This window comes from Streptomyces ureilyticus (assembly GCF_011045025.1).
GTDB lineage: Bacteria > Actinomycetota > Actinomycetes > Streptomycetales > Streptomycetaceae > Streptomyces > Streptomyces ureilyticus.
Genome location: NZ_JAAKZX010000001.1, coordinates 1 through 56082 on the forward strand (window position 1 = coordinate 1; position 56082 = coordinate 56082).

A 56082-nucleotide genomic window follows, 5' to 3' on the forward strand; every position below is an offset into this window, starting at 1 on the left:
GGGGGTTCCCTCCGCGACTGGGCCCCCGGAGGGGACCACGGCCCGCGCCGGAGCGTCAAAGCCAAGCCGCCTTCGGCGGTCGCGCAAGCGCGAGCTTTGACCCCCCGACACGGCCCGCGGTCGGCTGCGCCTGCCCAGCCGCGGAGGGAACCCCCCGACCGGGTCGTCGTATGGCGGACGCCGGAACGGGGTGCGGAAAGGCCGGTCGACACCGCTCGGAATTCCCCCTGAAGAAGCCTCTGACCTGCACTTTTATGGGTGTCGAGAGTTGACCTGCACTCTAAAATTTGAGAGTATTAGTTACGTCGAAAGGGGGCGGGGATCCCCGACCGGCACCGGGCCCCCAAGCCCGACACCGAAGACCTCAACGAAAGGCCGAGCGTCATGACTGACGACCTGACCACTCCGGACCGCGCCGACCGGGCGCGCATGGTCTGGGACCTGTACTACGGCGCCTACGGCGGCGGGATCGGCGACCTGGTCGCCGACCTGATGCACCTCGCCGACGTCGACGAGGATGAGCACCCCGGAGGGGGCGCCCACGCCGCGCGTCAGGCCGTGGCCAACTACCTCGACGAGCAGCCGACCTGGCCCGCCGGGCCCCCCGTCTACCTGGCGCAGTACCGCCCGGCGGGCAAGGACTGGATCACCGTCGCCGAGGGCGACAACTCGGTCGAGCTGCGGGACGTGGCGAACTGCCTCTGGCCCCTCATGCAGAAGGCCGACTTCCGCACCCACGAGATCGCCTCGCACGTCGACGACATCGTGCGCGGGCACGTCCTGACGGCCGACAACGGCACTGAGTTCCGCGCCATCGAAAACCCGAGCCACTCGGGCTGACCCACTCGCCCGGCGGGCGGACGGGGCGGGAATCCCGTCCGCCCGCCGGGACCCACCACCGAAGACCTCAACGAAAGGCCCCCATCGTGGAATTCGACTTCGACTGCACCTCCCTCCCGCTCGACGGCACGAACGCCGAACTCCGGCCCGTGTGCGACCCGCGGCTTTGCCTCTTCACCATCCAGCTGCACGAGGACGGCGAGCTTGCCGGGGTCCACGGCTACACCGACAACTTCCGGAAGGCCGACGAGCCCTTGGAGGCGATCGACGCCTTCCTCGCCGAGCACGGCGTCCGCGCGGTGACCGACGACGAAGCGGTCCTGCTGTACGGCGCACTCCTCAAGCAGGAGGGCGGCGTCGACTACCAGCTGTTGGTCCTGGCCATCGCTCGCAGTCAGCAGCCCTAGCCGGTCATCACCCCGCGGACGGGCGGGGGCGGGAATCCCCGCCCGTCCGCGGCCCCGGCCACCGAACCACCCCTCAACAAGGAGCACATCCATGAGCACCGCAACCCTGCCGTACCGCATCGGAGAGCCGGACATCGAGTGCCGCTACCCCGTGATCATCGGCGCCGACCAGGTCATCGGGCAGGCCTTCCGCTGGCACCGTGACTGGCTGGTCGACACCAGCGAGGGCGAGCACAACCTCCGCCGCCCGCCCACCGGCACCAAGGGCATCGACATGGCCGCCGCCTACCTCGCTGAGGAGTACGCCGCCGGTCGCATCACGGCGGCCCCGCTGGACCAGGTGCTCGCCGAGGCACCCCAGCCGCTCCACGGACCGGTGCCCCTGCTGCACCCGCGGATGCCCGCGAGCAAGCGCAACCGCGACGGTGCCCGCGTGGCGTTCGCCGGTCTGACCGAGCACCACTGGAGGGCCGTCCTCCACGGCTTCCCCGGCTCCGATAACCCCTGGTACCTGCTGTGCGAGCTGTGCGAATGGTCCGGCCCCCGCTACTGGAGCCACCACCGCGGCCGCAACGGCAACCCGCCCAGCGCCTACCGCCACGACGGCGGATGCATCGGCGAAGAGAAGGTCCGCGCGCTGATCCCCGCCTACCAGAAGTAATACGACCGCCGGGCCCGTCCCATACGGGCCCGGCCGCCACTTCCGGCCGGTTGGCCGGAGACCCGGGCGGACGGGACGGGAATCCCGCCCGGGCCCCACCGAGAACCTCAAGCAGGAGAAAACATGACCAGCACCCCGCGACTCGACAGCATCACGGCCGGCGAGACGGTCGAGGACGAGACCGGCGAGACCATCGCGACCCAGGCCCTTGCCGCATGGGGCATCACCGCCCACCCCGACGACGACGCCGGGAACACGTGGCTGGTCATCGGCCACGACCAAACCCGCCGGGGCTTCCCGCGTATGCTCGCCGGGCCCTACATCGTGCTCTACCTCTACCGCGAGGCGCCGGAGGAGATCACCATCACCCGGGCCCCCGCCCGCGGCGACGAGTGGCACGTGATCGCGGGCGACGGCACCGGCGCCGAGCGCACGCTGATCGAGCGCCCGGCCGGTCAGCTCACCGAATGCGTCGAGGCCGTCGCCGAGTGGGTGACCAACCCCCTGCCCACGGCGGGTTCCGTACTGCTCGCCGCACTGGCCAAGTACGGCGTCACGGCGCACACCGACGTGGGCCTGAGCTACGCAATCCCGCTGGACCCGGCCACCCCCGCGTCGGAGGCCTACAGTCGCGCGCACCTGTCGGTGGCCGACCGCAGCCCGTCCATCGAGTACGACCCGGCCGTTCACACCGGCTGGACGGTGTTCCTGCACGACGAGAACGGCGAGCCCGTCGGCGACCCGCTCTACATCGCCGGGGACGGCGACGAACCGGTCGACTGCACCGCTGACTCCGCCGCGGCCGCCGCGTTCATCGCCGACTGGCTCACCTCGCACCATCACTGACCAACACCAACACCAGCACCACCGGCCGGACGCTCGGCGGGGGAGCGGGGCGGGAATCCCGCTCCCCCGCCGGGACCGACACGACCACACCGAACACCTCAACCAGAAGGACTCACCGATGAAGCCCTCCCCGACCGAGACCGCCGAACGGCGCAGCGCCGTCCTCCAGGCCGCGCGGCACCAGCGGACCCCCCGGGCAGCGCTGAGCATCCTGAACGCCCGCGGCATCGCCATGCGCGTCAGCCGACTCCGCGGCGTGACCAGCTCGGCCACCCAGGTCCACTTCGCGCACGGCGCCACGACCGGCATGTGGATGGACCGCCACGGCTTCCACCAGAGCCGCTCTCACTGCGTGACCATCGAGTCCCTGCCGCTACACCTGGCCCCTGCGCTGTTCAACGCGCTCCCCTCCCGGGAGGACATCGACCGGTGGCGTGCCGGGTGCGGCGAGCCGGAGGACTTCAAGGGCGACGCCGTCCAGCACCTGTACGCGGAGTGCACCGGCCCGATGGCGGCCACCCGCTGGTCGCCGATGCCGGGACACGAGGACGAGGAGGAGTCGCCGGAGTTCACCGAGGCCTGTTGGATCAGCGACGGATACGTGACGCTGTCCGGGCCCGGCATGGACGCCGTGGTGAAGGCCGAGTTCGGCAACCTCACCGAGTTCCGCGCCCGCTGCCTGATGGAGGCGTACGCCCAGCTGGTCACGGACCCCGTCAGCTGACGACCCCGACACGCAAGGGTCGGTGCGCGCAGTCCGCGCACCGGGCCCGGCCCGTTCCGGCCGTCGAGGGCTGGGAGAAGGCGGGAATCCCGGGTCTTTCAAAAGCGCTCGTGACCTGCGGGGCAGGCTTGACTCCCACCGCAAAACTTGAGAGTATTGGTTACGTCGGAAGGGGGCGGGAATCCCCGACCGGCACCACCGAGAAACCTCAACCGCAAGGAGAGTCATGAAGACTCGCGACGACGTCGCCAGGGCTGCCGACCAGATGTCCGACCTGGTGGCGCTGATGCTCAAGGCCGGAGCCACCGGGTGGCTCGCCGTCGGGATCGACGACGGCTGGCACGACGGCATCATCTACTCCACGCGCGAGGCTGCCGAGGCCAACGAGGCCGTGCCGAGCGCCTACGTGCGCATCCCCGAAATCCGCGACTTCGGACAGCGTCTCGACTGCCCCCTCCTGGTCAGCGAGTGCGCGGACTACCTGCGCTTCGCGGACGCCCTGCGCGACGTCGCGCCGAGCCGCACCCCCATCGTGCTCGCCAAGGCCGGAGGCGTGATCGGAGCGCCTGACGTGAAGTGGGGAGCGGAGTTCCGCAAGGTCACCCGGCGCCCGGGCAAGCGGCCCCGGCGGTCCACGGTGGACAGCACGGACCTGTGGCGGGACGTCGTCCTCCACCTCCCCGGGGACGAGCGGATGGCGTCCACCGACGGCAGCGCCATCTACCTGAGCGTCCGGGAGCCCAACCAGTTCCCGTGCGAGATCAGCTACACGCCGACCGGCGCGATCGCCCCCGGCTACTCCACCGGGAGCTGATCGGCGACACCCCGGCGGGCGGACGGGGTGGGAATCCCGTCCGCCCGCCGGGCCCCACCACACCGAGAACCCTCAGCGAATCGAAGGACTCACTCATGACCAGCACGCCGCGACTCGACAGCCTCACGGCCGGCGGGACCGACGACGTTTTCGCCCGCGTCCGCTTCGCCGACGGCAACGCGCTCACCCTCAAGATCGCACCCGGCGCCGACACGGCCGACGAAGTCGCCCTGTTCCCCGGCCTCACCGCCCCCGACGCCGAGGCATGGGAGCGCGAGGACTCGTGGGAGGAGTGGCTGACCGGCGGCAGCCTCGAAGGCGGCGGGTTGTTCCTGGAGGTGCCCGTACAGGCCATCCGGGAGCTGATCGAGGAGCACGGCGGTGAGCACGAGGACCAGGAGGGCGGCTGGCCCGAGCCGGACACCGACGAGAGCGCGGCGCAGTACGTGCTGACCCAGCTCGCGGACCTTCACGGCCGGTTCGAAGACGGCTACACCCCCGAGGACATCCGGGCCGTCTTCATGCGCATCGTCGACGCGGACGGCCCGTACCTCGTCTGTGTGTGGGACTACGCCGACGAGTACGGGTTCGGCGGCAACTCCCAGTTCTACGCCGAGAACGACGAAGGCGACCTCTTCGAGGTCCAGCCCGACATCCACCTGTGGCTCAGCGGCCAGCAGGAGACGCCTGGCCCGGTCGACACCTGGGTGTGCGCGCCCGTCACCGAGCCGACCGACTTTCCCGTGAGCGACGACTTCCACAACTACGCCCGGACCGACCGGACGGACGACTGACCGGCACCAGACCGGCGGGGGAGCGGGGCGGGAATCCCGCTCCCCCGCCGGGGACCAGCACCACCCCACCGAAGACCTCAACCCAGGAGAACCCCGTGACGAACACGCCCTTCACTCGCCGCAGCACCGCCGTGCACGAGCTCCGGCTGACCGCTCAGGTGATCGCGGGCCTGCCGACCCAGCCCCACGCGCCCGACCAGTGGACGGTCGTCTTCGTCGACTTCGGGCACGACCTGCTTGTCCTCGGCACGCACCCCACCCCCGACCCGGGCTCGGAGCTCGCCGCCGACCAGTTCGCCGTCCTGCACGCGCAGGACCTCTCGTCGTACGAGGTGACCGCCTCCAGCGCGGCAGACGCCGAGCGCCGTGCCCGCGCGTACTTCGCCGCCGAGCGCATGGGGGTCGCGCCCTGGTCCGAGCTCGGGTACGTCGTCATGCCCGGCACCCCCATCCCCGCGGAAGGCGGCCCGGACGCGCTGCGCATCGCCATCAACGCCTTCGCCGCGCGGGGGCTCACCCCGTACCACGACGACGACGCCGGGAACACCTGGATGGTCATCGGCCCGGACAGGGTCTTCCCGGGCAAGGGCGTCTCCTACGCCGTGCTCTACGTCTACAACCCCACCAGCGACGAGGGGGAGGAGGAGATCACCGTGGACCGGCCCCTCCTGCCCTCCGACGAGTGGCGCATCGACGTCGGCGACGGTTACGGCAACGAGAAGCATCTGATGAAGCGGCCGGTCTCCGAGCTGGCCGACTGTGTCGACGCGATCGTCGCCCTGCTAGCCGAGCGCCGGAACTGACCGGCCCGCACAGCCCCATCCGCCGCGGGCGGGAGGGACGGGAATCCCCGCCCGCCCGCGGCCACCGAAGAACCTCAACCAGGAAGGCCCCACCGATGACGTCCCCCTCGAAGCAGCAGATCGCCGAGCGGCGCAGCGCCGTCCTCCAGGCCGCGCGGCACCAGCGGACCGCCCGGGTAGCGCTGGACATCCTGAAGGCCCGCGGCATCGCGATGCGCGTCAGCCGCCTGACCGGCGTGACCAGTTCGGTCACCCAGGTCCACTTCGCGCACGGCGCCACGACCGGCTTGTGGGTGGACCGCCACGGCTTCCACCAGAGCCGCTCTCACTGCGTGACCATCGAGTCCCTGCCGCTGCACCAGGCCCCGGCGCTGTTCAACGCGATCCCCCTCCCGGCGGACAGCGACCGGCGGCGTGCCGGATGCGGCGAGCCGGAGGACTTCACGGGCGACGCCGCCCGGCACCTGTACGCGCAGTGCACCGGCCCGATGGCGGCCACCCGCTGGACGCCGATGCCGGGCCACGAGGACGAGGAGGACGCGCCGGAGTTCACGGAGGCCTGCTACATCGGCGACGGGTACGTGACCGTGTCCGGGCCGAGCATGGACGCCGTGGTGAAGGCTGAGTTCTGCAACCTCGCCGAGTTCCGCACCCGGCGCCTGATGGAGGCCTACGCCAAGCTGGCCACCGACCCCGCCACCTGATGCCCCACACCCTGTTCTGACCGCAGTCCGGGGAGCCGTGGCCGCCCGGCGCCAGACGTCGAGCGGCCCGGCGGGGCGCAAAAGCGTGGGAATCCCGCCGGGCCGTGCGGTCCGGCCACCGAGGGCCCTCAACAGACCCAAAACCGAACCAGTCACCATCGTATCCACGACCGACATCACCAGGAGCACCCCGTGAAGACCGCCAACGGCCGCCAGTGGGCAAACCGCGAGGACCTGATCGAGCACAGCGGCCACAGCCGGGACACCCTGCGCAAGCTGTGGCGCGACCGCAAGAGCAACGGCCACCCTCTGACCCGCGAGATCGACGGGGTCATGCACTGGGACCTGGAGCAGTGGACCGCGTGGTTCACGGAGCACTGCCAGCGGCCCCGCGATCTGTCCGGGGTGGACCGCAGCGGCGACCCGGACGAGCAGCTCGCGCCGGCGCAGCAGGCCCGCGTGCTCGGCGTCGACCCCAGCCGGATCACCCAGTACGCGAAGAACCCGCCGCCCGGCTGGCCGGACCCGGTTCGCACCGAGCCGTTGAAGACCCGCACCCGCGAGTACCGCACCCGGCGCCAGCTCTGGGAGTTCGCCGACAACCCCGTCAGCGGGTTCGGCACCAAGGGCGGCCGCCCGCCCGGACCCGACCCCAAGGCCCGGGCGAAGAAGCCCGATCCTCGAGTCCGGCTGGCCGCCGAGGCACTGGCGACCCAGCCCGGCCGGAAGGCCGGCGAGGTGGCCGCCGAACTCGCCCGCGAGCACGGCCAGTCCGTGGACACCTGGAAGCGGATCGTCACCCAGGCCCGCCAGTTGTAGGCGGCCGCCGGGCCGGACGATGGCCAGCGCGACCCCGGATGCAGGGATGCGCTGGCCATCGTCATGTCGGACGCAGGAAGCCGCGGCCGCACCCAAAGTCACCTCTTAAGAGGTGAGGCGGCATCCCGCCGGGGTTTACATGGCCAGTCGTCACCCGTCTGCGGCCGTCGCTGTTGTGCGCGCGACAAGGGCAGGCGGGAAGGGGAGGGGAGTCCGGCCGGGGTCCGGAGTGCCGTCCGCCGGGCGGGAGTTGGGTCGGGCGCCGCACTGCCGCCGTCACGGACGCGCCAGCGTGAGCAGACCTTGCCGTCCGGCCGTGGCCGAGGGGGAGCGGCTGCTGCCGCGATAGGGCCGGGGCCGTCGAGCTGGTCAGCCCTGCCCGCATCGCTGTGGCCGAGCGTCCCTCTGCGGGCCGGAAACGGGCGCCCGGAATCTCTCGAAAATGTGCTCTGACCTGCGGTTTTGTGGAGCATTCAGGGTTGACTCACACCCTAAAACTTGAGAGTATTAGTTACGTCGGAAGGGGGCGGGAATCCCCAACCGGCCGCCGGGCCCCGGGCCCAACACCGAGAAGCCTCAACGACCCAAGGACGTGGATCATGGGTGACACCCATGCCTTCGCCGCCGACGCTGCCGCACAGGAAGCCGAGGACACGGCCGCCATCGCTGCGGCCGGCGGGCACCCCGCACTCACCGAGTGCCAGAAGGCCGCCGCACTCCTCACCGAGCTGGCCGACGAGCACCCCGGCGACCCGGAGGCCGAGGAGTGGGCGTTCGACGCGGTCGAGCGAGTCACCGAGTGCGCGTACGCCATAGTCGAGGGCTACGACGAGCGCGTGGAGGAACTGTTCCGCGAGGCCCGCGGGGAGCGCGCCGCCCTCGCGCTGGGCCGCTTCGAGGACCAGGGCAAGGTCACCGCCGAGCGCATCGCCCACCTGGACGACGAGACCCGCCGACTCCTGGAGTGGTACGCGCGCCCCTTCCCGATCGAGTGGCTGTGGGCCCCGGAGCGCGACACCTTCGGCCGCATCCTCCGCAAGCGCGTGATCGTCCTGTTCCACGGTCCCGGAGGCCTCTCGCTCGGGCTGCGCGACATCCTCGGCGCGGACGTCGACATCGTCGGCATCGACCTGGACGGCGGTGCCGTCGCCACCGCCACCGCCGCCGGACTGCGCGTCATCCACGCCGACGTCACCGCGCTGGACCCGGAGAACCCGGCACTCCAGCACGTCAGCATCATCGCCCTCACCCCGCCGTGCCAGGCGTTCACCCCGAGCGGGCTCGGCAAGGGCCGGTACGCCGCCGCCATCGACATCATCTGTCGCGCGATCTGGGAGGCGGGCGCGGCCGCCGGGTTCCTGCCGTGGGAGCACTCGCCCACCGGCTACGCGCCCCGTTCCGGCGACACCTGGGACGAAGTCCGCGCGCCGCTCGCGCAGCTGGAGGACCCGCGCGCCGGACTCATGGCGGAGGTCATCATCTGGCCGCTCGGGATGCTCGCCCGGCCGGGCAGCATGCTGGAGTGCGTCATGGTCGAGCAGTCGAGCGCACTGCCCCGGCAGATCGAGGACGCACTGTTCGAGCAGCTGACGCAGGCCGGTTGGCACACCACGGAGGCCTGGACGCTGGACGCGGTCGACTACGGCGCCTCCCACCGCAAGCGCCGGTTCATGACCGCCTACCGCGGCGACGCGACGCCGTTCGTGGACGTCGCGCCCGCGGAGCCGATCCCTGCCCCGACCTTCGCCGAGGTCGTCGGATGGCCCACCGGCCGGACCTATCTGACGCGCGGTCGTCGCCCCGTCGACCCCGAGACCGGCAGGGCCAAGGGTGGCGGCTCGCGCAGCGCCGACCTCCCGTCCACCTGCGTCACCGCGACCGCGTACGGATGGGCGGATTCCGAGACCGGCGAGACCATCAGCCAGTCGGACATTGGCCGCCTGGTCGGCTTCCCCGCCGACTACCCGTGGACCCACGTCGGGCGCGGCCGCGGAGTGCGCAACGTCGCCCAGCAGGCGGCGGACGCAGTCTGCCCGATGGTCTCCGCCGCCATCTTCGGGCGCATCCTCGGAGACGAGAACTGGGAGACCAAGGTGCGTGCGTACGTGCACGAGCTGTACGGCACCGACACCGGGACGACGGTCGCCGAGCCCGAGCAGTTGGACCTCTTCGGCGAGGAGCTGACGCCGACCGCGACGGCGGCGTAGGAGGGTCCGCCCCCGGCAACACCAAAGCCCCGGCGGGCCGCTGGAGATCAGCGGTCCGCCGGGGCTTTCCGGTCCCCTTCGGGTACCCGAAGGGGAGAGCGGTGTCCCCGGATGCTCGCGCACCGGTACCGTCCTGAGTGCGACGTCAGAACGGAGTCCATCATGGCGCACGACGCTGAAAATGGCTCGCCCCAAACGTTCGGCCAACGGGTCCGACGCGAACGCGAGCGGAAAGGCCAGACGCGACCGGTGCTCGCCGGTCTGGTCGGCCGCAGCACGGAATGGGTCAAGGCGATCGAGAACGACCGACTCGGCATGCCACGCCTGCCGCTTCTCCTCCGCCTTGCGGAGGCGCTCGGCGTGGACGACCTCGCCGCCCTCACCGGCGATGAACGCATTGCGGCCGCCATCTACACCAAGGCCGCCCACCCCGCACTGCTGCGGGTGAAAGAGTCCCTGACTACCTACGACCCGCTCACCCGGGACGAGGAGCCCGCGCCGGCCGCAGCGCTCGCCACCCGGGTACAGAACGCGTGGCAGGCCTGGCACGGATTCGGCGACCACCGCAGCCGCGTTGCCAACGTGCTACCCGGCCTACTTGCCGACCTCCAGCACGCGGCCCGTACCCATGAAGGCACCGACCGGCGCCGGGTCCAGGTGCTGCTTGCGCAGGCCTACCACCTGGCCCAGCTCTACCTGAGTTTCCAGCCCGCGCCCGAGCTGGTGATGCTCACCGGCGACCGGTCCATGACGATGGCTCAGGACGCCGACAGCCCGCACGCCATCGCGGCCTCCGCGTGGTACCTCAACCACGTTTTCCGTGACGCCGGAGAGGGGCACGAGGCGCGCGTCGACCTGGCGATGAAGTCGCTCCGGCTGCTCGACCCCGAGCGGGGAGCGGAGGACATCGCCCTCGGCGGCTTGCTGCACCTGGCCGCCGCCCTGTCGTTCGCGAAGGTCGGCCAGAAGGGCAACGCCGAACGGCACTGGGACCGCGCCGACGCCGCCGCCAAGCGGCTCGGCGACGCGTACGTGCACCCGTGGCTGATGTTCGGCCGGGGCATGGTCGACGCGTACGCGATCACGATGAACAACGACCTCGTACGGTCCGGCGCGGCGGTCGACGCGGCCACGCACATCGACCTCGGCGTCATGCAGAGCGCCACCCGCCGCAGCTTCCACATCATCGAGACGGCCCGCGCGTACAGCCTCGCAGGGGAGTCGGTGGCGGTCGTGCACCTGCTGAAGAAGGCCTACGAGGCGAGCGCCGAGACGGCACGCTTCAACCTGTTCGCGCGCGGCACGGCGGCGGAACTGGCGGAGAGTGGCAGCACGATCATCCGTGACGACGCCCGAGGCCTCGCGCGTCAACTCGGTGTGGCCGCCTAGGGGTACAACCTGTACCCCTAGGCGAGGGGGTAGCGACTGTACCTGTCGCTACCCCCTCCGGCTTTTACGGTCGTGTCTCGACCATCCGCTACCCGAGGTCTGGCGATGACGACCGGCATGACCATGAAGCCCCGCGCGTCGGGATACCCCGGCTACAGCGAGACGATGACGCGTACGCCCGAGACAGTGGAGAAGGCGCGACGCTTAGCGCGTGTGGCCATGTGCGCCTGGAACCTGAAAGACGCGGAAGACAGCGCTGCGCTGCTGGCGACGGAACTGTTCACGAACGCCGTCCGGCACGCTCGCGGTCGGTCCGTCCGAGTCATCATCGACCGCATCGAGGCCGACCGGATTTACGTGGCCGTGGTCGACCGCGCACCCCGCCAGCTGCCGGAGCTGCGCGAGGCGAGGCCGGACGACATCGGCGGCCGCGGACTGGCGTTGGTCGACGAAATGGCGGACCGGTGGGGATACGACCTGATGGGCTCTGGACGTACTCCGTGGGGCAAGCGTGTCTGGGCAGAGATGAAGGTGACTCGATGAACGAGGAGAGCAACCCGTTGCCGTCGGTCGGCGACGAGGTGATGGACGGCAAGACCTATGCCATCGTGACCGACGTCCGTGGCGGAGTCGTCTGGCTCCGGCCCCGAAGCGGCGGCGGAAGTGAGTGGCCGGCGGAGGACCCGCGCAAGCTCACCGTCAAGCGGACGCGCAAGGAAATGATCGCAGCGGGCGACCTATGAAGGCCCGCCGCCCCAGCGTGCCGTAGCCCGCACTCGAACCCCGCTGCCCGCGCCATCCCCGTCGCGGGCAGCGGACGCAAGCGGTGCCCCGGAACCCCACCCGTGAGGGGAGCCGGGGCACCGCCGCGTGTTCCAGAATTCTGGAATGGCCCGACCCTGCGAGCCGCACCCGCACGACGGCCCTGACACCCCTCCGGCCCCGAGGCGCCGACCCTTTTCCTCCCTCCCCGTCAAGGCCTTCCCCAGGCCGGGGGAGGGAGCGTCAAGGTGGAGCGCCCGCACCGCAGGCGCGTCGGGAGGAACGAGCGACGCGGCGAGGAGCGGACGTACGACCTTGACGCGGAGGAGCCCGGCCGGACACTGGATCGGCCGGGGAGGGATGTGCCCACAACGCGAAGGGCCCCGCAAAAGCGGGGCCCTTGTCTCTGCGCTGTGCGCCGTCAGCCGGACAGGCTTCCGGCCGTAGCGGCCGCAGCCTCTCCGGCACCTTCCTGTGCGGGCGCCGCGGCCGCCGGTGAAGCAGTCGAGGTGTCTGTCGACACCGTCTCCGGCACCGCCTTCTTCGCCGTCCCGCGCTTGCCGCGCGGCCGTCCCTTCGGACGCTTCACGGGTTCCTCGGCGCCGATGTTCTTCAGCTCCTCGGCGGTCCAGCCCGCGGCCTCCGCCTCCGCGAAGGCCTTGCCGTACGGCTCGTCCAGGTCCGCCAACTGGCGCTGGAGTTCCTGACGCTCCTCCAGGATCTCCGCCAGCGGCTCGAACGCCGCCTCGCGGGCTTCCTGGATCTCCTTCATCCGCTGCCTGATCTCTTGTGCACTCGCCATGTCGTGATCGTACTTTCCCTATGCTCGATGCGGCAGTCCGGGACTCCTCATCACCGCAGGCCGTAGGGGTTTTTGACGGTAATCCATGCACACCTTCAGGCTCTTCCGACGGCCATAGCCACCGGAAGCGAGTTAGTGCAAACTGGGCCCAGTTTGCGTGATCATCGGCTGGGGGTCCACTAGGGTGGCAGCCGGTGATCTTGGGTCCGAGCACGGACCGGGGGGTGGAAAGGAGGCTGCCGTGGCAGAGCCATCAGCAGCGGACGGCCGACGCCGAACCTCCGCGCGCTACCGCGAGCGCGAGGCCGATGGTCCTCGCGACAACCGCCTCAAGGTCTCCTACAACGACACCGAGCTGACGATCGTCCGTGAGGCCGCCGCCCGAAACAATCAGGCCCTTGCCGCATGGGTCGGCAACGTCGCCCTGGACGTGGCGAAGGAGAAGGTCGTCCCCGTCTCGAACAACACTCGCGACGTCCTCGCCGAGTTCATCCGGGCGCGCAACCAGCTCTCGCGCATCGGCAACAACGTCAACCAGATCGCGAAGGCCTTGAACGCTGACGGCACGGTGGCCGGCGCCCAACTCGCGGCCGCCCTGGATGCGGTACTCCAGAGCGTCCGGCGCATGGACGAGGCAACCCGACAGGTGATGCGCGAGCGGCGGCCGCGGTCGTGATGCCGAAGAAGGCCCGGGACGGCAACGACACCTGGGGGCTGCTGGACTACCTGTACGGGCCGGGCAAGCGTGACGAGCACACCGACCCGCACATGGTGGCTTCGTGGGACGACCCGTACGTCGAGGACCCGGCGCGTTCGCCAGACATGACGATCGCGGATCTCGCGCTGATGCTGGACGCTCCGGTGTACGCGCTGTTGGGCAAGAAGCCGTCCAAGCACGTGTACCACGTGGCAGTGCGGAACGCGCCCGAGGACAGGAGCCTGACGGACGAGGAATGGGCTCGGGTCGCCCGCGAGATGATGCACGCCTCCGGGATCGCCAAGCACGGTGACAATCAGGCCTGCCGATGGGTGGCGATCCGGCATGCCGACGACCACATTCACATCGTGGCGACGCAGGCGCGGCAGGACGGTGGGCAGCCGAGGTTGCGGCAGGACATCGTGAATATGCACGCCGCCGCGCGCCGGTTTGAGGTCGAGTTCAGACTGCGTCGATTGACGAGTGGCGACAAGACCGCGCGGAAGTGGCCCAGGACAGGGGAGAAGGAGAAGGCGGAGCGCCGTGGACTGCCGGAGCCAGTCCGCGAGACGCTCCAGCGAACGGTGCGCGAGGCGGCGGCCGCTGCCGTAAGCGACGCCGATTTCTTCGCCCGGTTGAACGCGGCCGGGATGCGCGTGCAGCAGCGGATCGCCCCGGACGGCACCGTCACCGGCTACTCGGTCGCGTTGCCCGGAGACCGTGACGGGAGCCAGCGGGCAGTGTGGTTTTCCGGCACCCGGCTCGCGCCGGACTTGTCGCTGCCGCGCGTGCGTGAGCGGTGGCAGCGGCCGGTCCCGACGTCGTCGGCCGCGCCGGCGGGAGCGTGGCGGGTGGCGGAGGAGAAGGTACGCGCGGCCGCCGAGCAGCTCGGTGCCGGGGGACTGCACCAGGGCGCCGGGGACGTGGCCGCGCTCGGCGACCTGGTCGTGGTCGCCGCCCTCGTCTCCCCGTACCTGGTGCGCGATCAGATACGGCAGGCCGCCTACGAGTTCGAGCGTGCCTCCCGGGCGCCGGGCGCCCGCAGTCTGCAGGGCGAGGCGCGCGAGCTGTACCGCGAGTCGACGCAGGTGCTGTACCAGTCCGTGGCGTCGGTGGGCCGCAACGACGCGGCAGCGATGCTGGGCTTTTTGCTGGCTCTGGTGAGGGCGGTGGAGGCATCCCGGCGCTGGCACCAGGCGCAGGAGCACCAGGCCCAGGCGGACGCCGCCGGACGGGCCGGGCGGCTGCTGCGCGAGGCGGTCGAGGTCACCGCCGGAGAGGGAGCGGCACGGGACTACCGGCCGCGGGCCAAGCGCACACCGACCCGGTCGGACACCGCACGCCGGACGGCGGCCGCGCCCGGGGAACGGCCGATGGCGGGCGTCGTCCAGCAGGCCCTCCCCGGGCATGCGCGTACGGTGCTTGCGGATGAGGCCTGGCCCGCTCTGCGTACGCAGTTGGTAGAGGTCGAGCGGGCGGGCGAGGACCCGGTGGATGTCCTGGCCACGGTCGCGGCCCGTCGTGAGCTGACCTCAGCGGAGTCGATCGCCGAGGTGCTTACATGGCGGCTGGACGGATGGCGGCGGCAACGCAGTTCGACGGCGGCCGCCTCCGGTACGAGCGCGCCCGCGGCGTCCGCGGGCGGCACCGGACGTACCGGTCCGGCCCGCAAGAGCGGGGCGCCCGGGCCGACGCGGCGGCCGCCCGGAGACGAGCAGCGCAAGGGCCCGAAACGGGGCCGCTGAACGAGGGGAGAGCAAGCATGGCGACACCCACACCGGACGAGCGTGAGCCGTTCGCCGAGGCGGCAGGCGAGGCGGTGCAGACCGCCGTCATGGCGACGCGTCTGGTCCTGGCCATCGCCGACGCGATACGACGGCAGCGGCAGAAGAGCATGGAGGAGGAGCCGCCGCCCTCGGACCAGGAGACGAGCGAGACGGCCGACAGCATCAAGAAGCTGCTGCCGTCGGACATCTCCGACGCACTGCTGACGGGGGCGGACTGGCCGCAGATGGCGCAGCAGCTGGTGGCGCTGCAGCGCGCGGGCGTGAACCTGGATCAGATCCTGCCGGGCGTCGGCGAGATCGCGGTGACGGTGCGGGACCAGGTCGCCGCGAACACCGAACGGGTGGCCCGCGAGGGCACCGGGGAGTGGGAGCGGATGCTGCGCGAGACGCTGCCGGCGGGACCGGTGCGTGAAGCGATTCTGTCGTCCCCGACGTGGCCGGACATCGCAGCGCAGATGGCGCGGCTGGACGAGCGCGGCGTCGACGTGCGGCAGGTCCTCGCGAGCGCCCACGACGAAGGCCTCGGGGTCGACCAGGCCGTGGGGAAGGTCCTCGCCGCGGCACCCACCACGAGCCGGGACGCGATGCTCAGTTACGGGCCGCTGACGACCGGACTGGACATCCCCAAGGACCTCGTTCTGTCCGACCGGGACCGGGCACTGCGCCAACTGGCCATCGTGGATGCGAACCCGAAGTACGTGCGAATGGTGCGCGAGGCGATGCCCGGACGCGAGCGTGATGCCGACCTGATGGTGACCGCGAAGCAGTGGCCGCTGGTCGCCTACCGGATGGCGGACATGGAGCGCAAGGGCCAGCCGGTGACGGACCACCTGGCCCGGCTGATGAAGGACACCTCGTGGGAGGAGGGACCGGGGCCGCAGCTCGGCTCACGGCTGGTGCAGGCCGCCAACGACGCCTTGCGCCGACCGCTCGACGACCCTGCGGCGGAATCGCGGGTGCAGGTCAACACCGCGGCGGCACGGGCGACGTCGGCGACCGTGGGCCCTACTAAGCCGCAGGCGGCCAAGAACGCGGCGCCTGCAGAGCCCGGGGTGGCCCCGCACCGTACGGCCGAGCCCGCCACGAGGAACCGCAAGACCAAGTAACTGCCGGGACGCACACGTGCCGCAGACCCGACTCGGGGTCTGCGGCACGTGCCGTTTGAGGGACGGTCAGGGGCGGGTGGCGCCGTAGTAGTCCGCCCCCGGCATGGCAGACGTCAGGGGGGCGAGCGAGACGGTGCGGCCAGTGCGCGGCGCGTGCAAGACGTTCCCATCGCCCGCGTAGATCGCGACGTGATAGATGGCGCTCTGGCCGCCCTTGCTCCAGAACAGCAGGTCGCCCACCTTGAGGTCGCTGCGGGAGACAGCCCGGTCGGAGGTGGCGCCGTACTGCGCGGCCGCCGTCCTGGGCAGCTTCACGTTGGGCCAGTACGCGTACTGAACCAGCGAACTGCAGTCGAAGCCGACGGTGCTGCTCGCGGAGCACTTCCCGTTCAGGTAGCCGTTGGTCCCGTCGCAGAATCCGGTCGAGGGACCGCTCGCGTTGCCGCCGCCCCAGGCGTACGGGGTGCCCATCCGGGTGGCCGCCTTGCGCAGTGCGTCCGCGCCGGAGCCGGAGCCGGAGACTTGGAGCAGGCCCGGGCCCTGGAACCGCTTCATGGACGAGAGGATGATCTGTACGTAGTTGTAGGTCTCGCCCCGCGCGAACGACTTCGGGGGCACGCCGCGGAACTGTTCGACGCGTCCCCATCCGGCGTTGTACCCGGCCAGGGCGAGGGCCTGTACGTCGCCGCCGTATCCGGAGTTCTTTGCCTGCTTGAGCAGGGAGCACATCATGCGGCCCTGCGCCATGACGGCGTCGCCGATGTCCCAGGGCGAGGCCTCGCCGTTGCCGTCAGAGTCACGGCCCCAGGTGGCCCAGGTGCCGGGCATGAACTGCGCTGGGCCCTGCGCGCCGGCGGTGGAGGTGGCCTCCTCCTTGGAGGTCTGGAACTTGGACTCCTGGTAGAGCTGCGCGGCCAGCAGTGCCGGAGTCAGCCCGGGTTGCTTGCACTCCTCGTCGGCTTTGAGGATCCAGGTGCGGAACTCGGCGGGGACGCCGCGCAGTCCGCCGCCGCCGTCGGATATCTCGGTCGCCTCGGCGCCGTCGACTTCGACGAGCACGATCGCCACGAGGGCGAGGATGGCCGCCAGGAGCATGGCGACGGCCGCGATGGCGGCTCCGATGAGCACCTTCACGTGGGCTTCCCCCGTGTCTGTCCTGCCGGTACTGGCCACCCCTGTTGCGGGGCCAAGTCCTTGGTGCAGGGCCTGATTTCGGCGACGCAGCAGGCGTCACTCAGGTGCGATAGGGAATCACGCTACCCTCTGGTTCTGTCAACAAATGGCTACACTCCTAGCCCAAGATCCGTTCAGGCAAATGCAGTCATATCGGGGGGAGTTGCGGCGTGATCACTCAATCTGGGACATCAATTCCGGGCGGCGGTGTAGCTGTTGGGCTCCAGTACGCGCTGATTCCCGTCCACGGCTACGGAATCGCGGTGGCGACGGTCGCCCGAATGCTCGACGCCGACGGCAGCGGCGCGCAGGCGCGTGTCCTGGCCGCCGGGGAGTCCGTGCCGTACGGAGCGTGGCCGGTGCTGCTGGCCGAGACGACCATGTACGGCGCGACGCAGGTCGAGGAGATGCTGCGGCACTGGGGTCCGCTGCCCAAGCCGTGGCTGGTGCTGATCGCGGATGCCCCGGCCCGGCCGGTGGCGGACGCGCGGTATCTGGTGCGCGCGCTGGGCGGGCGGCTGGCGGGGGTGGCGAGCGTGCCGTACCTGCCGGTCCTGCGCGCGGTCAAAGGGCCCGAGGAGGCCCTGGAACACAAGGACGTTCAGGCCGCGGCCCAGAAGCTGCGGCGCACGATGGAGAGGAAATGACCATGATCAGCATGGCCGCCGAGTGGGTCACCCAGGCCGCCCTCATCCCCGACGCGAAACCCACCCCGATCCCGGGCATGGAAGGCACCGTCGGCCAGTTCTTCGGCTACGGCCTGTGGCTGGTCGTCCTCGGCGGGGTCGGCGGGGCGGGCTACGGCGTCTTCAAGCTGGGGGTGTCCGACAAGCGGGGACACGGGGGCAGCGCCAGCGAGCCGTTCAAGTGGATGGGCGGCGGGGCGGCCGCGGTCGTTCTGGCCGGAACCCTGATCGCGATCCTCAACGGCATTGCGGGCGGCTGACGTGGCGGCGCGTACGAGGGGCACGTGGAACAAGGGCACGTGGGCGGTGGGCATCGCGGCCGCGGCCGTGCTGGCGCTGACGGGCTATGCGATGTTCAGCGGCGACGAGGGACCGGACGACGAGCAGGGCAAGGGCGGCTCCAACCCGAGCGCGGCGAGCTCGGCCAGCCCGAGTGCGACCTATCAGGCGCCGGAGGACTGGACCGAGCCGGAACGGTGGGCGGCACTTCCTCGAGGCAAGGAGACCGACAGCCGCGGCAGCGAGGTCGGCTACCCGCACACCACCGAGGGCGCCGCGGCGATGCTGGCGGCCGCCAACACCACCAGCGTCGACACCGACACGTCGACGGTCGACGAGCAGCTGCGCATCTACCACTCGTACGTCTCCCAGAGGGATCAGTCGTCCGAGAACGCGGAGCAGATCGAGCTGCAGGCCCTTCAGACCGACAAGAGCCTGCACAAGCAGATGAGCGTGAGTGCCAGCCAGCCGTTGCCGTCGGGTGCGTACATCCGCAGCAGCGTGGTGGGCTACAAGGTCGTCAAGGAGTCGGCGAGCGAGGTCAGCGTGTGGCTGCTGTCCCGCGTCGTGCAGAAGAACGGTGAGACGGCCAAGGAGAAGAGTTCCTACACCCGGGTGCTGAACGGCGCGGCATGGGAGGGCGGCGACTGGAAGCTGTCCGGGGCGGTCACCCAGCGCGGCATGGAAGCGGCGCAGCAGGAGAGCCAGCCGCCGATGGCCGCCCCCGGTGACGCCGCCTTCAACCGGTCCGGGTGGACCGCGATCCGGGAGGCGTCATGAGGCGGCGGCTGGCGGCCCTACTCCTCGCCCTGGTCGCGGTGTTCGGGGTGTCGGTGTCCGCGCCGCAGCCCGCGGCCGCCGACGGGATCATAGGCAACGGCATCGAGGGGGCGTGTCGGGTCGCCACGGGACCGATCCTCGGCACGATCATCGGAGGCGGGGGCAAGAAGCCGGGGGCGCCCGGCAGCATCAACGGCATGAACCTGTGCGACAAGGTCGGCGATGCGGGCGAGAAGAAGATCAAGGAGGCCTGGAAGAACGTCTGGGACTCCGTCCTGGGCGACGTCGTCAACGCGGCGGCCGACGTCGTGAAGTGGGTCCTGAAGAAGGTCCTGACCGTCGCGCTGCTGGGGCCATCGATGGACCTGGAGGGCACCGGCCTGTGGGGCGGTGAGGCGACCTTGGCGGGCATGCTCGTCTGGCTCGGTCTGGTGATCGCCGCCGCCGGGATGATCTGGCAGCTCGGCAAGATGGCGGTCACCGGGCAGGCCAAGCACTTCGGCAGAGCGATGGTGGGCTGGGTGGAGAACACCCTGCTGTCCGTGCTGGGTGTGAGCATGTTCGCGCTGCTGCTGACGGCCGGGGACGCCATGACCACCGGTCTGGTGGATGCCACCTTCGACGACGACGGCAGGGCGTACGAGCAGATCGTCGCGGTGATGGTGCCGAAGGCCATCTCGAACCCGATCACGCTGCTGTGCATCGTCGCGGTGCTGCTGCTGATCGGCTTCATCCAGCTGGTGCTGATTTTCCTGCGGCAGTCCGCCATTCCCATCATCTGCCTGCTGCTGCCCGTGGCCGGCGGGGGCCGGACGGGCGGCGACGCCACCCGCCAGTGGGCACCCAAGCTGATCACGAGCGGGCTCGTGATCGTGGCCTACAAGCCCATCCTGGCCATCATCATCTGCGTCGGGTTCGCCGAGTTCGGTCACTCCCAGACGCTGGCGGAGTGGCTGCGCGGCTGCGCCACCCTGGTCCTTGCGATCCTTGCGCCCGGCCCGCTCACCAGGATTTTCGCGCCGTTCGGCGCGGCGGTCGGGGGAGGGCTGGCGGCCGGTGGCGCCGGCGCCGCTCTCTCCGCCGCCGCCGGGTACATGGGCGGCGGAAAGGGCGGTGACGGGGGCAGCGGCGGTGCGGAGGAGCCCACCAGCGCCGTGAAGCACGCCCAATACGTCGAGCAGGAGCGGGGCCGTCAGGGAGGCCCGAGCGGCGGGAGTGAGGACGGCAGCGCGGGCGGCGACGCCCAGGCCCAGGCTGCCCGCAACGAGGCGGGCGCCCGGGTACCGGGCCAGGCCGCCGACGGTGAGGCGGCCGGTGGTGCGGCCGGGGCGAACACTGCGGGCGCCGGGGCCAGCGGCGCCCAGGCCGCGGGCGGGGCTGGCACTGCGGGCGCCGCGGGTGCGTCGGGCGCCGGAGCGGCGGCCGGGCCGGTCGGTGTCGGCATTCAGGTCCTGGACGGCGTCAACGACGGCATCCAGGGCGCGGCCGGACAGATCGGGAACGGGGGGAACTCGCAGTGAGTACCCACGAGGTACCCAGAACGCTCATGGTCGAAGGGTTTCGTACCCGCCGGAGCTACGGGTTCGGCGGGCTGTCCAAGTCCGCGACGATGATCGGGGCCGTGATCCTGGTGGCGGACGGCCTCATCGCCGTCCAGGCACCCATCACCCTGCTGTTCACCCTGCCGGTGACGGGCCTTCTGCTGGCGCTGGCCGCCGCCCGCCGTCACGGCATGCCCGCGCTGGCCTACTACTGGGCCAAGGTGTCCTGGCGGCGGGCGGCGAAGGTCGAGGCCACTTCCTACCGGCGGGTGCTGCTGCCGCATCCGTACGCGCTGGACCTGCCGGGCGTGGGCGCCTCCTCCACCCTGATCAAGGCCCATGACCCGACCACGGGCCGGGCGGTGGGCGTGGTCCACGACCGGACCAGTGGCCGTATGACCCTTACGACGCTGCTGGCCCCCGGCGGCAGCCTGATGGCCCCCACCGGCTCCGTGCAGAGCAGTTTGCGTACCTGGTCGTCCGTGCTGGACGCGATGAGCACGGACGAGCAGGTCAAGGGTGCGTCCGTGACGATCCAGATCACCCCGGGGGCGGGGGAGGCGCTCGGCGACGACGTCAAGGTCCGCAAGGACCCGGGCGCACCGAAGCTGGCCCGGCAGATCATCGACGAGCTGGTCCGTACGACGCCGCACGCCACCGCCAGTGTGGCGCCGTGGATGTCGGTGACGGTCGACCCGAACGCGTCGGTGAACCCGCCCACCGACCTCGCCGAGCAGGTCGCGGAGGCGCTCAAGGTGGTCGACTCGCTCGACCTCAGCGGGACGGGCACGGACATCATGCGTCGCGCGACCGACGTTGACGTGCGCCGCCTGGTGCGCAGTGCGTACGACCCGGACACCTTCAACGCCCGCGACCGGGAGTTCGAAGACCTGTCGTGGTCGGAGTGCGGCCCGCAGGCCGCCGACGACGGCTGGGAGGAGTACAGCCATGACGGCGGGGTGTCGCTGTCGTGGGTGCTGCGCGAGATGCCGCGCCGCCCCATCGCCTACAGCGTGCTGCTGCCCCTGCTGGCCCCGGGGCGTTTCCAGCGGCGCATCACCCTCTCCTACCGGGTCCTGGACCCCTACGAGGGGGAGGCGGTGCTGGAGCGGGAGATCAGCAACGCCCACCAGCGGGCGCAGGCCACCGCCGAGGTCAAGGGGCGCGCGAAGTACAGCCAGCGGGCCGACGCCCAGCGGGCCGAGGCGGCCGCCGCCCAGGCGGCCGGAGGCTCCCAGGTCGTCGACTGGACGCTCATGGTGACCGTCACCGCCCGCTCCACCGCCGAGCTGCCCGCCGCGCGCCAGGAGCTGGAGCGTGCGGTGAAGGCGACCCGCGGCATCCGCATGCGCCCCGCCTACGGTGCCCAGGCCGCCACTTTCGCGGCCGGGCTGCCGCTGGGCTACAACCCGCTCGTGAAGGACTGACCCATGGCACGCAAGCCCAAGAAGCCGCCGGCGGTGACCACGCCCAAGCGGGTGACCCGGGTGATCGAGCAGGCCCCCAGCCGGGAGGAGCGCCGGGCCGAGAAGCAGCTGAAGAACCGGTTCGCCCCCCGGCTCGGGTGGCGCGGCCGGTTCGGCGGCCAGGCGCCGGTGGAGGACGCGGGCACCGTCTACACCGGGCCGACCAGCCAGGCGGGCACCGTCTACCCGTTCCTGCTCGGCTCCGGGCTGCCGCCGCGCGGGGTGCCGGTCGGGCGGGACGTGCTCACCGGAGAGCTGGTGTGCATCGACCCCAGCGGCTGGACCGGCAAACTCACGACCAATCCCGGCGTGTGGGTGATGAGCCAGCCCGGGGCGGGCAAGAGCGCGCTGGTCAAGCGGGTGTGCCTGGTGTACTCGTCGTACGGGCACATGGTGTGTGTGCCCGGCGACGTCAAGGGCGAGTACTCCACGCTGATCAGCGAGCTCGGCGGCAGCGTGGTCCGCATCGGGGACGGGATCGGCCGCCTCAACCCGCTGGACTCCGGCCCGCTCAAGGGCCGGGTCCAGTCGCTGCCCGTCGAGAAGAGGCAGGCCCTGCTCGACGTCCTCAACGGCCGCCGCCTGGAGACGCTGGTCGCCCTGCTGTCCACCAAGCACGGACTGGGCCGCAGCCCCGACGAGATCGAACGCAGCGCGCTGGACACCGCCGTCCAAGTCGCCTCCGCAGCCCAGGACTCGGGCAGCGACCCGATCGTGAAGGACGTGATCGACGTCCTGCGGGCCGCGCCGCAGGAGCTGCGCAGCAAGCTGGCCGCCGAGGGTGAGACGTACCAGAACCTGACCCGCTCCGTCGTGGCCGGGCTGGACAACCTGATCGGCGGCCCGCTCAAGGGCCTGTTCGACGGGCCGACGACCACGCCGCTCGACATCAACGCCCCCGCCGTCAGCGTGGACATCTCCGCGCTGCGGGCGCGCGGCAACGATGTGGTGAGCGCCGGGATGATCGCCACGTGGGCCTACACCTACAGCTCGATCGACTCCGCGCGCAGCATCGGGCTGATGGACCGCAAGTTGGTGTTGCCCATGGATGAGATGTGGCGGGCGCTGCGCAGCGGCCCGGGGCTGGTCGACGCGATGGACGCGATCAGCCGACTCAACCGCACCACGGACGACGTGACGATCTATGTGACGCACTCCCTGCTGGATGTCGAAGCGCTGCCGACCGAGATGGACCGTGCCAAAGCCCGGGGTTTGATGGACCGCTGCGACACCTGGGTGATCGGCGCGTCCAGCGAAGAGGAGCTGGGGCGCGTCACCGGCAAGCGCAGCTTGACCGAGCAGGAACGCATGATGATCGGCTCATGGTCGAGCGCGACCTCCACCGGGCTGGACATCGACCCCAGCTACGACGACGAGGCCGAGCAGGCCCCGCCCGTGGACGACGAGAGCGCGAGGCACCCGGGCCGCGGAAAGTATTTGATCAAGATCGGGACGAGGCCGGGCATCGCGGCATCGTTGGAGTTGACCGGGACCGAGCAGCGGCTGTACCGCACGGACACCAACCGGCGCAGGACGACGACCACGGGGGGTGGCAGCCGATGATGACCGAGAACGACCGCGCATGGGCCGCCGGAGGCATCATTTTCGGGGGCGCGGTGACACTGTCCGCCTCCAGCTGGGCCGGAGCGGCCGCTGGCGCGGCACTGAGTGGCGAGGAAGCCGCCCCGGCCTCCCCGGTGACCGTGTACCGCATGGTCACCGACTTCTCGGCGGCGTGGCCGCACTCGCAGACCGCCTCCGTCATCGGCGCACTGCTCGTCGACGCGGCCGTACTCGCCGCCCTGGTCTGGGGCCTGAGGGTGGCATTCCGCTGGTTCCGCAACCCCGACCACCTGGCCACCCTGTACCAGGTGCGCGAGCTCACCCCCAAGCGGGCGGCCGCCACCGCGACCCGGCTGCGCCACTCACTCAAGGACGCCAACCCCAAGGAGATCAAGGCCGCCGACCGGGGCGTGCTGCTCGGCGACCACATGCCCAGCAAGAGGGAACTGCGCGGCTCCGACGAGGACACCTTCGTCGCCATCATGGCGCCACGGGCAGGCAAGTCCACCGCCCTGGCGATCCCCATCGCCGAGGAGGCGCCCGCCGCACTGCTGCTGACGTCCAACAAGCCGGACGTGTACGCGGCGACGTACGCCTCCCGCGGCCGGGTCGGCACCACCTGGGTCCTGGACACCCAGGGCGTGGCGCAGGCCGAGCGGGCCATGTGGTGGGACATTGTCGCCCAGGCCGAAACCCTCGAGGGCGCCGAGCGGCTGGCCGGTCACTTCGTCAACCAGATCAGCTCCGAATCGGCCGATCCGTTCTGGTACCAGGCCGCCCAAGACCTCCTGGTCGGGCTGCTGCGGGCCGCATGGCACGACGGCGCCACCATCCGCGACGTGATGGCCTGGCTCGCCGACCCGCACGAAAAAGCCCCGCTGCAGATCCTCTACACCCACGAACCGGTGCTGGCCGAGCAGGTCGAATCCTCGATCAACATCGCCGAGGAAACACAAAGCGGTATCTACCAGAACGCGCGGGTCGCCGTCTCCGCACTGCGCGACGAGCGGGTACTGGCCTGGGTGACCCCGGACAAGAGTCGCCCCCAGTTCCGGCCCGAGAACTTCGCCCTGAGCCGCGACACCCTGTACCTGCTCAGCAAGAAGGGCGGCCCGTCCAGTGCGGTGGTGGCCGCGCTCGCCGACGCGGTGTTCACCGCCGGCGCCGAGGCGGGCGAGCGGCACGGCGGGCGCCTGCCCGAACCGATGCGTGCCGTACTCGACGAGGCCGCCAACATCTGCCGGATCGGCGACCTGCCCGACCTCTACAGCCATCTCGGCAGCCGCGGCATCACCCCGTACACGATCCTGCAGAGCTACCGGCAGGGCGTGAAGGCGTGGGGAGAGGTCGGCATGGACTCCCTGTGGAGTGCCGCCACCAAGAAGCTCATCGGTGTCGGCCTGGACGACCCGAAGTTCGTCACCGACATCGCCACCCTGGTCGGACAGCACCGGGTGAGCTACGGCTCGTACTCCAAGAGCAAAGAGGGCTACTCCCACAGCGTCAGCCAGCAACGCGAACAGATCATGGACCCTGCCGACATCCGCGCCATGAGCAAGGGCACCGCCCTGCTGCTGGCCACCGGCGTGCCCGTGGCCCAGATCAAGCTGCGCCCCTGGTACGAGGAGCGGGACATGGCCCACATCGGGCCGGAGATGAGCGCCGAGGAACAGGCCATCACCAAACGGGCCGTCGCGGAGTGGGAAGCGCGGAAGGCAGCCCGCGGTGGCCGGTAGCACCCCCGGCGAGGAGCCGGAGCTCACCGTACCGGTGACCATGTTCGAGGACGTCGAGGACCTCAAGGCCAAAATCGCCAGGCTGACGGCCCAGATGGAGGCCCTGACCCACGGCGCCGCCGCAGGCCCTGACGAAGCGTCCGCCGATACCGAAGCGGGTCCCGGGGATGCTGCCGGGAGCGCCGAGGGAGGCGAGGAAGAGGAATGGCAGTACCCGCCGTTCATTCTCTTGCTCGATCCGCCGCTCTACGACGACGAGTTGCGCGCCCTGATCGAATGGGTGGAGGGCGTCCTGGTGCCCGGCTACTTGGCCGAGCCGTCCGCCGATGCCCACTGGTGCCACCTGTGGTTCGAGCACGCCGTCGCCGTCGCCCGGCTGCACGCGCTATGGCTGGCCTGGCAGGAACTCACCGACCCTGTCAGCTGCGGCTACACCGGCCCCAGCGTCTGGCACCGGGACCATCTCGACCCCTGCATGAGGGAGCTGCGCGCCTCTCAAGGCCCCTTCCGGGGCTGCACCAAGAACGAGCACCAGATCCAACACCGCCTGCCCGGCAGGGTGCCCAGCGCGTGGCGCCAGGATTCACCCCCAGAGTGAAAGAGGCGCCCGCACCAGCAATGACTTAGGCCCCGCCTTGGGGGCGGGGCCTAATACGGGCGCCGGGGACCACCTCTGTCGCTTGGGCGGGTAGCGATCGTGCCGGGCCTGTCGCGATGCCTTGGCCGAGCGGAGACGGCCGGAAGCTACCGGCGGTCCGGCTTTGCGATGAACGGTGCCGCGAGCTTGCGCAGCACCTTGCCGATGGCCAAGATCCTCATGACCCCTATGTTCTGGGGTAGCGGCACCATGCGAGCCGTCCCTCCTGGTCGGTGAACATCCAAGAGGGGATTCTTCCCCGGTCAAGATCGAAGGACACGTGCCGCGACGACCGTGACCGGAACCCGCGCCCTCGGTGCTTCGTGGTGCCATCCAAGCGAGGTGGTGTGGTGGCCGGAGCCCCGCTGGGGGAGCCCGGGAACTGACGTCGGGGCGGGGCTCCACCACCACCAGACGCTGTGCTTTACGTCACACTGGCAAGATTTATTGACGTTTTTGGGCCGTGCCGCGCCTGAAGAGTGAAGGTGTCGCTCAACTGGTGTTGGAGGACTTGATGATCCCGTCGAAGCAGCTTCTGCCGACGATCACCCCGCCGGGGATATACAGGCAGCTCGTGCAGCTGATCACGGTCGGCACGGAGCTCGATGAGCCGACGGCGGAAAGGCTTGCGGACAGCCTGCTGTTCCGGTTGGGGCTCTACGGCCCTACCCCTGAGAAGGTGGACGATTGGTGTACGGCGATGTTCTTCGCGGCCTACCCGGAGGGCAGCGGCTGGGTGCAGTGCAGCAAGGAGCCAGGGCACATCCGGCGCGGCGACCCGCTGCACAAGGCCTGGCGCGGGCGGTCTTGGAGCGATGACCACCGTCAGGCCGTGGCCGCTGTCGACCAGGAGAGCTGACGTGGCGGCGGCCGGAGCAGCCTGCTCTGGTCGCCGCACCAGACCCTGCTCTTAAGTGACACGACCGATTGGTTGGGACTCAACCCGCCGGAGCGTGGGACGTGATCTCCACGAACGGCACGTTGCCGCAGATAACAGGGTTCCGTCGGTGCTCCTCACGCCGCTTCGGCGACCTCAACGGGCGTCCGCACAAGGTGGGCCAGGTACGCCCGGTGAGTTCTCCGATGGTGAAGCCGACCTGCATGTCGATCTGCCATTCCAGCTCAGCGGTTTGTGCTGCCAGCCGTTACTGCCTCGGCGCGCTGGTGGCGGCCTGTGCCTCTCCGGCGATGGCGACGGCGTCGATCACCAGCGGATGGGTCAGGTGCTGGGCCACCCGTACGAGGTGCTGGCGCTCGTCATGGGGCTCCACGTCCGTACCCGGGAGCCGGGGAAGGCGGATCTGCGGCGGGAGGGTCGTCGGGTTGTCGGTCCGGTCCTGGGCCGCGCGGAGCAGCGTGGCCGCGGCTTGAGCCGCCGTCAGGTCCCAGCCGGCGCCCAGGTCGTCACCGTCCTCCCCCCATACCGTGACCAGCCGATTGACGGCCAGCGACGGCATGGGGCTCCACCAGGGGCTGAGCCGCCCCATGCCGTCGCTGACCTCCGCCATCATGTCGTTGAGGTCGAGTTGGGTACCGAAGCCCGTCCATGACCACCTGGGTGCCAGAACCACCGTGGGGTCCCCTTTGTCGTCGTCCTCGATGACGAGGTCGTGCAGGGGCTGGAGTGCGCGCAGGTCCCGGCGCTCTGCTCGGCGCGAGCGCAACGCCTGGGAGGCCAGGGCGATGTTGGCGGCGATGCAGCTGGCGATGGTGGCCAGCCACGCGCTCTCGGCCAGGCCGTCGAGGCGTCGGGGGCCGGTGGCCGAGCCGATCAAGGCGGCCGCGGTGAGGGCGACGTTCACCAAATCCCAGCCCAGGGCCAGGGCGAACCAGCCGAGCGCCTTCCTAAGGTTCTCGACGAGGTCGGGTCGGCCGGGGATCGACAGGGAGCGGCACGCGCGCACGGTGACCACGACGGTGACGATCAGCGCGGTCCAGTAGATGAGGTGGAGAGCGACGACCTCGGGTACGTGCGCGTAGGCGGCGGCGAACTTCAGCGGGGCCGCCGGGCCCAGGTCGGCGTGGAAATACAGCACGGTCATGGCGGTGATGGCGCCCCCGTACACGGGACCCCAGCGCCAGGCCGTGCGGTGCAGGACGGCCGGATCCCTCTGCTCGGGCTGCCACAGCTGGCTCAGCGCGTGGGCGTGGGCCACGCACACCAGCGTGGCCACCGGGACGAGGAGCGCGCCGATGTTCGGCGAGCGCAGCACCGTGCCGACGATCCGGTACACGACCGGTGTGGCGAGCAGGAAGATCAGTCCGGCGAAGACGAGCACCGAGGCGGTGAGGGTCTGCGTCCACTCCCGCTGGTCGCGGGCCGCCCGGGCTTTGACCGTGCCGAGCCCCAGCGTCGCCGCTGCGATGATCAGGTTGACGACCGTGATGATCCCGGTCGTCATATGGGGCGGTGGTTGGCGAACCCGGCTATCAGGGAGCTGGTGCGCTTGCTGGTGGCGTCCAGGTCGAGCAGCGGCAGGACGACCCGCGCGGTCGCCTCACAGGTGCGCTCTTCCGCGTTCGGGTAGCCCGCGCGCAGCATCGCGCGCCCGGTCAGGATCTCCTTTTGGACCCGGTCCGGCAGGACCGCCATCTGCTCCTTGAGGGACTGCAGGGTGACGCCGTCGAAGTGGCTGTGCACCGTGAGGCTGCCCGCGGCGGTGGGGCCGCCGCCCTTGCGCGAGGGGAGCAGGTGGCGGACCTCGTGCAGGATGACGTGCGCGGTGTGGCGGCGGCTGAGCCGGTCGCTGAGGCCGATGTAGTCGTCATCCTTGCCCAGCACCGCAATGCCGCTCACCGTGGGCGGCAGGAAGGACAGCGGGACGGGTTCGACCTCGCGGCCACGCAGTCTCCTGACGGCGTCCAGGACGTCTGAGATGCTCGCTCCCGGCCGCAGGCCGAGGTCATCGTGGAACCAGCTCAGTGCATCGCGCTTTTCGCGGGCCCAGGAGCGTTTGTCGCGTACGGCCGTGCCGACACGGGAGGTGGCCTCGGTGATGCGTGCGAGGCCGGCGCGGTATGGGGGTGTAGCGCCGGTGGCGTTCATGGGGCTGGTCAGTCCTCCCGCCGCTGGTCGGTGCCTTCATGGTCGGGCGGTGCCGCCGTGCTGGTCAACGACGCTTGGTCGGGCGCCCGGAAGTGATGGTTGTGCATCGGCCGTCTACGCTCCCCGTTTCCCCTGAGGTGACTGGCTGTGCATGTTGATCTGCGGAGAGAGAGGCTATCAGTCCGCCTTGATCGCACCGGCGTCGGCGGGCCGGGCGGAGGGCTGTGGCGGGCGCCCGCAGCGGGCGCCCGCCACAGCCCCTCTACACCGCGGCGGGCGCTGCGGCCCGGGGCTTGAGCTGCCCCCACAGCGCGGCATCGGAGTTGGGGGAGTAGGAGCTGATCGGCAGGGACTCCGGGGCGCCGGTCCGGTCCAGGTCGAAGTGATCGAGGAACGCGCCGAGCGCCGTTGTGGCCATCATGCGGGCCAGCGGGGCGCCCATGCAGTAGTGGACCCCGTGGCCGAAGGCCAGGTGCCGCGCGAGGACGCTGCGGGACGGGTCGAAGACGTCGGCGTCCGGGCCGAACGACTGCGTGTCCCGACCGGTCGCCGCCACACAGATGACCACTGCCTCGCCCTTTCGCACCGTGACGTCCGTGCCGGGCACGACCACGTCGCGGGCGGCGTAGCGGAACATGATGGTGTTGATCGGCCCGTTCCAGCGCAGAACCTCCTCCACCACATCCTCGATCGGGACCGCGCCGGCGCGCACCCGGGCCTGCTGGGTGGGGTGGTCCGCCAAGGCCTTGAGGCAGTTGACGATCAGGTCCTGGGTCGTCGACTGCCCCGCGAAGAGGAACAGCATCAGGGTGTACGTCAGCAGCTCGTCGTCGAGGGTGGCGTCCTCGCCGTCGGTCGCGGCGATGAGGGCGGAGGTCAGGTCGTCCGCCGGGGTCCGGCGCTTGGCGTCGATCAGGGCGGTGATGGTGTCCACAACGCCTTGCTTGCCCGCGATGGCCTCCTCGGCGGTGCTGCTGCTGGCGTGCATGGCCGTGTAGTTCCGGGTGAGGGTCTCGCCGCTGCTGGGGTCCAGGCCGAAAAGGTGGCAGATGATCTGCATGGGCAGTTCGAAGGCGAACGAACGGCGCAGCTCGACGAACCCGCCCGGCGCGGCCTTCGCCAGGTCGGCGATCAGCGCCTGGACGATCTCGTCGATGCGCGGACGCAGCTTCTCGACCCGGCGGGCGGTGAACGCCGCGCTGACCAGGCCCCGCAGTGTGCGGTGCCGGGCGCCGTCGGCGTTCAGCATGCCGGGCAGGGTGATGAACTCCCTGATTCCCCAGTCGCCGGGCACCTTGCCGTCCTTGAGGTCTGCCCAGTGCTCCGGGTCCTTCCGGAAGCTGTCGCGGTCTCCCAAAATCGCCTCGGCGACATCGCGGTTCCCGGTGGCCCACACGCGGAGCCCGACATCGAGGAGCGCCGGTACGAGGGGGCCCCGCGCGTTCAGGCGGCGCGCGTCGCCGTGGACGTCGGTGGCGTTCGGGTCGAGATAGAAGGGGTCCGGGTGGGTGGTGAGCGTCGTCATCAGCGGTCTCCCGTCGGGGCGAAGATGGTGGCGCGCGCACGGGCCCGGGCCGCGTCGAAGGAGACGTCCAGCCGGGCGGGGATACGCACGATGATCGAGGGGCTCCACTGCGTGGGCTGCTCGGGGCGGGTCAGGTGGAGGTCGTCCAGGCGGGCCCACAGGCGGCCGACGCCGCCCTCGACGAGGGCGGCGGCCAGGGACTGGGCCGGGCACTCGTGGGCGCCCAGTCCATACGAGAGATGACTGCCGTTGCCTGCGATGTTCGCGGCGCGGGCGCCGTCGCTGCCGAAGCGTGGGTCGAGGTTGGCGGCGGCCAGGCTGACGACGCACAGATCGCCGCGGCGGATGCTCGCGCCCATGAGGTCCACGTCGGCGGTCGCGACGCGGCCGATGACCTGCTGCACCGGAGTGTGATCCCACAGCACCTCGGCCACGACGCCGGGGATGTCCCGGAGCATGCCGTTCAGATCGCTCCGGGTGTCCTCCACCCTGGCCAGCAGCTCGCACGCGTTGGCGGTCCACGCGGTGGTGGAGCCGATGCCCGCGTTGATGGACAGCCACACGGTCTCGGTCGTCTCCTGCACCGTCAGGCCCGCCTCCAGCAGGCCCGTGACGATGTCCGCCCGGGGTTCGCGCAGGCGGCGGTTCACGTGAGCGCCGATGACCTCGATGAGTTCCGCGTTCGCGGCGAGCGCGCCCTCCCCGCCGTTCAGCAGGGTCAGGATCACCCGCTGGAGCCGCTCGGCCTCTCCCGGCGGGAAACCGAAGAGCTCGGTCAGTACGGCCACCGGGAGGGGGACCGCGTACTGGCCGACGAGGTCGGCCCGGCCCTCGTCCACGAACGCGTCGATGAGCTGGTCGGCGGCCCGGGTGATGGCCGCGTCCCGCCGACCGGGTCCGACCTTGCGCAGGCTGGCCCTAAATGCGTCGCGCAGCCGCACGTGCTCGTCGCCCTGGGCGAAGAGCATGTTCTCCATCGGCGTGACGTGCGGCTCCAGCGCCCAGTCCTGCGGCAGCTTGCTCCGCTCGATATTCCACTGGCCCAGGTTCCGGGTGAAGTGGAGACCGTTCCTGAGTACGTGGCTGCATGCGTCGTAGCCGGTGACGAGCCAGGCCGGCACGTCTCCATCGAGGTGCACCCGTACGACGGGGCCGTGCGCGCGCAGTCCTGCGTAGAACTCGGCCGGTTCGTCGAGCATCTGCGTACTGGACAAGGGCACGGCGGGGCTGCCGTGCTGGACCGGGCAGCCGCCGGGCTGTAACGACGGGCTGCTGTCAGACGGCTGAGCAGGAGGTGAGGTCATCGCACCGGATTCCGTGTCGCCGGGAAGAAGGAGAGGACGGGCGGAGGCTCGCGCGCGTCGCGCGCGATGGGTGGTCGTGATCCTGGGGCACCAGCCGTCATGCTGTCAACAAATGGCTACACTCCTGGTCGCAGGCGACACAGCCCCGATACGCTGCGAGCGCACATCCATCTGCCATGGCCCACGGAGACCTTCAGGTGAACGATTCCTTTGGTGAGGTGACCGCGGCCGACATCGCGCAGCTCCTGCGCGACATCGACAAAGCCGCCTGGCGTCTCGGCTATGCGCGGGACGAGGTCCTCGACCTCAAGGAGGTCTCCCGGGCGGCCGGTATCAAGCCCGACCGCGTGCGCGAACTGCTCGACGGCGACGAGCCGCAGCAGCCGCCCCGCACGAAGAAGGAGCGGGAGGCCTTCTACCGGCAGCTGGTCGGCCAGCGCCTGGACCTCCTGCGCAGTGGTGACAGCTACCGCACGATCGGTGACGAGGTCGACCTGACCCACTCGCTGATCGGAGACCTCGTCAACGGCGAGCGTAGTGCGCGCCCCGAATACAGCCACCCCCTGGAGACCCGCTACGAGGTCGATCACGGGTTCCTGTCGAAGCCGGAGGGCCGAGCCCTCGCCGACCACCTGGCGAAGGTCAAGGAGGGCCTGCTGGCAGGTGCGCTGCTGGAGGGGCTGCAGGAGCTCGGCGGCGGGCAGCAGGTGGCCCTGCGTCACGCGGGCAAGGAGCCTCCCACGATGGAGGAGCTCGTGGAGGCCATGGACGCCCTGGTGGCCCGCACCGCCATCCAGCGCCGTCGCAAGGGAACGGCCGCTCCTGACGACGCAGACCGCAGCTAGCGGAGGCCACTCCGGCCGCCCGCTGTAGTCATATGTTGACAGTGTGGATGGTGTTACACCAGGATCCACGTGTGGCTACCCCGTCGACGCGGCGGGAGGCCCAGCACGCCATGGGCCGCCCCCGTTTACCCGAGGACGGCCGCTGCAACTGCTGTTCATCTACTGCCCGTTCGGGTACGGCGCCGCAGCGATCCCGCTGACGGCGTGAGCACGACCGGCTTCTGTTGGCGCAGAAAACGGTCGACCGGCTCGGGCATCCGGCCGGGTCCTCGCGGCCCGGTTCAACAACTCCATAACCGCGTGATGGCCGCCCCTGTTGGCGCAGGGAACGGCCACCACCGACGACTCGATACGAGTCGTACGCACCACCAGACATCCGACTCAACAAACCCTGGGGTGCTCTAGCAGGCGTGTTACCGCACGCCTGCACAGCAGGATAGGCGCACCCGTTTCTGCCGCGAAGCAGGAGCGGGCACCGCCGCCCTGCGCCGGGGGCCCCAGCAGGAGTGCACATGACGCAATCTCGTCTCCTCCGGTCGTCCGTAGCCGGTCTGGTCGGTCTCGCTGCCCTGGGCAGCGGACTCGTCATGGCGGGGCCCGCTCAGGCCGAGGCACCGGCACGGGCCGCCGCCTGCAAGACGATCAAGATCACAGGGGGGAAGGTCGCCGTCCGTATGCCGGACCGAGGCGACACCGTGGCCGACTCGAACGACCGTGTCACCCGCTATGTCTACAGGGGCGACAAACTCAGGTCGTGCGTCATCGCCATCGGCCGTGGCCAGACGTACACGAAGTGCGGCCGGACCGGATACGACTGGTACATCGTACGTGGCGGGCAGGTGCCGCTCACCTGCGCCAAGCGAGTCTGAGCTCTGCGGCCGCGGGCCGTCGAGCCTGGAGATGCACCCGAGTCACCATGCGAGGAACGACGCGCGGGTGGGACAGGGAGCAGACGGTACGGCGCGTGATGGCCTGAAAATCGCTGGCCAGAGCGACGTCCTCCGACTGCCGGACGCAGAACCTACAGAGCCGCCCCCCTGCGGATCTGGCGCTCGCGCCACCCACGGTGGCCGCCCCCGTCCCTACGCCGCCTGCACGTTCTGACTCCCCGGCCAGGGGTTCCCCCCTTTCTGGCCGGGGCTGGCCGAGGGGAGCCGTGGCAGCGGCTCCACCCCACGGCCGAACCGACCGAGGGAGAGCCGTGGCAGCGGCTCCACCGCGCGTTCCACGCCCGCGACCTCGGCCCTGCGGGGTGCCGCCCCCTTAGCGGCACCCCGCACCCCTAAGCCCCGAGCGCGCTGGGCCCTGCCCGGACGACAAACCACCACCCGGGCCCAACCGCCGCTCGGCCCACCGCCCCGCCTACCTGTGCCCGTGCCGCGGCCGCCGATTGCCCCCACCCGCCGCCTGAGAGGCCTTCGTGATCACGTCCACGTCGCCGTCCTGGTCCGCTGCCCGCCTCGACTACGCCCTCGCAACCAGCCGCGCCCAAGGGCGTGCGGCGCTCGGCCTGTACCTGCCGGTCGGCTATCCCACGCGTACGGCCAGCCTGGACGCGCTGCACCTGATGGCCCAGGCCGCCGATGTGCTGGAGCTGGGCATCCCGCACACCGAGCCGGTCCTGGACGGTCCGGAGATTCAGCATGCCGTCGCGCAGGCCCTGGACGCGGGCTTCCGGATGCACGACCTGTTCACCGCCGCGACGGAGCTCACCGCCTCCACCACCGCCGCCCTGCTGGTCATGTCGTACTGGGCCCCGATCGAGCAGTACTCGGCGATGGCCTTCGCGCATCAACTCGCGGCCGCCGGCGGGGCGGGCGTCCTCATCCCCGACCTCCCCGACAGCGCGGCCGCGACCTGGCAGAAAGCGGCCCGTGCGGCGGGCCTGCACACCGTGCCCCTGATCCCGACGCACGCCCCGGATGCGCGCCTGGCCGCGATCGGCACCTCTTCCAGCGGCATGGTCTACGCCCCCGCCAGCCCCGGCCGCACCGGTGCCCGGCGTCCGCTCAACCGGTACCTGCCACGCCTGGTCCGCCGTGTGCGGGACGCGACCGGCCTGCCCGTCGCGGTCGGAAGCGGCATCAGCACCCCCGAACAGGCCGCCGAGGTGTCCACGTACGCCGACGCCGTGGTGGTCGGCTCCGCCGTGATCCGCCGCATGTACGCCCAGGCCGCAGCCCCCGCGGCCGCCGCTGCCGCCGTCGCCGCGGACTTCGCCGACGGCGTACGCCGCGCCCACAGACCAGTGGCCTGACTCACAGGTCACTTCACCCCCACAGCACACCGTTCCACAGGAAGGAACCCCATGAGAACGCGCTCCATGGCCCGCGTCGGCGGCATCGCCATAGCGGCCCTCGGTCTCACCCTCACGGCCAGCGTCGGCACCGCCAGCGCTGCGGCAAAGCCGAACACCGTCGACTACTTCTCATCGGGCGGGAAGAAGCGGGCCATGCTCGTCTTCCAGCCGCGTGACTCCGCGCGAGACGACGAGCGGCTCGTCGTCGACGACCTCAGCAGCGACAACCACTACGTCTGGACCGAGGTCTACGACGTCACAGCGCAGAGGAAGAAGGGCGAGTGTGCGACTAGCTCGTTCAAGTCCTGCGCGTTCGCCATCCCAGAGGGACACAAGGTCCGGATCAACGTCTACCGGCTCAACAGCAACAACAGTGACTTCATGGGTGAGGTCCTCACCAGGAGCGGCAAGTTGCCCAAGGCGTAGCTCGCACGACACGCACAAGATCCGCGCCTGCCTGGTGAAGCGGAACGTTGGCGCCGCCGCAGTGCAGCGCCAAGAAGGATTGGTACGTCGACTGATGCGAAAAACAATGATGACAGCCGCCCGAATGGTGGCTGCGGGAGTTGCTGCGACCGCGCTGATGGCCACTTCCGTGGCAGTCGCCGAAGCCCAGACGTCCCGTGCCGCGGCTGCCGGCGGGTGGAAGTGTGCGGGCACGAAGGTGTCGCGGTGCATCGAGGGGAGGGGCGCGAACAAGTTGCGGGTGAACTTCGTCAACAAGACCAACCGCAAGGTCACGGCGGAGTTCGGTGTGACCTGCGCCTCGAATTCGGGCCAGCGGGTCTACTCCTTGAAGCGGAACCTCAAGGCGCGGGGCGGGTACCTCTCGCAGACGATCACCTGCCCCGGAGGGTTCCAGGACTGGGTCCATGGGTGGCAGATGTCATCCGGCAAGGTCTACCGCACCCCGTTTATCAACATCTGACCGGCACTCAGAGGACGGCCGTACGGGCCGCCTGAGACCAAGCGCCGCCGGGCGGGCCCTTGAGAGCCGCCCGGCGGCGCACGTGCCACCCCCGAAGGAGCAATGCCCATGCTCAACTCCGCATGGATCAGGCTGGCCACGGGCCAGTTCGTACGGGCGGACCGCATCCTGTCCGTCCGTACGGAGCGCGCCGAGGGACCCCCACAGGGCCGGTGGGCCGACACGGGAATCGTCAGGATCATGATCTGTCTCGACTTCACCGAGGCGGACACGGAGGACGGCATCAGTCCGCCCTGGTGGCAAGAGGCCGCCGTGTGCCACCGAGAGCGCAGCGACTTCCTGCTCGCGAACCTCCTGAACCTCATGGCGGCGGTCGCCGAGACCTCAGGCGTCCGGTTCATCTACCCAGTTCTGAGCGACGGCCGAGTCCACCGCTGGATCGCCGGAGTCACCCTCCCGCCGGGCGAGGAGGCGGCCGTCACCGGCCTCCCCGCGGTCCCGCACGAGGAGGCGGCCCGCGTCTAGGCCGCCCATCCCCCCACCAGCACACCGTTCCAGGAGGAGGAACACCCCTCATGTACCCACTCGCCACCGGGCGGCTGCGCAAGCTGACCGTGCTCGCCATCAGCGTGACCACGGCGATCACTCTGACGGCATGCAGTGCAGACTCGAACGACAGCGCCGACCCTGCCAGCGCGGACAAGGCCAGCGCGTCCGCGTCCCCGAAGGGTGCCGTAACGGTCAAGCAAGCGGAATCCATCCTGGATCGTTACGAAGTGACGAACAGTAAGGCAAACAAGACTCAGGACGGGAAGCTCCTGGGAACGGTAGAGGCGGGCCAGGTCCATGAGCAGTCCTTGGCCGACTACAAGCAGCTCCCGACCTGGCCGAAGGACGAGCAGGCGGACTACGAAAAGCCCTTCACCTACACGTCCCGTCAGTACCTGATCCCGGCCTCCGGTCAGAGCTGGTTCGCGGTCAAGGCGAAGTCCAGCGGCACCAAGGACGCGGCGATCCACGCCACTCGCACGCCCGACTTCTACGGCACCCGCACCCGCGGGGGCGGCAGCAGGGAAGAGGCGGCCGACGACGCGGACACCGGGGCCGACACGGGCGAGGACGGTGAGGCGCCCTCCGGGAAGAAGGAGAAGGAGGACCGCAACTACGTCAAGGCCATGTGCAAGTGCACCCCGGCCGCCGTCATCAGGGTCTCCCCGAAGACCCTGAGCAGCCGCAACATCATGTGCGGCGACTGCATGGAGAACTTCGCCCTGGAGGAGTCCGACTGACAATGGTCAGTCTGGCCAGATAACCCGCGGGCCCCGGCGGTCCCCTCCCAGAGGGGGAGCCGGGGCCCGCGCCGTAGGTCACCGCACCGCCGTAGGGGCATCAGGTCCCCGGCACCCACGCGAGAGGGGGTGCCCGGACCTGCCGCCCGCCGGAGTGATCTTTGTGCTCAGACGGATGGCCCTCGGCGGCGGCTTTGGTCAGGACCGGGACGGCGTAGGTGCGGCGGCTGGTCCGCCGCTCCGGGAGCGGCGGACCGGTCCTTGCCCGAAGGTGGGGGCTTGCGGACCGTGGTCGACCGGGAGCGAGCCGCAGCGCTCGACGGACGGCTCGCGGGGCCGCTGCCCGACGGCGGCTTCGGAGCCGACGGAGAGCCTGCGGCCCGAAGCCGGGTCTCGAGGTTCGCGCGGAGCGTGTCCTCGGCCTGCCGGTCGGCGGGCGCCAGACCTCGGCGGCGTTCCAGCTCGGCCGCTAGGTGCATGGCGTCGATGCGGGAACGGTTCACCGCAGCGGCAAGGGCGGCGTCCGGGACCAGCGGCAGAGGCATCGAGCCCGCCGAGTCGATCGGCCCGGACACCAGGATCTGGAGGAGCGGGCGCACCGCGGCGTACTCACGCCGGGCGGGGCTCTGAGGGTCCGGATCCATGGCGGCAACGACGTCCGCGTCTGCGGCCACCTGGTTCAGCACCGGAACGGTGGCGGCGTTGATCTCGCCGCGTACCGCGAACTCCACGACGATCTCCCGATGCCGGGCCAGCCATCCGGCGACCTCATCGGCCGGAAGCGGCCGCGCCCGGATGGCCTGCAAGGCTTCGACGCCGGCGGGCTCACGGCCCCAGCTGCCGTCGGTGCGGCGCTCGTTCACGTACAGGTCGGCGCCGCTCCGGTCGGTGAGGGTGAGGCGGTGCACGGCCGGACTGGCCTCGGCGGCCGCGATGGTCTCCGGCATCATCCGATAGGAACCGTCATGCGCCGTGGGCGGCGTCCACCGTTCCGCCTCCAGGTAGCGGTGCAGGCTGTCCAGACGGCTTCGCTCGGCGCGCACGCCCAGCGCGACGACTTCGACCGTGTAGGCGACGTCGTCGAGCCCGGCGAACTCTTCAGCGGTCGCCACGGTCACCGCGGGGTTCCGGAAGACGCCCTCCAGGATCAGGCTGTAGCCGTGATCCCGGGCGTAGTCGATGCTCATCCGTACCCAGGCGCCGGAGGCCTGCGCGGTGGCGTTGGGGAAGAGCAGCGGATGCTCTTCGAGCAGTTCTTCGTACTGCGGGTGGAACTGGCGCAGCTCGTCACCGGTCAGCGGGACCAGTTGACGATCGGCGTGACGCTGCTCGGCGGCCGCCATCGCCTGGCTCTTGCCTGCTGCGGGTTGCCCGCCCAACAGGACCAGGGCGGGTGTGTCCTGCGGGGCATAGCCGGAGAACACGAAGTCCCGGACACGTTCCTCGAAGCGGTCGCGCAGCTGCTTCCCGGTGAGGAAATAGTCGCTCGCCTCAGCCACGGGACTCCTGAAGTTCCGTCAGGGCCGCCTGCCACTGCTGGATGTGCGCGATGAGCTGGGCGCGGTCGTGAGCCGGAACGGCCCGCTTGGCGTCGCGCAGCGCCAGCACCTTCTGCCACCACTCCTCGCGCTCCTCGGGGCTGGATGCGGTGTCGGCCAACCGCGTGTAGCGGCCGGAGAGCTTGGTGGCCGTCTCGGCGAACGTGTCGTACACCGAGGCGGTCGGCACGTTCGCATAGGGATCTATGGGGTCCGGGGTCTGCACAGGGAATCTCCTTGGTCGTGCCTCAGTGGGGGCGTGTGCGGTGGACCTCGAAGGCCTTCGCCGACGAGGTCCACCAATGATCAGTTTGGCCGAACGTCCCGGCGACCCGTAATGGCGGCGGGCGGCTGCTCGACCACGGTGTCGCGCCGGTCGTCCCAGCGCGCGCAGTGCGAGGTGGTCCGACCGTCGGCCAGCCACCGGACGGTGATCTGCCACGACGGCCAGGTCCCCAACGGGCGGCTCCGCTCGATGTCGAGCACCTCGTAGGCGTCGCCGTGCGCGCCGACGCGGTAGCGGCCGCCGACCCGGCGCGGCCCGACCTGGAGGTTCACGAACTCCTCGTGGGTCAGCTCGTAGCCCTCCTCGTGGTCGCCCAGCGACTCGGCGGCGGTCTCGCAGCCGCACTCGGTACAGCCGCCGAAGCGCTGCGGGCTGACGGTCCCGCAGGTGGCGCAGGTCACCAGCGGCTGCCCGCAGTCGTGGCAGGCGTCGTAGTGCGGCGGGTTGCTCGCGCCGCAGGTACAGGTGGACGCACGACGCTCGCGCAGCGCGGCCGCGACGTCTTCCTCATATGTGCCCATGGGACTCCTTCTCGTACGGACCGGGGCGGTTCCCCGGCTCCTGCGGTGAATGGTCTTTCTGGCCAGATAAAAAGCCGTTCAGACGGCGCGGAGGGGTCACCAGGGCTCGATGTTGTAGTCGGTCTCAGGTTCCGGCTCCGGGTCCAGGACTCGGTCGACGGCGCCGGCGGCGGCGGCGAGTTCCTCGGCCACGGGATCGCGGTCGTAATCGCTGATCCGGCGGGCCGCCTGCGCCGCACTGCGCTCGTACTTCTCGTCGTCGCTCTCCTCGGCCGGGTCCTCATCGATGACGACGTCCCTGTCGACGGGGCGTGCGTCGTTCTCCTCCGGGGCGCTCACGCGAAGACCTCCACCAGTCGGACCGTCACTGCTTCCTCGTGCAGCCGCTGCCGCCGGAGGTAGTGGTTCCAGGTGCGGTTGTCGCAACGCTGCGGGATGCCGTCGCCCGGGTCGAAGTCGACCAGGCAGTCGGAGTTCACGTCGCGGGTGAGGACGGCGGCCAGGGCGTCGGCGTCGTACATCGGCTCCTCGCCCACGTGGACGCGCTGCCGGTCGACCCGGGCGCGGGCAACGGCGCTGCGCACCTCCAGGGCGAGCGGCGAGAGCGCGGCCCACTCCAGCAGCACGTCGCCGTGGCACGGCTGAACGCCGGGCGGGCACGGGCAGGCCAGGTCCATGCCGCGCAGCTCCGGCAGCCGGGCCAGGATCTTCTCCCGGCGCCGGTCGCCCTCGGTGGAGGTCCAGTAGGCGCGACCACCTCGGAGCCAGTGGCGGAACTCGGCGACGGCGGTCTGCCGGGCCTCCGGCTCCTTGTAGCCGATGTCCACGAGGTGCGCGACGGTGAACGGGTTGCCGAAGTCGGAGGTACGGTCCACGATCATGCACCGCTCGGGCTTGCGCCAACCGCGGTCTCGGCGGCGCTGGATACGGGTGCAGGTACGCATAGGATGCGGTCCTTTCTTGCTGGTCACAGGGCGGTCGGCCGCGCGTGGATCGGGATGTGGACTTCCCCGCCCCCGCAGTCGAAGTCGGACCACTGGTGTTCGGGGTCGAGCCTCCATCCGTTGTCCGTCGCAGCGCGTACGGCCTCGCGGATCGCCTCGGACTTGCTGGCGTAGGAGTCCCCGAGAGCCACGGACGCGAGCGGCAGCTCAAAGTCCGAGGTGTAGGTGTCCACCGAGGCCAGCCATCCCCCGCACTCCAGGATCAAGAGGTGCGTCGCCACCAGCCCGACGCGGGCGGCGAGTTCGAGGTAGCGGGCGTGATCGGTCTGCATCACCAGCCCTTCGTACTCCGGGAAGTACGCGGCGAGGTCTCGGTGTGCGGTCTGGTCGCCTTCCTGCGCCTTCCGCAGTACGGCGACGGCATCCGCGATCCGCTCGGGGGAAAGAACGTCGTTGGGCACGGGGGCTCCTGTGGTGGTGGGTGTGCTGGTCGTGGTCATCCCTGGCCCTCGGTCAGCCGCTCCACGGCGGCGGCCAGTTCGCCGCGCTCGGCGGCCTCGTCCGCCTCGGTCAGCCGCCGCAGGGCGTCCGCGACGGTCACCTTCGGGTCGACGCGGGCGGCCTCGGTGAGCGGCTGGTTCAGCGCCTCGTAGCCGGTGGCGTAGCCCTCGTGGTAGCGGCAGAGCCGGTCGAGTTCGCCGCAGGCCGGGCAGTTCTCCCAGTCGGCGGCGTCGTACGGCTCGATCTCCATCGGCACGTCGGCGGTGGCGCGCAGCTCCAGCGCCGCGTGCGGCCGGGCCACGCCGAGGACCCGCTGCGACCAGTCCTCGGGCAGGGCGCGCAGCTGCATGGCGAGCGCGGCGGCGACGCCCGGCTGGTGCTCGGTGAGCCTCCGCCACAGGGCATCCGCCGTGGTCAGAGAGTCGGTGGGTAACGTCATGTCGGTTCCTTTCGGCCGGAGTTGGTGAGCGTGAGCAGGTTTTTGCGGACCCGGGAGACGGGGCGGGTCCGGCCGCAGACGATGCACTCCGCGACCGCACGGTCGTTGTTGGTGTCGCAGTCGGCGCACTTCCAGATGGGCACCGCCGACCCCTCCGGCTGGACCCGGAGGTCGGGCAGGCCGCGGTCGCGCATCATGTCGGCCGCGGTCTCGATGAGGGCGCCGGACAGCTCGATCTCCATCTCGTCCAGCAGCTCGGTGTGGTCCTCGGGGCGGTGTCCCCACTCGATCAGCAGGTTCGCGGCGACGTCGCGCATGCCGCTCAGCGGCGACCAGTAGCAGGCGCGCAGCCACTCGTCGGGGTCCTTGTCACTGCTCACGGGGCGTTTTCCTTCCCTGGGGCGAGGAGTTCGGCGTACTCCCGGTCGGCGGCGGCCGCGGCGCGGCCCAGCTCGGCGCGGGTGCGGTGCACACCGGCCAGCTCGCCCGGCTCCAGCTCGCTCAGCTGGTCGTACAGGGCGGCCGTCTCCTCGCGCAGGTCCGCCTGCCGGTGCAGCGCTTCGGCCCGGTCGGCGGGCGCGGCGCGTTGGTCGGTGAGGTCGCGGAACACCGCTTCGGCGGCGGCGAGCTGGTTCTGCAGCACGACGAGACGGGCGCGCAGGCCTGCGGCGCGTTCGCGGCGGGCCTGCGCGGCGGCCTCCGCGCCGGGGAAACGCACGGCGTCCAGGCCCAAGCTGAAGGCGTGCTCCGGGTGGTTCTCCGGGTCGCGGCGGTGGTGGGTGGCGTCCAGGGAGACGGCGGCGTCCAGCGCGGACAGTCCGCTGGTGCCGCCGAGCGCCGTGCGGCCCTGGGCGGCCCAGCCGTTCACGTGGTCGGCCCACCGCTCGTGGGCGGCCTGCTTGGTGATGCCGCCGGCGGCCCGGCCGATCTGCTCCCAGCTGGTGCCCTCCTCCCGTTCGGCGATGACGGCCCGGACGACGAGCGCGTCCAGCCGCTCCCGGAGGGCCAGGGCGCGGCGCAGCCGGTCGCCGGGCGGGGCGTCGGGGTCGAGCGGGATCAGGTCGTAGGCGAGGTCGCCGAGCTTGCGCGCGCCCAGCGCGAAGGACACCCGGGCCTCGTCCTTGGGGGAGAGCGTGGCCGGTCGCGGGATGGGGTCGTCGGTCATGGGGTCAGGCTAGCCCTGACGAACCCCTCGCGTCAGCCCTTCCTTGACGAGGCGCCGAGTCAAAGCGGCCTTGACGGCGATTTCGCGTCAAGGTGTGCTTGCCGTGGCCCAGCGTCAAGGCGGCCATGACGCGAGACGGACGTCAGAGATTGCCTGACAGGGGGGGTTCGTCAAGACGCTCCTGACAATCTCGGCCGTCAGGAGGAACTTGACGCGTTTTGCGGGGTTCGCCGGACCGGCGCGTCTCGGCTCGGATAATGTGCCATATCCGAGGCGATAAACCGGACATGACGACCCGTCGGCGTCCGGCCCGCCGACCGAGCGAAAGGCCGAACACACGTGCCTCACATCGAGCCCGGCATCCGCGTCTCCGGCGAAGTGCAGAACCAGACCTTCACCGGCACCGTGTCCGGCGTCGGCCGCCGGGGCGGCCGGTCCGCTCTGGCCGGCGGGAAGCTCACCGTCCTCGAACCCGGCGTGCTGGAGTCGGTCAGCGTGCGGACCGACCAGCCGCTCACCACCCCGGCCGGGCGCACCGTCCACCACGCCCGGCTGACCGGCGCGGCACTGGACAGCCTCACCGTGCTGGAGGACCAGACACTCCCCGAGCAGACCGCCGCCCGCCCCTAGCGCGCAGAGCGGCGGGGCGCCGACGCCGCAGGAGTGTCAGCGCCCCGCCGTACCGTTCCGAGCCATCCACGCCCGCCCACGAGAGGCCCCCACCACCATGGACGACCTGACCCGCCGCACCGCCGCCGACATCGCCGAAGCCCTGGACGACGGGCGCGACGTCGCCGAGTTCGTCGCCCACGCGCTGTGCCAGGTCGCCGCAGACGAGGGCGGCATCGAGGAGGTACTGCGCAACCGCTCCGGTTCCTGGGAGGCCGGACACGTCCGCAGCCTCATGGAGGGCACGGTGGGCCCGGACGGCGAAGGCCTGGCGATGTACCGCAAGGCCGCCGAGCCGGAGCCCGGCCTGTGCGACGCCGAACTCCGCAGCAGCAAGGGCACTTGGCGCCTGGACGTGCGCGTGCCCGCCCTGCTGCTGACCGGCGGCTGGCCCACCACCGAGTTCACCGACCACGACGCCACCGCGCCGACCGTCGCCGAACGCAACGAAGCCCTCGCCGCGCTCGGCTACCGCCCCGCCGACCCCGACCGCGTCGGCTGGACCTGGATCGAAGCCCAGGAATCCCCCGACCAGCCCGTCTACTTCATCGCCCACACGCAGGTCCGCCCGCTGGACCCGCAGGCCTCCGCCAGCGGGGAGTGAACCGCATGCTGAACGTGCCCGTGACCCTCACCGTGCCGCCGATAGACCGGTCGTTCACGGTGCACACCGACCGCCAGCGCTGGAGCGCCGAGCAGCTCGCCGCCGAGCCGGACGGCCGCGCCGCGCTGGAGACGGCGGTCCGCGAGGGCGTCCGCAAGGCGGCGTCCACCTGCGCCTATGCCCAACTCACCGAGCCGGACATCGACACCGCCGCACACCCGGACGGGTCGGTGACGATGACCGGCCGCGTGCTGTGCGACGAGGCCGACTGTCACACCGCCGCCCAGCGCCACCACTTCGACGCCGCCGAGTCGATCGAGGCCAAGGCCGCCGCCGACTGGGTCGCGCAGAAGGAACTGGACCTCGCCCCCGGCGAACTCGCGGTCGTGCAGGAGCGCGTCCTCACCGGCCACGACCGGCGGCAGCACCGCGCGTCGTTCGGCTTCGTGCTCATCGGGGTGCTCTGCGCGGCCGCCGGCGGGGCCATGGGCCAGTACGACTACCACAAGCCCAAGGGCGCCTCCCCCGGCACCAACGTCTCGGTGTGGTTCTGGGAGAACGTCGACTCCCTGTGCAACCACCTGGCGGTCCCCGCGGTCGTCGCCGGAACGCTCCTCGTCCTCTTCGGCTTCGGCCGCCTCGCCGTCACCAACGCCACCAAGTAGATCGAGAGGTCACACCCATGCCGCTGTCCGTACCGCTCCTCCTCGTACCGGGAGAGCCGGACCGCCACTACACCGTCCACCTGCACCGTGTGCGCTGGAGCGTCGGCGCGGTCTCCGTGCCGCTCACCGCCGACCACCTCGCGGCGCTGGGGGCCAACGCCGAGCGAGGCCTGCGGATGGTCTCCGAGTGCATCGCCGCCGAGCTGTCCGACGCCGACGTCGAGGTCACCGAGACCCCCGACGGCTCCGCCGAGGCCGTGGCCCGTGTGCTGTGCACCGAGGACGAGTGCGCCGCCGTCGCCGAGCGGTACCGCCGCGACGCCGACGAGGACGTCGAGGCGGAGGCCGCCCGCGCGTGGGCCGCCACCCGGCTCCAGGGCCAGACCGTGGAACTCCTCAAGCTCCGCAGCGAGTTGGACAAGACTGCCCCCGGCAAGACGGCCACCGACATGCTCGCCGCCCTGCTGGCCGTCCAGCAGGAGCGCACCGGCGGTCAGGCCGACCGCGTCGTGCTGTGGCTGGACGAGGCCGCCGACCTGTTCGGCGCGTCCGGGCTGTTCCCCGACCGGACCCCGGAGGGCGCGCGGGCGGAGATCGAGCGCCTGGTCCGCACCGGCCGCAAGCCGTACCCGGTCGAGGCCGAGGACGAGGACGCCGAGAGCAGGGGCAGGACCGGGTTCCAGGTGCACCGCCTCACGGACCTGGACAGCGCCCCCGACTCCACGGTCTGGGTGGGCCCGGCCCGGGGGCCGATGACTCCGACGCTCACAGCCGAGGGGCGGGCCCACCTGGATCTGCCGAACGCCTTCCACATGACGCCCGAGCACCTGGTGCGCGAGACCGAGGCACTGGCCCGCTCCGTCATCGCTGGGGAGACCCGCAGCGTCGGCGTGAAGCGGCTCGCGGAGTTGTGCGGCGAGCTGGCCCGCCGGCACGACGCCGAACCGCAGCCCCGACCGTGCCCCGGCGGCTGCCGCGAGGACGACGATCCCACCCACGACCTGGTGCACCGCATCGGGCACCGGCCCCGTGCCGTCTGGGTCGGCGAGGTACGGGCCGCCCGCATCATGCCGGGTCCGATGATGCCGCTGCACGTCCTCCCGGAGACGCTTCCGGACGACGACGCGGCCCTCGTGCTCGTCTACCGCAAGGACACGCCGGGCCTCGGTCTGCTCGACGCCCTCCTCTCCGGCAGCGAGGACGCCGTACAGGGCGCCGTCACCGGCACCCTGCGGTGGCTCACCGCGGACGGGAAGTGACCGTCATGCAGATGACCACCGTCACCCTTCCCGGCGGCACGGCCGCCGTCGTCCACTCCGAAGGCACGGCCTGGAGCCCCGTTACCGTGCGCAGGAACGGCGGCCGCGCCGGGCTCGTCAAGGACCTCTTGGAGCTCGTCGACGCCGAAGCCGCGAGCCTCGGCTGTGCCGCACTGCGCCAGGCCAGCACGGCGGCCGGGAACGTCGTCGTGGACGACGGACACGGCGTGCTGTACGCCCAGGTGCGGGTCCTGTGCACCCATGCCGAGTGCCGGGCTCTTGCCGAGCACTGCGAGAAGGTCGGCAAGCCCGACCCTGATGCTGCCGCCGCCCGGGCGTGGGCCCTGGCGCAGGCCTCCGCCGACCACGACCGAGGAGCAGAACAGCCAGTGAGTCCCGAGCAGATCGACCCGACTACCGTCGTCGCCACGTACTTCGAGGACCGGATCAGCGAGGCGCAGAAGGAAGTGGAGGAGGCTCAGGCAGCGCTCGCCGCCGCCCAGGCCAAGGTGGCGCAGCGGGAGGTCGAGCGGGACGCGTTCGCCCGGGACGGTGCGCTCCCCCCGCCCGCGTACAACAGCCCGACCGGTCAGCCGGAATGGGACCTGTGCCAGTGGGCCCAGACCCGCAGCGCCCGCGTCGCCTTCAAGGACATGACCCCCGGTGGCGACGCCGTCTTCAATCGGCTACGGGCCGAGGAGAAGGCCGCCCACACGTGGCTGCGGGAGCACGGTTACACCGTCCCCGACCCGTTCGGAGGGAAGGCGTGAACGAGGAGCACACCGGGGTGGAGGCGGCGGAATGACCGCTGTCGACGAGGAGTACGGGACCGAGCTGGAGCCGGTGGAGGTGCTCGACGCCGAGCTGGTCGAGGACGCCGACGCCCCCGGCGCCGGCGAGGTCGCCGTGCACGACCCGGTGGACGCCGTCCTCAAGGCCCTGGACGCAGACGCCGAGGAGCACCTGAACAACATCCGGCCGAAGAAGACCAAGGACGGCTACGCGCGGGACTGGGAGATCTGGGGAGAGTTCCACGACTGGCTCGCCGAGCGGACCGGCACCCGGCTGCCGCTCAGCAAGGTCACCGTGGGCACCTTCGTGTCGTTCGTGACCTACCTGGACCAGGTGGTCGAGGCCCCGCCGAACACCATCGAACGCAGGATCACCGGCGTCACCTCGGAGGCCCGCAGGCACGGCTACACCGTGCCGAAGGAGGCCACCGAGGCGGCCCGCCGCGCGCTGAAGCCGCTCCGGCTGGACAAGAAGCGCCAGAAGCGCGGCCGCGGCAAGGCGGCCTCGCTCAGCCCGGCTGACCTGCGCGCGATGGCGGAAGCCCCGCACGAGCGCCAACCACAGCCGACGGCCCGGCGTCGCACGGTCTACCGGGTGCCGGAGCTGGCCCGGCTGCGCGATCAGGCGCTCAACGCCATCAAGGTCGCCGTCGCCGGGCGCAACGAGGAGATGTCCGAGCTGGACGACCCGGACATCAAAGTCGTGGACGAAGGGCTGATCGTCAGCGTGCCCTCGGTCAAGGGCCGCCCGGAGAGGAAGGCGCCCGTCACGTACGGCGAGAACCGCAGCACCTGCCCAGTGCGCTGCTGGCAGGCGTATCGGGCCGCCAAGCTCGCCGTCGGCGCGGACCCCGACGGCCCGGCCTTCCTGCCGGTCGACCAGTGGGGCCACCAGGGCACCAAGCGCCTGTCGCCGGACGGTGTCGGCCGCGCCCTCGCGCGCTCCGCGAAGTACGCGGGCCTGACCGGGCGCCGGATCACCGGCCACTCCGCCCGGCGCACGCTGGTCACCCTCGGCATCAAGAACCGCAAGCGCGTCGACAAGCTTCGCCGTCAGGGCGGTTGGTCGGCCAACTCGCCCGTGTTTTGGGAGTACGTGGACGAGGGTGAGGCGTTCGAGGACGCCGCCACCGAAGGGATCGGACTGTGACGACCGTGACCGACCACCGAACCGAGAAGGGGGACGCGGAATGAGCCGCACCCGACAGGCAGCCCGCCTCGCCGCGCACCTCAGCGAGGTCACCGGAGTCACGGTCTCCTTGGTGTACGACAGCGGCCCCCGCTGGAACATGAGCTGGCCCGACGGCCCGACTCGCGACCAGATGCGTGCTCACCTCACCGAGGCTCTGGCCAGGCGCGACTTTGCCGACATGCGTGACCGCAAGCTGCACCTGCACCGGGGAACGTCCTCCAGGGCATGGGCGGCCCGGGCCGTCGCCTCCCGCCGGGAGGGAACTCTCGCGCCCGCCGTCGCCGAGGGCGCCGCCTGGCGGCGTTCCCATCCGTCGCCATACCGGCTCGGGAACAGCGACCTCACGCCGGAGGACTACGCGCTGCTTCTGCATGTCGAGCAGCTGATCGAGGACACGGCCTACCCGGAGCGGGCCAGCGCCCCCGAGGACGAACCGCTCATCGAGCAGCTGCTCGCCGCGGCCGGCGGCCGGGGAGCCAGTGAGTACAAGATGGCCCCCATCCTGCTCAACGCGGACCGCGCTCCGTCCGGTGAAGAGCCGCCGCAGCTGCGGCCCGTAGCAAGCGAGGAACAGCCGATGCCGCCTCGGATCCGCATGGATGCGCAGGAGACCGAGGCAGCCGAGACGGCCACCGCACGCTTCATCCAGGGCCTGCCCGGAGCCCGCGAGGTGACCACCACCGGGGAACTGGCCGCGATCCTTGCCCGACTGCCCGCGGACACCCCGCTGTTCCTCGCCGACCCGGTCGCGCACCCGGGCGCGGTCGAGGACCCGGTGCACGCCGTGGTCGCCCACCTCACCGCCTGCGCGGAGCCAAGCGACCCCGACGACCTCAACAGCGAGCACCGGATGCGGCCCGCCCTGGGGCTCACCACCATCCGGGTCGGCTACGGCCAGGACGCCGGTGCCGAGTTCGAGCGAGACGGCGTGGAGCCGTCCGACAAGCTGGCCCGCGCAGAGAACCGGCTGGACTCGACCGGCAACCTGGTCGGCGGGATTCGCGACGCCGCCGACGTCGTCGAGATGATCGCCGAACTGCTCGACGCAGGAGCCAAGTTCATCCCGTCCGACCATGACGCGCACGCCACGGTCACGGTCGAGACCTCCCGGCTGCGGCACGCCGCTGAGCGGCTGCGCAAGGCAGCACCCGACGCCCAGAAAGCCAGCGAGTAGCCCGCCCAGGGCAAGGAGGAGGGGAGAGAGCCATGGCCGTCGACTACGCCGAGCTCTGGAAGGCGCTGAACCCGCGTCAGCAGTTCTACCTGAAGACCATCTTCGAGGAGGACCAGGGACGGGAGGCCGCGCAGCGCGCGGCGGGCGCGTCGGGGAACTGGAACCGTCTCCCCGCCGCCGAGTGGCGCACGATCGACGCGTACCACGAACCGGCCGTACCCGACCTGGTGGGCCGCACCGAGCTCCAGATCCGTTGGCGCGGCGCCGGGCACCACGACCAGGGCACCGGTTCCACCATCAAGGTCCTGGTGGAACACGACCTGATCACCCTGGACGATCGGGCCACCCCGTTCGGGCGGATGCACCAGGTGGCCATGACCAAGCAGGGCCGGGCCCTGATGCGGTGGGTGACCAAGCCCCGCGCCTCCCGGACGAAGGTGCCGCTCAAGGAGCGGGCCGCCGAGCTCCTCGGACAGCTCTACGACGCGTCCAGCAGCCGCAAGGGATACCTGGACTGGGCGCGCTCGCCCACCATCGACAAGGAGCTCATCCCGCGCGGGCTGGCCCGCTCGCGCGGCACCTACCTGGGGTTCGAGATCACCGAGGAGGGCGTCGCCCACCTCGCCGCGCACCACGCCGCCTACGCCGCGGCCTACCCGAAGCTGAACCTGCCCGACCCGTCGGGCGGAGTGGGCTGGCCGGAGGAGGCGGACCGGCTGCTCGACGGGCTGCGGGGCGAATGCTGGTCGCTCGCCCACGCCGCCGAGAGGGCCGGGAAGAGGGCGCAGGAGGAACGCGCCCGGGCCGACAGCGAGTTCAGGGAGGAGTTCCACCGGCAGGAGGGGAAGCTGGCCCTGGCGATGTACCGGGAGGTCTCCGAGCTCAAGCGCGCCCACGCGAAGGCCCTGGCGGACACCTTCGACGGCTACCGGGAGCGGATGCAGACCGTGCTGACGGAGCGTCTGCCGCAGTACACGGCGGCCACGCTCGCCGCGGTGACCGCGCTGGTCGAGGGCGCCGACCCGGTGGCAGCGATCCGCGCGCAGACGGCGGCCGCCGTGGCGGAACTGCCGGCGTACACCCCGACCGGGGTGGTCGCGGTCGACGTGGAGGGCGAGCGCCTGTACGCGGAATGCCAGCGCAAGCGGCCGCGCCGGGCGACCACCACCCGCAAGGGCAAGGCGAAGGCCGCCGCCGGGCTCCACACCGAGGCCGTGCCCAGCCCGGCGCGCGGCACCGCGCTCGAACAGCCGTGGGCACTGGCCGTGCACCTGCACCGGGCCCTGCGGGACGGCTACCTCTACCGGCTGCTCGACGCTCCGCCGGAGGAGGAACGGCCGCGCAAGCGCCGCCCGGCCGGGCTGCTGGACAAGCCCGCCCTGCGGCTGCTCGTCGCCCTCGTTGCCGCCGCCCACCCCCGTCGGGCCCACCATGCCCGGACCGAGGTCGAGCGCTACGGCCAGGCCACCGAGGAGGAACTGGCGACGATTCCGCGCGGGCTGATGACGTACCAGATCAAGCAGGCCACCCGCAGCACGAAAGCGCCCGGAATCCTCGTCGACCGGGGTCTCGCCGAGTACACCAACCTGGTCCAGTACGACCGCTTTGGCCACTACGGGGACAACTGGCCGCTGCTGCACGTCACCCGGGCCGGGCGGGACCATCTCGCCGAACACCGCGACGCGTACGCCGAGTTCCACCCCGACGTCACCCTGCCCGCACAGGCCGCCCCGGCAGCCGCGACCGACGGCTGACGACGTTCCTGTCCCACCCTCGCGGCCCGTCCGCCCCGCCGACCTCCGGCGACGGTGCACGGGCCGTGGTGCCGTCCGGCGCGCACCGGGCCGCACTCCCCGCCTCCTCGCCGCGCCGGTCGGTGCCACGGGAGCGGGGGTCCGGGGGCCGGCGAAGGCCCCCGGCAGCCACCGGGCCCAGCCCACTCATCCTCATCGGCGTGCTGTAGGACTGCCCCATGGACGCAGGATGGGCCGCGGTCATCGCGGGGGCATCGGGGGCAGGCGGAGCCGCCCTGGCCGCATGGGCGACCGGACGGGCCATGGTCCGCCAGGTCCGCGTGCAGGCAGAGCAGGGATTCGACCAGTGGCTCCGGGAACGCCGCCAAGAGTCGTACGCGTCCCTGCTCAGCGCTGGCGACGCCGTGCACGACGCACTCAACACCGTCATCGGCCACACGGTCACCCCCGTGCAGCCCGACGAGCAACGCGCGGCGTGGCGCACGGTGAACGCTGCGCTCCGGGAAATCGATCGGACCGGCCGCACGGTCGCGGTCGTGGGGCCCCCGAACGTTGCCCGGAAGGGCCTCGCGATGCGCGCGGCCCTGTACGGCGTTGTAGCCGTCTGGCGTGATCCGACGATCACCGCCGCCGACCAGCGGGCTATCGCCTACGCGACCGCCAACCGGGCGTGGGAGGAGTCCGCCACGCTCTTCCTGGCAGTGGTGGAGCAGGTCATGCAGACGTTCGACGGAGGCAGGACGGCCTAGCTCGCCCCAACAATCCGGGACCCTAACCCTAGGGTTGACAACTGGCCTCAACTCTAGGGTTAATGGGGAGGTAACCGCGCCCAGGGAGGGACCGTCATGACGCAGAACCCCGCCGCCCGCTTTCTCCAAGACACCGACGAGGTCGCCATCCGCCGCATCCGTCGCGAGGAGGCCCGCAGCCGTCACCAGCGCACCGCTTCCGCTCAGCGCCGCGCCAACTACCTCAAAGACGCCGCCGACCGCCTCGGTTCCCAGCAGGCCGTCGCCGACCGCCTGGGCACCAGTGGCGCCGCCGTTTCCAAGGCCATCACTCAGGCGTCAACCCGCCAGACCGCCGAGGAACTGCCGGTCACCTACATCGAGGTCGAACTCCCGACAGCCAGCGACGCCGTCCTCACCGCCGACGAGTGGCGCCAACTCCCCGAGGCCGACAGGCCCGCTGCTGCCCATGTCGCGGAAAGCGCCTGGCGGGCACGAGCCCGCCTCCTCCAGGGCATGCTCCACACCGCCGAGCAGACGGCCCGAGCGTATGGCGAGGTCTGGTACAACCACCGTCGCGGCCTCGATCAGCTCACCGTCAAGCAGATGCACGAGGAACTGCGTGAGGAAGAGTCCGGCCTGCCCGACCACCTGCTGCCCTCGACCACTGGCGAGCTGGCTGCTGCGGTGACCCTGGCCGCAGAGGCTGCCGAGTCTCTCCGTCAGCAGCTGGTCGCCTGTTGGGCCGAGCAGGACCGCTGGCGCGATCGCCAGAATGGTCAGCTCTGACATTGCGGGCACGACGACGGCGTCGGATCGGTGGGGCAGTGGTTGGCGCTGAGAAGGATCTTGAGCCTGGCCTCTCACAAACGACAGTGCGTCCGCGTCCCGAGCAGCGCGTACGGCCTCGGTCAGCTCGTCGCGGCATGGCGGGAACTGCGGGCGGCTCGCTGTCGCTGCTCTTCCTTGGTGAGCGGTTGTTTGGCGCTCTTGGGGCGCGTCAGGGCGTCCTCGGGGTCCCAGCCCCGCGTCATCAGACGCATCTTGAGCTGGGCACGGCTTACATCGAATCGTGAGTCCGCCAGCCATTCGTCGAGCGTCTTGCTCTCCCCGAACGCGGTGAACGATTTTGTCGCACGGACGGGTGTGGTGAGCGCGTCGACGGCCTTCCAGCCGGATTCCAAGCGCTTCCGCAGCCGGTCCAAGGTCACCACACACCGCTTGTCCTTGGCCCAGGCTCGAATCGACTTCTTCTCGCCGAAAGCCTCGTACACGGGGCGGTGCTCGGCGAGGGCCTCCAGGAGGGGCGTGCCCTCCTGCACCCTCTTTGTCAGTGTGGAGCGGCTGACCTCGCACCGTTCGTCCTGCGACCACTCGCGCAACGACTTCGTTTCCCCAAACGCCGTGTATCCCTGTCTCTGCGAATCTGAGCGGAGCGCCTGTTCCAGGGGCGTACCTCCCAGCACCCGGGAGCGCAGGACGATGTAGCTGACCTCACAGCGTTCGTCCGTGCTCCAGGCTTCGAGCGTCTTGCGCTCTCCGAAGGCCCCGTACTGCGCGGGAGGACGAGCGACCACAGGGATGCCAGCCCTATCTACGGCGTCCGGTGCGAGCGGAGTGGCCAACGCCTCCTCGGGCGGCAGGCCATCGAGTAGCCGCTTCCTCAAGTGCCAGCCGTCGACCGCGCAGCGCGGATCGTCTTCCCAGGCCCGGAGGGTCTTCTCGTCGCCGAACGCGAGGAGGTAATCCCTCTCCCGCGACATGCCCTTTCTGCGCAGGACAGCTTTGTCGGGGCTGATTCCGGCGGCGAGGCGGGCCTTGAGTGTCACGAGCGTGACCTCGCACCGCCGGTCCCTCGCGAGGGCTTCCGCAGAGGAGAAGGACCTCCCGAACGCCACCAGTTCCATGACCAGAATCTAGCACTGGGATACGTTTCTGGGCCCGGCGTGGGCGTCAGGCGGTGCTCTCCAAGAAGTCGCGGACCAGCGGCACGTCCTTGCGTGCAGCGAGCTTGGAGCGCAGGTTGTCCAGGGTGGAGGTGCCGCGGGCGGAGGTGACGCCGCCCATGTGGTCGACGGCTCGGTGCGCGGTGTCCACGGCCCCGTCGAGATCGTCGAGCGCGATCCGGGCCTCCGCCTCCCGCGCCAGGTAGATGGCGGCGCCGCGGGGGAAGTCGTCCTCGCGGTAGACGTCGGCACTGCGCCGCCCGTCCTCGGCGTCGGTGAACTGCGTCAGTGCCTCCCCCGGACGGCCGAGGTTGAGCGCACAGGACCCGGCCAGCATCCGCAGTTCGCCGAGGTTGACCCAGTACACGCAGTCCGGGTCCTCTTCCGGGGAGCGGTCGCGGGCCCGGTCGTAGGCGTCCAGCGCGGCGTTCTGAGCGCGGGCGGAGGCCCGGGAGTCGCCCGCGTGCGCGTGGGCGCGGGCGAGCCGGGCGTGCAGCATCGCCGCCATCCTCGGTGAGTCGATCCGGAGGGCCTGACCGAGCGCGCCGTGCACCAGGTCGGCCGCGCCGCGCGGGTCGCCGGTCGAGTAGCGCATGATCGCCCAGAAGGCGAGCGTGTTGGCGGTCACCACCGGGTCATGGGAGGAGGAGGCCGCCCGCAGGGCGACCAGGTAGTACTCCTCCGCCAGGGCGTGATAGCCGGAGTCGTACGCGGTCCACGCGCAGATCCGGGACGCTTCGGCGGCAGCGCCGTACAGCTGGCGGGTGGTCTCCTCGGTGCACGTCCTGGTCTTGAGGGTCGTCGTGATCAGCCGGAGCTGAGCGCGGGCGGAGGCGTGGACCTGACCGGAGCCGAGCTGGTCGTCCTGGCGCCGCAGGATGGCGAGGGACTTGTCGAACAGGGCGGGTGTCTGCCTGCCGATGCGGCGGCCTTGGGTGCGGGCGGTGGCTGGCTCGGCGGCGGCGGCCCCGGCGAGCAGCGGGGCTATCCCCGTGACGACAAGGAATCCCCTGCGTTCCATAGGCCCTCCTGTGGCGGCAACGCGATCCAGTAGCTCGATCGTGGTCTGTGGGTTCCACGCGGCGTCAAGTAGTTGCCGCTCTCGGATGCATGCCAGCTTCAGCCACTCCGGCCAGGGCCGGGCCGTGATCTCCTCCGCCGGGATGCCGTGCAGGGCCGCCATGGCCAGCTGGGCGGGCATCTCCGGGGTGATGCCGTACCGGGTCCAGCGTGTGACCCGCTTGCGGTCCTTCGTCGCGATCCGGCCGTACCCGAGCCTGCGGTGTTCGCCGTCTAATCGCGTCAAGTATTTGGTGGCCGACCAGCCGTTGAGGTGGAGCAGGTAGGTCAGCGGGTGCCCGTCAATCTCCACCCCCTCATGGTGCCCGCTCAAGTAGCGGGCCGACACGAGCCTGCCCGAACCGGTCTGCGGCATGGGAACGCCTGGTAACGCCGTGGGCACACCTGGGCACGCCCCACCGCCTTCCGGACCTGCGGGAACGCCGCGAAGGTAACCGGCACGAGGAAGGAGGGGTCAATGGAGACCATCCCGCAAGTCGACCGCCGCCCCGCTCACGCCGATTGGGAGCAACGCGGCAGTGTCCTGCTGACGGGCGTCTTGGACGCCGAGCGGGTGAAGGCGGTGGCCGGCGAGGCGTTGATGCGGATCGGCACGGCCACCCCGTACGAACGGGACGAGGTCAGCTCCCGCCGGGACGGCTCGTTCGCCTCCCCGGTGCACTGCGGCTTCCTGCCTGCCGGGCCGCTGCTGGAGCAACTCGCCTTCGACAAGCAGCTGCTGACGGTGCTGCGGGAGGCGACGGGGATGCCCCGGCTGGTGCCGCGGGGCGGTTCGGTGGTCGTCTACCGCCAGGGCGACTTCCAGGGTCTGCACACCGACACGGTCAAGGCGACCGTCACCGTGGGCATCGCCCTGACCGAGGGCCTCCCGGCCATGTGGTGGGCTCCGTCGCTGCGCGATGCGATGCCGGACGAGCTGGCCAAGGTGGTCGCCGACAAGGGGATTCTCCCCGAGTGCGCCGAGTTCGAGCGGCTGGAGCACCCGCCCGCCGACGGCAGCGTGCGGGCGTTCGCCGGGTACAGCATCCCGCACTGGCGCATCCCGTACCCCGGTGAGGAACCGGGTCTGCTGGCCACCTTCTCCTACATGGACCTGTGAGGCCGCGATGACGCTGCGACAGACGTGGCTGGCCGAGGGCCGGGCCGAGGTTCCCGCAGACGCGATCGAGCCGGGCCTGTGGGAGGAGATCGCCGAGGAGGCCGCGCACTGCGCGACGGTGGCCGTGGTCCGGCACAACCGGCGCCCCGGCCTGCTGGTCATGCGGGACGGCTCGATCACCTCGCCCCAGCGTTGCCGGGTGCACCCCGGCGGGAAGGCGCTGAACGCGCTGGCCCGCTCCAAGGTGCTCGCGGATATCGCCGGGGAGGCCACCGGACAGGCGCGGATGACGCCGATCCGGTACGGCTACAAGTTCTACGCGCCGGGCGACTACATGCACGTCCACCGTGATGACGGCAAGTGCGACATCACGTTCTCCTGCGGGCTGACGCCGAACCTGGCCCCGATGGGCTGGCTGCCGCGCCTGCGCTACCTGTCCACGCAGCAGGTCGCCGACGAACTCCAGGA

62 protein-coding genes (1 of these 62 only partly in view) are annotated in these 56082 nt (G+C 70.9%); 45 read left to right on the top strand and 17 right to left on the bottom strand.

What is annotated here, in order from left to right; genetic code table 11:
- The first annotated feature begins 384 nt into the window (after positions 1-384).
- The 14 genes from G6048_RS00005 (at position 385) to G6048_RS00070 (ending at position 11751) form a co-directional block, all read left to right on the top strand.
- Positions 385-840 carry a hypothetical protein gene (locus G6048_RS00005; RefSeq protein WP_165337289.1) on the top strand — a complete coding sequence of 152 codons (456 nt, stop codon included), beginning with the start codon at positions 385-387 and terminating at the stop codon, positions 838-840.
- Between the two features lie 86 nt (positions 841-926).
- Positions 927-1247 carry a hypothetical protein gene (locus tag G6048_RS00010; protein WP_165337290.1) on the top strand — a complete coding sequence of 107 codons (321 nt, stop codon included), beginning with the start codon at positions 927-929 and terminating at the stop codon, positions 1245-1247.
- A 91-nt stretch (positions 1248-1338) separates the two neighbouring features.
- Positions 1339-1908: a hypothetical protein gene (locus tag G6048_RS00015; protein ID WP_235989386.1), complete on the top strand. Its 570-nt coding sequence runs from the start codon at positions 1339-1341 to the stop codon at positions 1906-1908.
- 123 nt (positions 1909-2031) lie between these two features.
- The gene (locus tag G6048_RS00020) at positions 2032-2754 is read left to right on the top strand and encodes a hypothetical protein (RefSeq protein ID WP_165337291.1); all 723 of its coding nucleotides are present in this window, start codon (positions 2032-2034) and stop codon (positions 2752-2754) included.
- Positions 2755-2872: 118 nt separating this feature from the next.
- A complete protein-coding gene (locus G6048_RS00025; RefSeq protein ID WP_165337292.1) occupies positions 2873-3478 on the top strand; it encodes a hypothetical protein in 606 nt (201 codons plus the stop codon).
- A 226-nt stretch (positions 3479-3704) separates the two neighbouring features.
- Positions 3705-4292 (top strand): hypothetical protein, encoded by a 588-nt coding sequence (locus tag G6048_RS00030; RefSeq protein WP_165337293.1) that lies wholly within the window; start codon positions 3705-3707, stop codon positions 4290-4292.
- Positions 4293-4387: 95 nt separating this feature from the next.
- Entirely contained in the window at positions 4388-5086 is a 699-nt protein-coding gene (locus tag G6048_RS00035; RefSeq protein ID WP_165337294.1) for a hypothetical protein, read from the top strand.
- Positions 5087-5181: 95 nt separating this feature from the next.
- Entirely contained in the window at positions 5182-5889 is a 708-nt protein-coding gene (locus tag G6048_RS00040; protein WP_165337295.1) for a hypothetical protein, read from the top strand.
- A 95-nt stretch (positions 5890-5984) separates the two neighbouring features.
- Positions 5985-6593, top strand: coding sequence for a hypothetical protein (locus G6048_RS00045; protein ID WP_165337296.1), 609 nt, complete (start codon positions 5985-5987; stop codon positions 6591-6593).
- 192 nt (positions 6594-6785) lie between these two features.
- The gene (locus tag G6048_RS00050) at positions 6786-7412 is read left to right on the top strand and encodes a hypothetical protein (protein ID WP_165337297.1); all 627 of its coding nucleotides are present in this window, start codon (positions 6786-6788) and stop codon (positions 7410-7412) included.
- 599 nt (positions 7413-8011) lie between these two features.
- Positions 8012-9619 carry a DNA cytosine methyltransferase gene (locus G6048_RS00055; RefSeq protein WP_165337298.1) on the top strand — a complete coding sequence of 536 codons (1608 nt, stop codon included), beginning with the start codon at positions 8012-8014 and terminating at the stop codon, positions 9617-9619.
- Positions 9620-9781: 162 nt separating this feature from the next.
- Complete coding sequence (locus G6048_RS00060) at positions 9782-11008, top strand: helix-turn-helix domain-containing protein (protein WP_165337299.1); 1227 nt, start codon at positions 9782-9784, stop codon at positions 11006-11008.
- Positions 11009-11113: 105 nt separating this feature from the next.
- A complete protein-coding gene (locus tag G6048_RS00065) occupies positions 11114-11551 on the top strand; it encodes an ATP-binding protein (protein ID WP_165337300.1) in 438 nt (145 codons plus the stop codon).
- On the top strand, positions 11548-11751 hold the full coding sequence (locus G6048_RS00070) for a hypothetical protein (RefSeq protein ID WP_165337301.1): 204 nt from the start codon (positions 11548-11550) through the stop codon (positions 11749-11751). Before G6048_RS00065 ends, G6048_RS00070 begins: the two co-directional genes overlap by 4 nt.
- Before the next feature lie 440 nt (positions 11752-12191).
- On the opposite strand, the gene G6048_RS00075 is transcribed toward G6048_RS00070, so the two are convergent.
- Complete coding sequence (locus G6048_RS00075) at positions 12192-12572, bottom strand: hypothetical protein (RefSeq protein ID WP_165337302.1); 381 nt, start codon at positions 12570-12572, stop codon at positions 12192-12194.
- Between the two features lie 241 nt (positions 12573-12813).
- On the opposite strand from G6048_RS00075, the gene mobC reads away from it, so the two are divergent.
- Genes mobC through G6048_RS00090 form a run of 3 tightly spaced genes read left to right on the top strand, consistent with a single transcriptional unit; the run spans position 12814 to position 16162 of the window.
- Entirely contained in the window at positions 12814-13248 is a 435-nt protein-coding gene (mobC, locus tag G6048_RS51260; RefSeq protein WP_165337303.1) for a plasmid mobilization relaxosome protein MobC, read from the top strand.
- Entirely contained in the window at positions 13248-15014 is a 1767-nt protein-coding gene (locus G6048_RS00085; protein WP_165337304.1) for a relaxase/mobilization nuclease domain-containing protein, read from the top strand. The genes mobC and G6048_RS00085 overlap by 1 nt, the downstream gene beginning before the upstream one ends.
- A gap of 17 nt (positions 15015-15031) precedes the next feature.
- Entirely contained in the window at positions 15032-16162 is a 1131-nt protein-coding gene (locus tag G6048_RS00090; RefSeq protein ID WP_165337305.1) for a hypothetical protein, read from the top strand.
- A gap of 66 nt (positions 16163-16228) precedes the next feature.
- Here G6048_RS00090 and G6048_RS00095 read toward each other — a convergent pair whose 3' ends face one another.
- Positions 16229-17296 (bottom strand): C40 family peptidase, encoded by a 1068-nt coding sequence (locus tag G6048_RS00095; RefSeq protein ID WP_165337306.1) that lies wholly within the window; start codon positions 17294-17296, stop codon positions 16229-16231.
- Positions 17297-17505: 209 nt separating this feature from the next.
- On the opposite strand from G6048_RS00095, the gene G6048_RS00100 reads away from it, so the two are divergent.
- The 9 genes from G6048_RS00100 (at position 17506) to G6048_RS00140 (ending at position 26882) form a co-directional block, all read left to right on the top strand.
- Entirely contained in the window at positions 17506-17982 is a 477-nt protein-coding gene (locus tag G6048_RS00100; protein WP_165337307.1) for a hypothetical protein, read from the top strand.
- Positions 17979-18281: a hypothetical protein gene (locus G6048_RS00105; RefSeq protein ID WP_235989387.1), complete on the top strand. Its 303-nt coding sequence runs from the start codon at positions 17979-17981 to the stop codon at positions 18279-18281. Before G6048_RS00100 ends, G6048_RS00105 begins: the two co-directional genes overlap by 4 nt.
- A gap of 1 nt (position 18282) precedes the next feature.
- Positions 18283-19080: a hypothetical protein gene (locus G6048_RS00110; RefSeq protein ID WP_165337308.1), complete on the top strand. Its 798-nt coding sequence runs from the start codon at positions 18283-18285 to the stop codon at positions 19078-19080.
- Positions 19077-20600 (top strand): hypothetical protein, encoded by a 1524-nt coding sequence (locus tag G6048_RS00115; RefSeq protein ID WP_165337309.1) that lies wholly within the window; start codon positions 19077-19079, stop codon positions 20598-20600. Before G6048_RS00110 ends, G6048_RS00115 begins: the two co-directional genes overlap by 4 nt.
- Complete coding sequence (locus G6048_RS00120; protein WP_328825638.1) at positions 20597-22048, top strand: SCO6880 family protein; 1452 nt, start codon at positions 20597-20599, stop codon at positions 22046-22048. Before G6048_RS00115 ends, G6048_RS00120 begins: the two co-directional genes overlap by 4 nt.
- 3 nt (positions 22049-22051) lie before the next feature.
- Positions 22052-23650: an ATP-binding protein gene (locus G6048_RS00125; RefSeq protein WP_165337310.1), complete on the top strand. Its 1599-nt coding sequence runs from the start codon at positions 22052-22054 to the stop codon at positions 23648-23650.
- Complete coding sequence (locus tag G6048_RS00130) at positions 23647-25386, top strand: type IV secretory system conjugative DNA transfer family protein (RefSeq protein WP_165337311.1); 1740 nt, start codon at positions 23647-23649, stop codon at positions 25384-25386. Before G6048_RS00125 ends, G6048_RS00130 begins: the two co-directional genes overlap by 4 nt.
- On the top strand, positions 25376-25984 hold the full coding sequence (locus G6048_RS00135) for a DUF4913 domain-containing protein (protein ID WP_328825639.1): 609 nt from the start codon (positions 25376-25378) through the stop codon (positions 25982-25984). Before G6048_RS00130 ends, G6048_RS00135 begins: the two co-directional genes overlap by 11 nt.
- A 553-nt stretch (positions 25985-26537) precedes the next feature.
- Positions 26538-26882, top strand: a complete 345-nt coding sequence (locus G6048_RS00140) for a hypothetical protein (RefSeq protein ID WP_165337312.1) — start codon at positions 26538-26540, stop codon at positions 26880-26882.
- Positions 26883-27168: 286 nt separating this feature from the next.
- On the opposite strand, the gene G6048_RS00145 is transcribed toward G6048_RS00140, so the two are convergent.
- From G6048_RS00145 to G6048_RS00160, 4 genes are all read right to left on the bottom strand, one after another.
- A complete protein-coding gene (locus G6048_RS00145) occupies positions 27169-28425 on the bottom strand; it encodes a hypothetical protein (RefSeq protein WP_165337313.1) in 1257 nt (418 codons plus the stop codon).
- Positions 28422-29069, bottom strand: a complete 648-nt coding sequence (locus G6048_RS00150) for a hypothetical protein (protein ID WP_165337314.1) — start codon at positions 29067-29069, stop codon at positions 28422-28424. Before G6048_RS00150 ends, G6048_RS00145 begins: the two co-directional genes overlap by 4 nt.
- Before the next feature lie 262 nt (positions 29070-29331).
- Positions 29332-30594, bottom strand: coding sequence for a cytochrome P450 (locus tag G6048_RS00155; RefSeq protein WP_165337315.1), 1263 nt, complete (start codon positions 30592-30594; stop codon positions 29332-29334).
- On the bottom strand, positions 30594-31793 hold the full coding sequence (locus G6048_RS00160) for a cytochrome P450 (protein WP_165337316.1): 1200 nt from the start codon (positions 31791-31793) through the stop codon (positions 30594-30596). Before G6048_RS00160 ends, G6048_RS00155 begins: the two co-directional genes overlap by 1 nt.
- Positions 31794-32095: 302 nt before the next feature.
- Here G6048_RS00160 and G6048_RS00165 point away from each other — a divergent pair, with 302 nt between their 5' ends.
- From G6048_RS00165 to G6048_RS00195, 7 genes are all read left to right on the top strand, one after another.
- Positions 32096-32743, top strand: a complete 648-nt coding sequence (locus G6048_RS00165) for a hypothetical protein (protein WP_165337317.1) — start codon at positions 32096-32098, stop codon at positions 32741-32743.
- A gap of 512 nt (positions 32744-33255) precedes the next feature.
- Positions 33256-33612 carry a hypothetical protein gene (locus tag G6048_RS00170; protein WP_165337318.1) on the top strand — a complete coding sequence of 119 codons (357 nt, stop codon included), beginning with the start codon at positions 33256-33258 and terminating at the stop codon, positions 33610-33612.
- Between the two features lie 551 nt (positions 33613-34163).
- Positions 34164-35000 carry a tryptophan synthase subunit alpha gene (trpA, locus tag G6048_RS00175; protein WP_165337319.1) on the top strand — a complete coding sequence of 279 codons (837 nt, stop codon included), beginning with the start codon at positions 34164-34166 and terminating at the stop codon, positions 34998-35000.
- 51 nt (positions 35001-35051) lie between these two features.
- Positions 35052-35468: a hypothetical protein gene (locus G6048_RS00180; protein WP_165337320.1), complete on the top strand. Its 417-nt coding sequence runs from the start codon at positions 35052-35054 to the stop codon at positions 35466-35468.
- A gap of 157 nt (positions 35469-35625) precedes the next feature.
- Positions 35626-35970: a hypothetical protein gene (locus tag G6048_RS00185; protein WP_165337321.1), complete on the top strand. Its 345-nt coding sequence runs from the start codon at positions 35626-35628 to the stop codon at positions 35968-35970.
- Between the two features lie 108 nt (positions 35971-36078).
- Positions 36079-36495 carry a hypothetical protein gene (locus G6048_RS00190; protein WP_165337322.1) on the top strand — a complete coding sequence of 139 codons (417 nt, stop codon included), beginning with the start codon at positions 36079-36081 and terminating at the stop codon, positions 36493-36495.
- Positions 36496-36545: 50 nt separating this feature from the next.
- Positions 36546-37259, top strand: a complete 714-nt coding sequence (locus G6048_RS00195) for a hypothetical protein (RefSeq protein ID WP_165337323.1) — start codon at positions 36546-36548, stop codon at positions 37257-37259.
- Between the two features lie 167 nt (positions 37260-37426).
- Here the strand turns inward: G6048_RS00195 and G6048_RS00200 are convergent, their stop codons facing one another.
- The 9 genes from G6048_RS00200 to G6048_RS00240 form a co-directional block, all read right to left on the bottom strand.
- A complete protein-coding gene (locus tag G6048_RS00200) occupies positions 37427-38758 on the bottom strand; it encodes a zeta toxin family protein (protein WP_165337324.1) in 1332 nt (443 codons plus the stop codon).
- Complete coding sequence (locus G6048_RS00205; protein ID WP_165337325.1) at positions 38751-39023, bottom strand: hypothetical protein; 273 nt, start codon at positions 39021-39023, stop codon at positions 38751-38753. Before G6048_RS00205 ends, G6048_RS00200 begins: the two co-directional genes overlap by 8 nt.
- An 80-nt stretch (positions 39024-39103) precedes the next feature.
- The gene (locus tag G6048_RS00210; protein WP_165337326.1) at positions 39104-39604 is read right to left on the bottom strand and encodes a zinc ribbon domain-containing protein; all 501 of its coding nucleotides are present in this window, start codon (positions 39602-39604) and stop codon (positions 39104-39106) included.
- A 96-nt stretch (positions 39605-39700) separates the two neighbouring features.
- The gene (locus tag G6048_RS00215; RefSeq protein ID WP_165337327.1) at positions 39701-39943 is read right to left on the bottom strand and encodes a hypothetical protein; all 243 of its coding nucleotides are present in this window, start codon (positions 39941-39943) and stop codon (positions 39701-39703) included.
- Positions 39940-40548 carry a DUF4326 domain-containing protein gene (locus G6048_RS00220; RefSeq protein WP_165337328.1) on the bottom strand — a complete coding sequence of 203 codons (609 nt, stop codon included), beginning with the start codon at positions 40546-40548 and terminating at the stop codon, positions 39940-39942. The genes G6048_RS00215 and G6048_RS00220 overlap by 4 nt, the downstream gene beginning before the upstream one ends.
- A 23-nt stretch (positions 40549-40571) precedes the next feature.
- Positions 40572-41009 (bottom strand): hypothetical protein, encoded by a 438-nt coding sequence (locus G6048_RS00225; RefSeq protein ID WP_165337329.1) that lies wholly within the window; start codon positions 41007-41009, stop codon positions 40572-40574.
- 35 nt (positions 41010-41044) lie between these two features.
- Positions 41045-41488, bottom strand: coding sequence for a hypothetical protein (locus tag G6048_RS00230; protein ID WP_165337330.1), 444 nt, complete (start codon positions 41486-41488; stop codon positions 41045-41047).
- Positions 41485-41868 carry a hypothetical protein gene (locus tag G6048_RS00235; protein WP_165337331.1) on the bottom strand — a complete coding sequence of 128 codons (384 nt, stop codon included), beginning with the start codon at positions 41866-41868 and terminating at the stop codon, positions 41485-41487. The genes G6048_RS00230 and G6048_RS00235 overlap by 4 nt, the downstream gene beginning before the upstream one ends.
- Positions 41865-42653 (bottom strand): hypothetical protein, encoded by a 789-nt coding sequence (locus G6048_RS00240; protein ID WP_165337332.1) that lies wholly within the window; start codon positions 42651-42653, stop codon positions 41865-41867. The genes G6048_RS00235 and G6048_RS00240 overlap by 4 nt, the downstream gene beginning before the upstream one ends.
- Before the next feature lie 339 nt (positions 42654-42992).
- On the opposite strand from G6048_RS00240, the gene G6048_RS00245 reads away from it, so the two are divergent.
- The 10 genes from G6048_RS00245 (at position 42993) to G6048_RS00290 (ending at position 52278) form a co-directional block, all read left to right on the top strand.
- On the top strand, positions 42993-43283 hold the full coding sequence (locus tag G6048_RS00245; RefSeq protein WP_165337333.1) for a hypothetical protein: 291 nt from the start codon (positions 42993-42995) through the stop codon (positions 43281-43283).
- A gap of 97 nt (positions 43284-43380) precedes the next feature.
- Positions 43381-43926, top strand: coding sequence for a DUF6303 family protein (locus G6048_RS00250; RefSeq protein WP_165337334.1), 546 nt, complete (start codon positions 43381-43383; stop codon positions 43924-43926).
- A 5-nt stretch (positions 43927-43931) separates the two neighbouring features.
- The gene (locus G6048_RS00255) at positions 43932-44591 is read left to right on the top strand and encodes a hypothetical protein (RefSeq protein WP_165337335.1); all 660 of its coding nucleotides are present in this window, start codon (positions 43932-43934) and stop codon (positions 44589-44591) included.
- 17 nt (positions 44592-44608) lie between these two features.
- Positions 44609-45850 carry a hypothetical protein gene (locus G6048_RS00260; protein WP_165337336.1) on the top strand — a complete coding sequence of 414 codons (1242 nt, stop codon included), beginning with the start codon at positions 44609-44611 and terminating at the stop codon, positions 45848-45850.
- A gap of 11 nt (positions 45851-45861) precedes the next feature.
- Positions 45862-46620 (top strand): hypothetical protein, encoded by a 759-nt coding sequence (locus tag G6048_RS00265; RefSeq protein ID WP_165337337.1) that lies wholly within the window; start codon positions 45862-45864, stop codon positions 46618-46620.
- 31 nt (positions 46621-46651) lie between these two features.
- On the top strand, positions 46652-47791 hold the full coding sequence (locus G6048_RS00270; protein WP_165337338.1) for a site-specific integrase: 1140 nt from the start codon (positions 46652-46654) through the stop codon (positions 47789-47791).
- Positions 47792-47831: 40 nt separating this feature from the next.
- The gene (locus tag G6048_RS00275; protein ID WP_165337339.1) at positions 47832-49007 is read left to right on the top strand and encodes a hypothetical protein; all 1176 of its coding nucleotides are present in this window, start codon (positions 47832-47834) and stop codon (positions 49005-49007) included.
- Positions 49008-49039: 32 nt separating this feature from the next.
- The gene (locus tag G6048_RS00280; protein ID WP_165337340.1) at positions 49040-50761 is read left to right on the top strand and encodes a hypothetical protein; all 1722 of its coding nucleotides are present in this window, start codon (positions 49040-49042) and stop codon (positions 50759-50761) included.
- A gap of 218 nt (positions 50762-50979) precedes the next feature.
- On the top strand, positions 50980-51510 hold the full coding sequence (locus G6048_RS00285) for a hypothetical protein (protein WP_165337341.1): 531 nt from the start codon (positions 50980-50982) through the stop codon (positions 51508-51510).
- Positions 51511-51606: 96 nt separating this feature from the next.
- Positions 51607-52278: a hypothetical protein gene (locus G6048_RS00290; RefSeq protein WP_165337342.1), complete on the top strand. Its 672-nt coding sequence runs from the start codon at positions 51607-51609 to the stop codon at positions 52276-52278.
- A 122-nt stretch (positions 52279-52400) separates the two neighbouring features.
- On the opposite strand, the gene G6048_RS00295 is transcribed toward G6048_RS00290, so the two are convergent.
- A complete protein-coding gene (locus G6048_RS00295; RefSeq protein WP_165337343.1) occupies positions 52401-53396 on the bottom strand; it encodes a hypothetical protein in 996 nt (331 codons plus the stop codon).
- Positions 53397-53442: 46 nt separating this feature from the next.
- Positions 53443-54807 carry a transcriptional regulator gene (locus tag G6048_RS00300; RefSeq protein ID WP_165337344.1) on the bottom strand — a complete coding sequence of 455 codons (1365 nt, stop codon included), beginning with the start codon at positions 54805-54807 and terminating at the stop codon, positions 53443-53445.
- A 165-nt stretch (positions 54808-54972) separates the two neighbouring features.
- On the opposite strand from G6048_RS00300, the gene G6048_RS00305 reads away from it, so the two are divergent.
- The gene (locus tag G6048_RS00305; protein WP_165337345.1) at positions 54973-55614 is read left to right on the top strand and encodes a hypothetical protein; all 642 of its coding nucleotides are present in this window, start codon (positions 54973-54975) and stop codon (positions 55612-55614) included.
- 7 nt (positions 55615-55621) lie between these two features.
- Positions 55622-56082: the 5' portion of a hypothetical protein gene (locus G6048_RS00310; RefSeq protein ID WP_165337346.1), read on the top strand. 163 nt of this gene lie beyond the right edge of the window; the window shows 461 of its 624 coding nt (coding positions 1-461); the start codon lies at positions 55622-55624; its stop codon lies off the right edge, out of view.

Coding starts and splice junctions, on each gene's coding strand:
- G6048_RS00020 (WP_165337291.1), top strand. CDS start 2,032: ATGACCAGCACCCCGCGACTCGACAGCATCACGGCCGGCGAGACGGTC.
- G6048_RS00265 (WP_165337337.1), top strand. CDS start 45,862: ATGACCACCGTCACCCTTCCCGGCGGCACGGCCGCCGTCGTCCACTCC.
- G6048_RS00140 (WP_165337312.1), top strand. CDS start 26,538: ATGATCCCGTCGAAGCAGCTTCTGCCGACGATCACCCCGCCGGGGATA.
- G6048_RS00070 (WP_165337301.1), top strand. CDS start 11,548: ATGAACGAGGAGAGCAACCCGTTGCCGTCGGTCGGCGACGAGGTGATG.
- G6048_RS00210 (WP_165337326.1), bottom strand. CDS start 39,604: ATGGGCACATATGAGGAAGACGTCGCGGCCGCGCTGCGCGAGCGTCGT.
- G6048_RS00185 (WP_165337321.1), top strand. CDS start 35,626: ATGGCCACTTCCGTGGCAGTCGCCGAAGCCCAGACGTCCCGTGCCGCG.
- G6048_RS00115 (WP_165337309.1), top strand. CDS start 19,077: ATGAGGCGGCGGCTGGCGGCCCTACTCCTCGCCCTGGTCGCGGTGTTC.
- G6048_RS00045 (WP_165337296.1), top strand. CDS start 5,985: ATGACGTCCCCCTCGAAGCAGCAGATCGCCGAGCGGCGCAGCGCCGTC.
- G6048_RS00195 (WP_165337323.1), top strand. CDS start 36,546: ATGTACCCACTCGCCACCGGGCGGCTGCGCAAGCTGACCGTGCTCGCC.
- G6048_RS00220 (WP_165337328.1), bottom strand. CDS start 40,548: ATGCGTACCTGCACCCGTATCCAGCGCCGCCGAGACCGCGGTTGGCGC.
- G6048_RS00125 (WP_165337310.1), top strand. CDS start 22,052: ATGGCACGCAAGCCCAAGAAGCCGCCGGCGGTGACCACGCCCAAGCGG.
- G6048_RS00180 (WP_165337320.1), top strand. CDS start 35,052: ATGAGAACGCGCTCCATGGCCCGCGTCGGCGGCATCGCCATAGCGGCC.
- G6048_RS00285 (WP_165337341.1), top strand. CDS start 50,980: ATGGACGCAGGATGGGCCGCGGTCATCGCGGGGGCATCGGGGGCAGGC.
- G6048_RS00025 (WP_165337292.1), top strand. CDS start 2,873: ATGAAGCCCTCCCCGACCGAGACCGCCGAACGGCGCAGCGCCGTCCTC.
- G6048_RS00240 (WP_165337332.1), bottom strand. CDS start 42,653: ATGACCGACGACCCCATCCCGCGACCGGCCACGCTCTCCCCCAAGGAC.
- G6048_RS00250 (WP_165337334.1), top strand. CDS start 43,381: ATGGACGACCTGACCCGCCGCACCGCCGCCGACATCGCCGAAGCCCTG.
- G6048_RS00150 (WP_165337314.1), bottom strand. CDS start 29,069: ATGAACGCCACCGGCGCTACACCCCCATACCGCGCCGGCCTCGCACGC.
- G6048_RS00280 (WP_165337340.1), top strand. CDS start 49,040: ATGGCCGTCGACTACGCCGAGCTCTGGAAGGCGCTGAACCCGCGTCAG.
- G6048_RS00030 (WP_165337293.1), top strand. CDS start 3,705: ATGAAGACTCGCGACGACGTCGCCAGGGCTGCCGACCAGATGTCCGAC.
- G6048_RS00065 (WP_165337300.1), top strand. CDS start 11,114: ATGACGACCGGCATGACCATGAAGCCCCGCGCGTCGGGATACCCCGGC.
- G6048_RS00275 (WP_165337339.1), top strand. CDS start 47,832: ATGAGCCGCACCCGACAGGCAGCCCGCCTCGCCGCGCACCTCAGCGAG.
- G6048_RS00090 (WP_165337305.1), top strand. CDS start 15,032: ATGGCGACACCCACACCGGACGAGCGTGAGCCGTTCGCCGAGGCGGCA.
- G6048_RS00060 (WP_165337299.1), top strand. CDS start 9,782: ATGGCGCACGACGCTGAAAATGGCTCGCCCCAAACGTTCGGCCAACGG.
- G6048_RS00190 (WP_165337322.1), top strand. CDS start 36,079: ATGCTCAACTCCGCATGGATCAGGCTGGCCACGGGCCAGTTCGTACGG.
- G6048_RS00015 (WP_235989386.1), top strand. CDS start 1,339: ATGAGCACCGCAACCCTGCCGTACCGCATCGGAGAGCCGGACATCGAG.
- G6048_RS00005 (WP_165337289.1), top strand. CDS start 385: ATGACTGACGACCTGACCACTCCGGACCGCGCCGACCGGGCGCGCATG.
- G6048_RS00085 (WP_165337304.1), top strand. CDS start 13,248: ATGCCGAAGAAGGCCCGGGACGGCAACGACACCTGGGGGCTGCTGGAC.
- G6048_RS00295 (WP_165337343.1), bottom strand. CDS start 53,396: ATGGAACTGGTGGCGTTCGGGAGGTCCTTCTCCTCTGCGGAAGCCCTC.
- G6048_RS00160 (WP_165337316.1), bottom strand. CDS start 31,793: ATGCTCGACGAACCGGCCGAGTTCTACGCAGGACTGCGCGCGCACGGC.
- G6048_RS00055 (WP_165337298.1), top strand. CDS start 8,012: ATGGGTGACACCCATGCCTTCGCCGCCGACGCTGCCGCACAGGAAGCC.
- G6048_RS00290 (WP_165337342.1), top strand. CDS start 51,607: ATGACGCAGAACCCCGCCGCCCGCTTTCTCCAAGACACCGACGAGGTC.
- G6048_RS00170 (WP_165337318.1), top strand. CDS start 33,256: ATGACGCAATCTCGTCTCCTCCGGTCGTCCGTAGCCGGTCTGGTCGGT.
- G6048_RS00270 (WP_165337338.1), top strand. CDS start 46,652: ATGACCGCTGTCGACGAGGAGTACGGGACCGAGCTGGAGCCGGTGGAG.
- G6048_RS00075 (WP_165337302.1), bottom strand. CDS start 12,572: ATGGCGAGTGCACAAGAGATCAGGCAGCGGATGAAGGAGATCCAGGAA.
- G6048_RS00255 (WP_165337335.1), top strand. CDS start 43,932: ATGCTGAACGTGCCCGTGACCCTCACCGTGCCGCCGATAGACCGGTCG.
- G6048_RS00155 (WP_165337315.1), bottom strand. CDS start 30,594: ATGACGACGCTCACCACCCACCCGGACCCCTTCTATCTCGACCCGAAC.
- G6048_RS00230 (WP_165337330.1), bottom strand. CDS start 41,488: ATGACGTTACCCACCGACTCTCTGACCACGGCGGATGCCCTGTGGCGG.
- G6048_RS00035 (WP_165337294.1), top strand. CDS start 4,388: ATGACCAGCACGCCGCGACTCGACAGCCTCACGGCCGGCGGGACCGAC.
- G6048_RS00105 (WP_235989387.1), top strand. CDS start 17,979: ATGACCATGATCAGCATGGCCGCCGAGTGGGTCACCCAGGCCGCCCTC.
- G6048_RS00130 (WP_165337311.1), top strand. CDS start 23,647: ATGATGACCGAGAACGACCGCGCATGGGCCGCCGGAGGCATCATTTTC.
- G6048_RS00260 (WP_165337336.1), top strand. CDS start 44,609: ATGCCGCTGTCCGTACCGCTCCTCCTCGTACCGGGAGAGCCGGACCGC.
- G6048_RS00305 (WP_165337345.1), top strand. CDS start 54,973: ATGGAGACCATCCCGCAAGTCGACCGCCGCCCCGCTCACGCCGATTGG.
- G6048_RS00145 (WP_165337313.1), bottom strand. CDS start 28,425: ATGACGACCGGGATCATCACGGTCGTCAACCTGATCATCGCAGCGGCG.